Annotated in this window: 49 protein-coding genes and 1 pseudogene; 30 read left to right on the forward strand and 20 right to left on the reverse strand. The window is 54.4% G+C overall.

What is annotated here, in order from left to right:
• Window positions 1-74: 74 nt before the first annotated feature.
• A pseudogene (locus ACR0LN_RS11905) lies at window positions 75-241 on the reverse strand (IS30 family transposase); the annotation flags it as partial.
• Between the two features lie 141 nt (window positions 242-382).
• On the opposite strand from ACR0LN_RS11905, the gene ACR0LN_RS11910 reads away from it, so the two are divergent.
• The 8 genes from ACR0LN_RS11910 (at window position 383) to ACR0LN_RS11945 (ending at window position 9,529) form a co-directional block, all read left to right on the forward strand.
• Window positions 383-1,366, forward strand: a complete 984-nt coding sequence (locus ACR0LN_RS11910; RefSeq protein WP_480429931.1) for a LuxR C-terminal-related transcriptional regulator — start codon at window positions 383-385, stop codon at window positions 1,364-1,366.
• A 109-nt stretch (window positions 1,367-1,475) separates the two neighbouring features.
• Window positions 1,476-2,468: an MBL fold metallo-hydrolase gene (locus ACR0LN_RS11915; RefSeq protein ID WP_480429932.1), complete on the forward strand. Its 993-nt coding sequence runs from the start codon at window positions 1,476-1,478 to the stop codon at window positions 2,466-2,468.
• A 66-nt stretch (window positions 2,469-2,534) separates the two neighbouring features.
• Window positions 2,535-4,058 (forward strand): aminotransferase-like domain-containing protein, encoded by a 1,524-nt coding sequence (locus tag ACR0LN_RS11920; RefSeq protein WP_480429933.1) that lies wholly within the window; start codon window positions 2,535-2,537, stop codon window positions 4,056-4,058.
• Window positions 4,059-4,155: 97 nt separating this feature from the next.
• Window positions 4,156-5,658: a CoA-acylating methylmalonate-semialdehyde dehydrogenase gene (locus ACR0LN_RS11925; protein ID WP_480429934.1), complete on the forward strand. Its 1,503-nt coding sequence runs from the start codon at window positions 4,156-4,158 to the stop codon at window positions 5,656-5,658.
• Window positions 5,659-6,009: 351 nt separating this feature from the next.
• Window positions 6,010-6,519, forward strand: a complete 510-nt coding sequence (locus tag ACR0LN_RS11930) for a TRAP transporter small permease subunit (protein WP_480429935.1) — start codon at window positions 6,010-6,012, stop codon at window positions 6,517-6,519.
• Between the two features lie 66 nt (window positions 6,520-6,585).
• A complete protein-coding gene (locus ACR0LN_RS11935; protein WP_480429936.1) occupies window positions 6,586-7,632 on the forward strand; it encodes a TRAP transporter substrate-binding protein in 1,047 nt (348 codons plus the stop codon).
• A 171-nt stretch (window positions 7,633-7,803) separates the two neighbouring features.
• The gene (locus tag ACR0LN_RS11940; protein ID WP_480429937.1) at window positions 7,804-9,111 is read left to right on the forward strand and encodes a TRAP transporter large permease; all 1,308 of its coding nucleotides are present in this window, start codon (window positions 7,804-7,806) and stop codon (window positions 9,109-9,111) included.
• A 13-nt stretch (window positions 9,112-9,124) separates the two neighbouring features.
• Window positions 9,125-9,529: a universal stress protein gene (locus ACR0LN_RS11945; protein ID WP_480429938.1), complete on the forward strand. Its 405-nt coding sequence runs from the start codon at window positions 9,125-9,127 to the stop codon at window positions 9,527-9,529.
• 77 nt (window positions 9,530-9,606) lie between these two features.
• Here the strand turns inward: ACR0LN_RS11945 and ACR0LN_RS11950 are convergent, their stop codons facing one another.
• From ACR0LN_RS11950 to ACR0LN_RS12025, 16 genes are all read right to left on the reverse strand, one after another.
• The gene (locus tag ACR0LN_RS11950; protein ID WP_480429939.1) at window positions 9,607-9,729 is read right to left on the reverse strand and encodes a hypothetical protein; all 123 of its coding nucleotides are present in this window, start codon (window positions 9,727-9,729) and stop codon (window positions 9,607-9,609) included.
• A gap of 16 nt (window positions 9,730-9,745) precedes the next feature.
• The gene (locus tag ACR0LN_RS11955; RefSeq protein ID WP_480429940.1) at window positions 9,746-11,998 is read right to left on the reverse strand and encodes a type IV secretory system conjugative DNA transfer family protein; all 2,253 of its coding nucleotides are present in this window, start codon (window positions 11,996-11,998) and stop codon (window positions 9,746-9,748) included.
• A gap of 99 nt (window positions 11,999-12,097) precedes the next feature.
• Window positions 12,098-13,375, reverse strand: a complete 1,278-nt coding sequence (locus ACR0LN_RS11960; protein WP_480429941.1) for a TraB/TrbI/VirB10 family type IV secretion system protein — start codon at window positions 13,373-13,375, stop codon at window positions 12,098-12,100.
• Complete coding sequence (locus ACR0LN_RS11965; protein WP_480429942.1) at window positions 13,375-14,199, reverse strand: TrbG/VirB9 family P-type conjugative transfer protein; 825 nt, start codon at window positions 14,197-14,199, stop codon at window positions 13,375-13,377. The genes ACR0LN_RS11960 and ACR0LN_RS11965 overlap by 1 nt, the downstream gene beginning before the upstream one ends.
• The gene (locus ACR0LN_RS11970) at window positions 14,199-14,936 is read right to left on the reverse strand and encodes a VirB8 family type IV secretion system protein (protein WP_480429943.1); all 738 of its coding nucleotides are present in this window, start codon (window positions 14,934-14,936) and stop codon (window positions 14,199-14,201) included. Before ACR0LN_RS11970 ends, ACR0LN_RS11965 begins: the two co-directional genes overlap by 1 nt.
• Before the next feature lie 159 nt (window positions 14,937-15,095).
• Window positions 15,096-16,175 (reverse strand): type IV secretion system protein, encoded by a 1,080-nt coding sequence (locus tag ACR0LN_RS11975; RefSeq protein ID WP_480429944.1) that lies wholly within the window; start codon window positions 16,173-16,175, stop codon window positions 15,096-15,098.
• Complete coding sequence (locus ACR0LN_RS11980) at window positions 16,172-16,558, reverse strand: hypothetical protein (protein ID WP_480429945.1); 387 nt, start codon at window positions 16,556-16,558, stop codon at window positions 16,172-16,174. The genes ACR0LN_RS11975 and ACR0LN_RS11980 overlap by 4 nt, the downstream gene beginning before the upstream one ends.
• Window positions 16,558-17,316 (reverse strand): type IV secretion system protein, encoded by a 759-nt coding sequence (locus ACR0LN_RS11985; protein WP_480429946.1) that lies wholly within the window; start codon window positions 17,314-17,316, stop codon window positions 16,558-16,560. The genes ACR0LN_RS11980 and ACR0LN_RS11985 overlap by 1 nt, the downstream gene beginning before the upstream one ends.
• Window positions 17,317-17,340: 24 nt before the next feature.
• The gene (locus tag ACR0LN_RS11990; RefSeq protein ID WP_480429947.1) at window positions 17,341-17,520 is read right to left on the reverse strand and encodes a hypothetical protein; all 180 of its coding nucleotides are present in this window, start codon (window positions 17,518-17,520) and stop codon (window positions 17,341-17,343) included.
• Window positions 17,517-19,958 carry a VirB4 family type IV secretion/conjugal transfer ATPase gene (locus tag ACR0LN_RS11995; protein ID WP_480429948.1) on the reverse strand — a complete coding sequence of 814 codons (2,442 nt, stop codon included), beginning with the start codon at window positions 19,956-19,958 and terminating at the stop codon, window positions 17,517-17,519. The genes ACR0LN_RS11990 and ACR0LN_RS11995 overlap by 4 nt, the downstream gene beginning before the upstream one ends.
• Before the next feature lies 1 nt (window position 19,959).
• On the reverse strand, window positions 19,960-20,250 hold the full coding sequence (locus tag ACR0LN_RS12000; RefSeq protein WP_480429949.1) for a VirB3 family type IV secretion system protein: 291 nt from the start codon (window positions 20,248-20,250) through the stop codon (window positions 19,960-19,962).
• The gene (locus ACR0LN_RS12005; protein WP_480429950.1) at window positions 20,250-20,552 is read right to left on the reverse strand and encodes a TrbC/VirB2 family protein; all 303 of its coding nucleotides are present in this window, start codon (window positions 20,550-20,552) and stop codon (window positions 20,250-20,252) included. Before ACR0LN_RS12005 ends, ACR0LN_RS12000 begins: the two co-directional genes overlap by 1 nt.
• Window positions 20,553-20,580: 28 nt before the next feature.
• Entirely contained in the window at window positions 20,581-21,036 is a 456-nt protein-coding gene (locus ACR0LN_RS12010) for a lytic transglycosylase domain-containing protein (RefSeq protein ID WP_480429951.1), read from the reverse strand.
• Between the two features lie 373 nt (window positions 21,037-21,409).
• Window positions 21,410-22,708 (reverse strand): DUF1173 family protein, encoded by a 1,299-nt coding sequence (locus ACR0LN_RS12015; protein WP_480429952.1) that lies wholly within the window; start codon window positions 22,706-22,708, stop codon window positions 21,410-21,412.
• A 644-nt stretch (window positions 22,709-23,352) separates the two neighbouring features.
• Complete coding sequence (locus tag ACR0LN_RS12020; RefSeq protein WP_480429953.1) at window positions 23,353-23,766, reverse strand: thermonuclease family protein; 414 nt, start codon at window positions 23,764-23,766, stop codon at window positions 23,353-23,355.
• Window positions 23,767-23,812: 46 nt separating this feature from the next.
• Window positions 23,813-24,166, reverse strand: a complete 354-nt coding sequence (locus ACR0LN_RS12025) for a hypothetical protein (RefSeq protein WP_170717111.1) — start codon at window positions 24,164-24,166, stop codon at window positions 23,813-23,815.
• Between the two features lie 387 nt (window positions 24,167-24,553).
• Here ACR0LN_RS12025 and ACR0LN_RS12030 point away from each other — a divergent pair, with 387 nt between their 5' ends.
• Window positions 24,554-25,105 carry a hypothetical protein gene (locus ACR0LN_RS12030; RefSeq protein WP_480429954.1) on the forward strand — a complete coding sequence of 184 codons (552 nt, stop codon included), beginning with the start codon at window positions 24,554-24,556 and terminating at the stop codon, window positions 25,103-25,105.
• 46 nt (window positions 25,106-25,151) lie between these two features.
• Here ACR0LN_RS12030 and ACR0LN_RS12035 read toward each other — a convergent pair whose 3' ends face one another.
• Entirely contained in the window at window positions 25,152-26,135 is a 984-nt protein-coding gene (locus ACR0LN_RS12035; RefSeq protein WP_480429955.1) for an alpha/beta hydrolase, read from the reverse strand.
• Window positions 26,128-27,762, reverse strand: coding sequence for an RcgA family putative transporter (locus ACR0LN_RS12040; protein WP_480429956.1), 1,635 nt, complete (start codon window positions 27,760-27,762; stop codon window positions 26,128-26,130). The genes ACR0LN_RS12035 and ACR0LN_RS12040 overlap by 8 nt, the downstream gene beginning before the upstream one ends.
• Window positions 27,763-28,384: 622 nt before the next feature.
• On the opposite strand from ACR0LN_RS12040, the gene ACR0LN_RS12045 reads away from it, so the two are divergent.
• The 8 genes from ACR0LN_RS12045 (at window position 28,385) to ACR0LN_RS12080 (ending at window position 39,709) form a co-directional block, all read left to right on the forward strand.
• Complete coding sequence (locus tag ACR0LN_RS12045; RefSeq protein ID WP_480429957.1) at window positions 28,385-29,170, forward strand: DeoR/GlpR family DNA-binding transcription regulator; 786 nt, start codon at window positions 28,385-28,387, stop codon at window positions 29,168-29,170.
• An 86-nt stretch (window positions 29,171-29,256) separates the two neighbouring features.
• A complete protein-coding gene (locus ACR0LN_RS12050; protein WP_480429958.1) occupies window positions 29,257-31,719 on the forward strand; it encodes a GcvT family protein in 2,463 nt (820 codons plus the stop codon).
• A 32-nt stretch (window positions 31,720-31,751) separates the two neighbouring features.
• Window positions 31,752-32,759, forward strand: a complete 1,008-nt coding sequence (locus tag ACR0LN_RS12055) for a GlxA family transcriptional regulator (RefSeq protein ID WP_480429959.1) — start codon at window positions 31,752-31,754, stop codon at window positions 32,757-32,759.
• 45 nt (window positions 32,760-32,804) lie between these two features.
• Complete coding sequence (locus ACR0LN_RS12060) at window positions 32,805-33,644, forward strand: EamA family transporter (protein ID WP_480429960.1); 840 nt, start codon at window positions 32,805-32,807, stop codon at window positions 33,642-33,644.
• A gap of 17 nt (window positions 33,645-33,661) precedes the next feature.
• On the forward strand, window positions 33,662-35,191 hold the full coding sequence (locus ACR0LN_RS12065) for a sulfatase-like hydrolase/transferase (protein ID WP_480429961.1): 1,530 nt from the start codon (window positions 33,662-33,664) through the stop codon (window positions 35,189-35,191).
• Between the two features lie 232 nt (window positions 35,192-35,423).
• Complete coding sequence (locus ACR0LN_RS12070) at window positions 35,424-36,443, forward strand: putative 2-aminoethylphosphonate ABC transporter substrate-binding protein (RefSeq protein WP_480429962.1); 1,020 nt, start codon at window positions 35,424-35,426, stop codon at window positions 36,441-36,443.
• Between the two features lie 132 nt (window positions 36,444-36,575).
• Window positions 36,576-37,691: a putative 2-aminoethylphosphonate ABC transporter ATP-binding protein gene (locus tag ACR0LN_RS12075; RefSeq protein ID WP_480429963.1), complete on the forward strand. Its 1,116-nt coding sequence runs from the start codon at window positions 36,576-36,578 to the stop codon at window positions 37,689-37,691.
• Window positions 37,688-39,709 (forward strand): putative 2-aminoethylphosphonate ABC transporter permease subunit, encoded by a 2,022-nt coding sequence (locus ACR0LN_RS12080; protein WP_480429964.1) that lies wholly within the window; start codon window positions 37,688-37,690, stop codon window positions 39,707-39,709. Before ACR0LN_RS12075 ends, ACR0LN_RS12080 begins: the two co-directional genes overlap by 4 nt.
• A 32-nt stretch (window positions 39,710-39,741) precedes the next feature.
• On the opposite strand, the gene ACR0LN_RS12085 is transcribed toward ACR0LN_RS12080, so the two are convergent.
• On the reverse strand, window positions 39,742-40,626 hold the full coding sequence (locus ACR0LN_RS12085; protein WP_480429965.1) for a LysR substrate-binding domain-containing protein: 885 nt from the start codon (window positions 40,624-40,626) through the stop codon (window positions 39,742-39,744).
• Window positions 40,627-40,745: 119 nt separating this feature from the next.
• On the opposite strand from ACR0LN_RS12085, the gene ACR0LN_RS12090 reads away from it, so the two are divergent.
• The 13 genes from ACR0LN_RS12090 (at window position 40,746) to ACR0LN_RS12150 (ending at window position 57,313) form a co-directional block, all read left to right on the forward strand.
• Window positions 40,746-41,933 (forward strand): 2-aminoethylphosphonate--pyruvate transaminase, encoded by a 1,188-nt coding sequence (locus ACR0LN_RS12090; protein ID WP_480429966.1) that lies wholly within the window; start codon window positions 40,746-40,748, stop codon window positions 41,931-41,933.
• 20 nt (window positions 41,934-41,953) lie between these two features.
• Window positions 41,954-43,198 carry a phosphonoacetate hydrolase gene (gene phnA, locus ACR0LN_RS12095; RefSeq protein WP_480429967.1) on the forward strand — a complete coding sequence of 415 codons (1,245 nt, stop codon included), beginning with the start codon at window positions 41,954-41,956 and terminating at the stop codon, window positions 43,196-43,198.
• A 3-nt stretch (window positions 43,199-43,201) separates the two neighbouring features.
• A complete protein-coding gene (gene phnY, locus ACR0LN_RS12100) occupies window positions 43,202-44,665 on the forward strand; it encodes a phosphonoacetaldehyde dehydrogenase (RefSeq protein WP_480429968.1) in 1,464 nt (487 codons plus the stop codon).
• Between the two features lie 103 nt (window positions 44,666-44,768).
• On the forward strand, window positions 44,769-46,121 hold the full coding sequence (gene pbfA / locus ACR0LN_RS12105) for a (R)-1-hydroxy-2-aminoethylphosphonate ammonia-lyase (RefSeq protein WP_480429969.1): 1,353 nt from the start codon (window positions 44,769-44,771) through the stop codon (window positions 46,119-46,121).
• Window positions 46,122-46,336: 215 nt separating this feature from the next.
• Window positions 46,337-48,001, forward strand: coding sequence for a Na/Pi cotransporter family protein (locus tag ACR0LN_RS12110; RefSeq protein ID WP_480429970.1), 1,665 nt, complete (start codon window positions 46,337-46,339; stop codon window positions 47,999-48,001).
• Window positions 48,002-49,478: 1,477 nt separating this feature from the next.
• The gene (locus ACR0LN_RS12115; protein WP_480429971.1) at window positions 49,479-50,135 is read left to right on the forward strand and encodes a GntR family transcriptional regulator; all 657 of its coding nucleotides are present in this window, start codon (window positions 49,479-49,481) and stop codon (window positions 50,133-50,135) included.
• 225 nt (window positions 50,136-50,360) lie between these two features.
• On the forward strand, window positions 50,361-51,332 hold the full coding sequence (locus ACR0LN_RS12120; RefSeq protein WP_480429972.1) for an amino acid ABC transporter substrate-binding protein: 972 nt from the start codon (window positions 50,361-50,363) through the stop codon (window positions 51,330-51,332).
• Window positions 51,333-51,391: 59 nt separating this feature from the next.
• A complete protein-coding gene (locus ACR0LN_RS12125) occupies window positions 51,392-52,531 on the forward strand; it encodes an amino acid ABC transporter permease (RefSeq protein WP_480429973.1) in 1,140 nt (379 codons plus the stop codon).
• Between the two features lie 3 nt (window positions 52,532-52,534).
• Window positions 52,535-53,641, forward strand: a complete 1,107-nt coding sequence (locus ACR0LN_RS12130) for an amino acid ABC transporter permease (protein ID WP_480429974.1) — start codon at window positions 52,535-52,537, stop codon at window positions 53,639-53,641.
• A 21-nt stretch (window positions 53,642-53,662) separates the two neighbouring features.
• On the forward strand, window positions 53,663-54,409 hold the full coding sequence (locus ACR0LN_RS12135) for an amino acid ABC transporter ATP-binding protein (protein ID WP_480429975.1): 747 nt from the start codon (window positions 53,663-53,665) through the stop codon (window positions 54,407-54,409).
• 191 nt (window positions 54,410-54,600) lie between these two features.
• On the forward strand, window positions 54,601-56,013 hold the full coding sequence (locus ACR0LN_RS12140) for an aspartate ammonia-lyase (RefSeq protein WP_480430012.1): 1,413 nt from the start codon (window positions 54,601-54,603) through the stop codon (window positions 56,011-56,013).
• A 71-nt stretch (window positions 56,014-56,084) separates the two neighbouring features.
• Window positions 56,085-57,002 (forward strand): isoaspartyl peptidase/L-asparaginase family protein, encoded by a 918-nt coding sequence (locus ACR0LN_RS12145; RefSeq protein WP_480429976.1) that lies wholly within the window; start codon window positions 56,085-56,087, stop codon window positions 57,000-57,002.
• A gap of 92 nt (window positions 57,003-57,094) precedes the next feature.
• The gene (locus ACR0LN_RS12150) at window positions 57,095-57,313 is read left to right on the forward strand and encodes a hypothetical protein (protein ID WP_480429977.1); all 219 of its coding nucleotides are present in this window, start codon (window positions 57,095-57,097) and stop codon (window positions 57,311-57,313) included.
• Window positions 57,314-57,671: the final 358 nt, after the last annotated feature.

Consider the following 57,671-nt stretch of genomic DNA (forward strand, 5'->3'; position numbering starts at 1 on the left):
CGGGCGGCGTTGTTTAGATCAACTCGGAAAACGGTGACGCGCTTCGGGTGTGAGCGATACCTGAACTGCGACTCCTATTGACGAGCAGGGTAGGGTGGTCGGCCCATTTCCTCCATCATCTTTTCCCTGAACACCTCAGCGGGTGTCTTCCATCCCAGGCATTTTCTGGGCGTTGCGTTGAGGCGGTCACAGATCATTTTCAAATATGATCTGAGACCGCCGTGATGTCGCACTTAAACGAGGGTTTCATGGAACCAGATAGTGTGGATTGCGACAAAGGTTCCGTTCGTTGTAGCTTCAGTTCACTTGGCAACCTGAATGGTGTTTCATAGGGTCGTACCCTGTTGCCGAAATTTGGCTACTTTAGGCGGCACAGAATTCCATGATGGCTTCCAACCACAGTATTGAAATCAAGAGGCCACGAATCCCGGTTGAAACTCGACGGAACTGGCAGCGGATTGTCGACCTTATTGCGGAACTGGCAGAAGTCCCGGCAAGCCTCGTGATGAAAACCGACGCGCCAAGGCACTCGGTTTACCTCAGCAACCAGTCGGACGCACATCCTTACAAACACGGTCTAACCTTCACACTTAGCGATAAACTGTATTGTGAGTCAGTTATTAAGGATGGAGAACTAGTCGTTGAAGACGCACGCTCGGATCCTCGTTGGGCCGACAACGACGACCTGGAACATGGAATGAGTTTCTATGTCGGGTACCCATTGCGTTGGCCCGATCACTCCATCTTTGGGACAATTTGTGTCTTGGACCGTCACTTGAATCACCGTGTGCTCCGGTTTCAACGCGCGTTGGAGGAGTTTGCGCGCGTCATCGAGGCCGATTTGTCTTTGTTGACGGAGATTGAGCATCGAAAATCCCTTGAACAGAAGCTCACAGAGACGCTCGAAAATACTGAAAAACGTGTGCTTGACCGAACCCAGGACCTCGAAGAGTCCAATGCCGCACTGAAAGTTCTATTGCGCAGTGTTGAAAATGCCCGTGAAGAATACGACCAGCGTTTCGTGGCCCAGATCAAGGGTATGGTTATGCCCGCATTGTCGAAACTGCGTGCGCGTGTGGAAAATGATCTGACGGCCAAAAGCTATGTTCAGATGGTGGAAGAAAACCTGGCTGCCATCTCTGCGGATATGTCCGGGCAGCTGCTCAGTGTTTTTGATCAGCTGACACCCGCTGAACAGGATGTCGCGCAGCTGATCATTCAAGGACACTCAACCAAGGATATCGCGCGCATTTTATCACGCGGTTACAGCACCATTGAGTTTCATCGCAACAATATCCGCGACAAAATGGGGCTCCGAAAATCTGGCAAGAATCTGCGTACCGAGTTGATGGCTCGTGGCGGTTGACTATGGGGTAATACCCCATGTTTCCCCCATGATATTCCAATGGTTCGGCGATTGGGTGCAGTGCTAACCTAAACGTGTGATCCAACAAAAGTTGAACAGAGAGGATAACATGGCCAAAGACGAACTTGATCTTGAACCCACCATCAAAAATGGAAAAGTGGATAAGCTGGCCCCCGGCCTGTCGCGCCGCTCGTTTTTCGCGGCTGCAGGAGCTGCAGGTGTAGGCGGGGCCGCAAGCCTGTTGGGCACTACATCCGCCAAAGCCCAATCAACGGATTGGACGCAACCGGGTAACAACAATCACGTCATTGACTTGCAATCGACCACTGGAAACGCAGTTGATGGCGCGGTTGGTGTTGACTTTTATGGCCATTGCGCAATCAAAATCACGTCGCCTGGTGGAGCCACTGTATTGTTTGATCCGTGGCGTGATGACCCGTCAGGCGCATGGGGCCTGTGGTTTAAAAACGAATTCCCGGAAACGCCGGTCGATATCTGCATGTCGACACACACGCATTTTGACCATGATGCGATCCATCGGCCAGTTTCGACCATGGTATTGGATAGGATGGTCGGAAACTTCGAATTTGCGGACCTTAAGATCACTGGTTTCGCAGACAAGCATGTGTGCCGCGCCCCCGGCTGGTACAACTGGACCAACGCCTTGGGCGAATTTGGTGTAAACGCCTGTCCGCCTGACAACGTGAGCCACATGGACATGGTGGTTTATCTTGTGGAAACTGGCGGCATCCGAACGCTGATCTGGGGCGATAATCGCCACAATCCGCCTCAGGAGTTTTGGGATGCGATTGGTCGCGTAGACGTTCTGACATTGCCAGTTGATGGATCCCAGCACATCCTTGATTACCAACAAGGCAATGACATTGTTGAGCGGCTCAATCCAAATGTGATCATCCCAACGCATTACCTGAGTGAAACCACATCCTACACGCTGACAACGCTTCAGGATGCAGATGAATGGGTGAAATCTCAGAAAAGCTACAAGATGCTAGACAGCGCCGCACTGTCACTCGAAGCCGGGGATGTGAAGGGCATGTCAAAAGAGTTTCTTTACTTCGGAAATCACGCTCAGACTACGTAGCATCGTATAACACTGGTTCGGGGCTGCAACTTAGGTGCCCTGAACCATCAACCAAATTGCAGTAATATGGATAACGCAAAAGACAGAATGGGTGCAGCTGGAACAAAAAATCGTGGCAATCAGTCGCCACGAATCGTGCACCGGTTGAAAATAGACCGCGATGGCGATCTTGGTATTCGCGACCAAATTCATACTCAACTGTCCAACTTGATCTCCAGCGGCATATTGCGAAAAGGCACGAAATTGCCCTCTTGCAGGATGCTTGCAAATGACCTGGGCGTCTCGGTAAATTCTGTTCTTGGAGCTTATTCGCGCTTGACGGATGATGGCGCGATTTGCTCAAAACCCAAATCTGGTTACTTTGTAGAGTTGGAAGCGCCTCGCATCAGCCGACCTCCAAAATCTGGCGATATTGTCACATCTCCTAACATCGTTGATCGCATTACGCGTCGCAGGCTGCCGTCCAAGGCGGGGTGTATCTCTCGTCCGGTCGACTGGCAAAACTACAAATACCCATTCGTCTGCAACCAAATTGCGTCGAACCGGTTCCCACTAGCAGAATGGCGGGAATGCTCGCGTCTCGCCTTGAATATGAGAGACCTGAACCGGTGGACGGGGGACAATCAATACATCGACTCGGAAACATTCCTCGATCAGATATGCACCCGGCTTTTGCCACAGCGCGGTATTTCCGCATCGCCAGAGAATGTTCTTGTTTCCATGGGTGCACAACAAGCCATATTCATTGTGGCGACCTTGTTGCAAGGATTCGGCCGGGTGGTCGCCATAGAGGACCCCGGCTATTCCGACGCACGCAACATTTTTGAGCAGACCTTTGACGAGGTGCGCTTCATTCCAGTCGATAATGAGGGAATGATTGTGGATGAACGCCTTGCAGGATGTGATCTGGTTTATGTCACGCCCAATCGTCAGTTTCCTACCGTTGTTTCGATGTCGTCCAAGCGCAGGGCCAAATTGCTGGCGCTCGCCGAGCAGGAAGATTTTCTGATCATCGAGGATGACTACGAAGGGGACATGGATTTCGATGAGAACAGCCTGCCTCCCCTTTATAGCGGTCATGCGCAGGGGCGCGTTATCTATGCTGGAAGCCTGTCCAAGAGCCTCGCGCCGGGTCTTCGACTTGGATATCTCGTAGCGCAGGAACCTTTGGTCCGAGAGGCGCGCGCCTTACGTGGCATGATGATCCGCCACCCTCCACACGTTTTACAACATACGGCATCATTGTTTTTACGTTTTGGGTACCATGAAGGTTTGCGCGCCCGGTTGCACCACACCTTCGGTCAGCGATGGTCTGTTGCTTCCGCCGCCATCGAAAATCTGTTCCCGGAATTTGAGGTGCAACAAGAGTTCGGCAGCACGAACTTCTTCTTCCGCAGCAAAGAAGGGCGCGATGCCGCCAAAATTGCCGAGGCTGCCCGGAAGCGCGGTGTCATAATTGAACCTTCCATCTCGTGCTTTTCCTCGGCACTTGAAGGAGCACCCACATTTCGCCTTGGTGTTGCGGCCGTACTTTCCAACCTGATCGAACCTGGTTTGAACACATTGCGCGAGATCATCGACAGCCTGTAACTGTGCCCAGCTTAATTTTCATCTGTGCCTATCAAACGCAGCGCAAAAATCTCCTTTATTGTCCCAAGAGTCACAGTTCCGCGCAGGGAGGCAACACATGAGTATCCTAGGACATTTTGTTTCAAATGAGCATTGGCCAGGGACCAATAACCGGATTTCAGAAATTGAAAATCCGGCAACAGGTGCCGTCACTGGTAAGGTCTCATTGGCGTCGGCTGATGATGTGAACACAATTGTGGAAACGGCTGCCGAGGCAGCCCTGGCTTGGGCTGCGACCCCCCCGGCAAAACGTGCCACAGTGATGTTCGAGTTTCGCGACCTGCTGAAACAGCACACCGACGAACTGGCCGAATTGTTGTCCGCAGAACATGGCAAAACACTGCCAGATGCCAAGGGCGAGATTGCGCGGGGGATCGAAGTCGTAGAGTTTGCCTGTGGCATTCCGCAGCTTCTGAAAGGTGAATATTCTGAATCAGTCGCTGCCAATGTGGACAGCTTTTCAGTGCGCCAACCTTTGGGTGTGGTTGCAGGCATCACCCCGTTTAATTTCCCGGCGATGGTTCCACTGTGGATGTATCCAGTCTCCATCGCTTGTGGGAACACCTTCGTGTTGAAACCTTCCGAAAAAGACCCCTCGGTTGTTCTTCGCATCGCGGAGCTGTTGGCTCAAGCAGGTCTGCCACCGGGCGTTTTTAATGTGGTGAATGGCGACAAAGAGGCTGTGGACGCTCTTCTGGATCATCCCACAATTCAAGCGGTCAGTTTTGTCGGTTCTACCGCGATCGGCCACTACATCTATTCACGTGGTACGGCGAACGGCAAACGGGTTCAGGCGCTTTGCGGTGCGAAGAACCATCTGGTTGTCATGCCAGACGCGGACATGGATCAGGTCACAGATGCGTTGATCGGATCAGCGTATGGGTCAGCAGGAGAACGCTGCATGGCAATTTCGGTAGCCGTGCCTGTTGGCGAAGAAACTGCAGATCGCCTAGTAGAAGCATTGGAACCCAGAGTTCGTGCGTTGAGGGTGGCACCCTATACTGACCCCTCCTCTGAACTTGGCCCGGTGATCAGCAAACAAAGCTATGACCGCATTCATTCCTATATTGACCAAGGTCTCGAAAAAGGCGCTGAGCTTGTTGTGGATGGGCGTGATACTTCCTTGCAGGGTTACGAAGACGGTTACTTCATCGGCGGGTGCCTTTTTGATCGTGTGACCCCTGATATGTCCATCTACACAGATGAGATCTTTGGCCCAGTGCTGTCTGTAGTTCGCGCTAGTTCCTATGAAGAAGCACTCGGTCTGGTGAATGACCACGAGTACGGTAACGGGACCGCAATTTTCACGCGCGATGGTGACGCCGCCCGTGATTTTTGGGCAAATACCCGCATCGGAATGGTTGGAGTCAATGTTCCCATCCCGGTACCGGTTGCGTATCATTCTTTTGGTGGATGGAAAAGATCGCTCTTCGGGGATCACCATATCCACGGTATGGAAGGTGTTCGCTTCAACACGCGGCTCAAGACCATGACTACGCGCTGGCCCTCCGGAATCCGTACAGGAGCAGAGTTCAACTTCACTGGCGGAAAAGACGTCTGAAGGATTTGAACCTGCGAAGATTTTAGCGCCGTTGCTTCACCTGTGAGGCAGCGGTGCTTAACGTTCAACCCGCCCTTTGATCTGTGGTGACATACGTCTCAGAACGCACCAAAGGGACTTAGGGGAAGCCCCTATAGTTATTCATTTCAGATCGTTGCGCTGATTCACAATCTGTATCCACGTTTTTTTACATCTGTACCTTTCACGCTGGGAAAGCTGCTTGTTCTATTGGTTTATGAGCCGGAAAACCGGCCTAATCAGTTTGATGAGACACCGTCAACCGAAGTAAGTGGCCGGAAGTTCAGCGCGGACGCTGCGAGTTGACATCGTTTCACACCGGGGAGAGATGATATGCTTTTGCGCGGATTTGAAACCATCACAAATGCCATTGCAGAATTGATGGGTCGTATCGGCTGGTTCCTCATTTTGTACTGCATGATTTTCGGCGTCTCCGATGTCTTCATGCGGTACGTGTTGAATGCGCCATCTCAGTGGATCGGAACAACGCTTCAGGCCGCCATGGTTCTGCTGGCTTGTGTTGGTGGTGTCTACGCCCTGCGTTATGATAGTTTCGTCAAGCTCGACGTGTTCTATGCTGGCGCAAGCACACGCAAAAAGGCTATTCTGGATGTGCTTACGGCACCAGTTGCGATCCTGTTTCTAGGCACGTTGATCTGGAAAGGATATGAGGCGGCAGCCCTTTCTCAGATGCTGAACCAGTGGACGCCGACCGCGATTCCGATCCCGATATATCCAATCAAATACGCGATTCCGATCAGTGGGATTCTAGTCCTCTCGATCGTCATCAAGAACCTGATCCGCGACTTTCAGACCATACTCGGCCGAGAGCGCACCGGATGAACGGCTCAGCCCACTTCATCATAAACAAAAAGTCAAACATAAGCTCTACGAAAGGGAGAAGTTAGAATGAGAATTGAAACATCCATAAAAGCAGCGTTTTGGGCGGGTGCCTTTGTGCTCGGTGCGGGCGCTGCGTTGGCCGAAGGCCCACCAGATAAAGTGACCGAATGGGTTTTCCAGCCCGCATTTGATCAGACCGACGCAGGTTGGGATAACGGTTTGATCCCTTGGGTCGAGGCAGTCGAGGAAGCCACTCAAGGCACCGTGAAAATACGTGTAGAGCCGGCGGGCGCTCTCGTCAGTGGCTCGGAAGCCTTTGCTGCTGCCGCCGCCGGTCAAACCGATGGTTATGCCGGTTGGGGATCGGTCTACGGTGGCGACATGCCCGAGGGCATGCTCGCTTTTGGCATGGCTATGGGAGCCAATAACACAGAAGAAGCCTGGGAAGTGATGTGGGGCAACCCGGACTATCGCGTCGGCGATATTGTCCAGGCCGCAGCAAACGCGCGCAACCTGCACTGGGTTGGCTGGACGAACCAGGGACCCAACGCGATGTTCACCAAGTTTCGGGTTGAGAAGATTGAGGACCTTGAAGGGCAAAAGATGCGCGCAGGTGGCCCTCAGGCAATCTTCCATTCGACAATGGGGGGCTCGCCGGTGTCCATGAACGGTGGCGAAATCTACACCGCGATCAAGCTGGGCACTATTGACGGTACCTACTGGGATACCGGTGGCATCGACGACATGTCATTTCAGGAAGTGATCAAATACGCGATCATGCCTGGCTGGAACCCCGCTCAGCACCAGGAAATCTTTGTAAACCTTCAGGCCTGGAACGCCCTCACCGATTGGCAACGCGAGCAGATCGAAGGAATCTTTGAAGAAACCTATTTCGAGACCAGCCGCATGCACGCGGAAGGTGTCGAGGAGGCGCTGCAGATTCTCCGGGACGCCGGTGGCGAAGTCATCGAAATGAGCGATGAAGAGGTCGAGCGGATGCGCGAAAAGTCGATCAAGGAAGTCTGGCCCCAGGTCGCGGCGGCGTCAAAGGGCAACGCGGAAGGCGTGGCAATCTACCAGCGATTCCTTGAGGACAAGGCTGCCTCAAACTGACTCTCCCCAACTACATCCCGCCGCGCTGGCGGTGGGGTGTAGCACTTCATTGGCTTTAGTGACGGAAGCCAATGAAACCGCCTCGCCTGAAATCCCAGCCCTGACTGGCGCGGAACACCCGCCTCGGCTCCAATTCCGAAGTGCACCGGATACAATTGATTAGGATAAAAAATGAGCCTCGAACTCATCACCGTACTATATTTTCTTGTTCTATTCATCATCCTGTTCATGGGCTTGCCTGTTGCCTTCGGCCTTGGAGGCACCGCGGTCATATTCGCGATGCTGATCGAGCCGCGCGCGCTCTTGGCGGTTCCAAGCGCGTTCTATTCGACCCCGTGGAGTTCGATCCTTGTGACGGTTCCTCTCTTTCTGTTCATGGGATCACTCATACGATTTTCAGGAATTGCAGAGGCGGCCTATGACGCAGTGTACAAACTGATCGGTCATATTCCCGGTGGATTGGCGATGGGGACCGTTCAGGTTTGTACGGTTTTTGCCGCAATCACCGGGATTACACCGCCCGCCACCACAACAATGGGTCAGATCGCATACCCGTCAATGATGCGGTATAAATACAGCCGCAAAATCGCCATCGGATGCATCGCTGCGGGCGGTGCTTTGGGTGCGTTGATCCCTCCGAGTGTGCCGTTCATTTTCTACGGGTTGTTAGCGAAGGTTTCCATTGGCGACTTGTTTATGGCCGGTCTCATGCCGGGTCTGATGCTTGCTGCCTTCTATACGATCTATATTGGCATCCGCTGTAGAATTAGTCCCGAATTGGGGCCTGCCTTGCCATCCGATCAGAAATTCTCGGTCCGAGAAAAAATTGGCGCGGTTCTCAGCATTTGGCCATTCGCACTCCTTATTATTGTCGTTTTGGGCGTGATCTGGGGTGGTATCGCAACGCCTGCAGAAGCAGCAGCATTTGGTGCCGCCGGTGCGTTTTTTATCAATTTCATCTACGGTAAGCTGACCAAGGCCGTTCTAGTTGAATCGCTCGTTTCGACGGTTAAACTCAGCGGTATGGGCCTGTGGATTTTGATTGGCGCAACGATCTATCTCAACGTGTTCAATACCTTGGGCAGTCAGGACCTGCTTACAAATCTTGTTCTGTCGATGCCTGGTGGCAGCACAGGCATTCTGTTGATGATGATGCTGATCATTCTCATCTTAGGCATGGTAATGGACGACTGGGCCATTATCTTGCTGTGCACACCGTTGTTTATTCCGATAATTGATGAGCTGGGAATCGATAAGCTCTGGTTTGGTGCCTTGTTCATTGTGAACATTCAGATTGCCTATCTGACCCCACCTTTCGGATTTGTTCTTTTCTGGATCAAAGGCGTTTTGCCAAAAGACGTCAGTATGGGGGATGTCTACAACTCGGTCGGTCCCTTTGTCGTCTTGCAATTCGTTGGGCTCACATTGATTTTCATCTTCCCTGAAATCGCAACTTGGCTCCCTAACGCGCTAAAATAGAAGGCAGAGACAAATGTTTGATCATGTGCTTGTTCCCGTGGCACCCGGCCATGGCGCAGAATACGAGGCATCAATCGCAGCAGCGCGGAAACTGCTAAATGACGGTGGGTGCATTTCCGTATTGTCAATCTTGGAGGAACTGCCGTCTTACGTTGGTTCTTACTTTCCAGAAGACCAAGTACGAAAGAGCATCGACGATGTGACCAACGAACTGAGCGACTTGTTCAGCTCGGACAATGTGGAAGTTCACGTTGTCGCTGGCCACTCAACCAACACAATCCTAGCTTGGCAAAAGAAGAATAAGCCTGATTGTATTGTTGTTTCGTCGCATCGCCCAGGATTGTCAGATTTGTTGCTTGGATCAACAGCAGCCCGGGTTGTACGCCATGCCAATTGCAGTGTCGTTGTCCTGCGTTAAGCTCGCAAGATTTCTAGGTTTCAGACCGGTTTGGGAATTCCACACCAATTTCTGTGGGGCTAAGATACCGAGCCGCCTCAGCGACTGGCCCCAGGATCACTATCAATTTCCTGATCAATCTCGCGGTCGTTTTCGACCTCCTGATCCTCTCCTTGACAGCGGTCGTCCTCGATCTCCAACTTCTCACGCGACTTGTTCAACACATCCTTTCGACACTCATTCACAGACCGATTGCGGTCCCCGCGCTCGAAATCCTCGCCTAGCTCTGTATGGCAGTGATCGTCCAATTCGTGCCCCACGCAGCGAATGGCCACTGATCTTCACGTTTTCACCGCTGAACAGTGGCATCAGCCTGTTGACCAGCTCGTCAGGCGACAGCCGGTGAGCCAGATCAGCCAATTCCGGCTCACTGTCCGGGCTGACCGGGGCCAGATTCAAAAGGGTGCCGAGGTTGCCCGCAAAGCCGGGTGCTTTCACCGTTTCGATTGCTTGCGCTAGCTGGCGGTCCTCTGCTGTTTCCTCGTCATCGGTCATCTCGCGCGGATCTTCGAAATATCCGTAGCCGGCCACACCTTGATCCAGATACCCGTCATACTCGGGTGGACCGTATGAGCGTGGTCCAGCGACAGCCGCACGCTGCGACAAGGGCGGTTTGGCGACAGGCTCTGACTCCGGTTCTTCAGCCTCAGCCGATTTTGCCGATCCAGCACTTTTCAGGAACTCATCATATCGGGTCACAATGCCATCCTTGACCACAGGCACATCCGGCCAGGGCTTGCCCTTTTGACCGTCATTCAAAGCTTTGAATCGATGGTCCTTGTAGAAGGACACGCGATTTGTCCGGATCGGGAACATGCCCTTGCCGGTGACAATCACCTCCTCTTTGCCCAGGCGTCCGATCTCTTCAGGTGTCAGGAGCGCCCGGCTTTTCTCGGACCAGCTTTCAGACCGGTCGGGGTCTTTCGACCAGTTCCGGCCCGACACGGATTTCTGCGTCACCGTCTTGTTGCCGAGCGCCTTGGACAGCTTTTGCTTGGTTTCTTCTGAATTGGGCGTCAGCCAGACATGCAGATGCGAACTTTCGGTCAAGATCTCTTCCCCGGCCTGCCCATAGTGTTCCCGCAGCGATGCTGGCGATTGCACGATCAGGCACAACCGACCGCCATAGCCGGGCAGGGTGGTCACAGCATCAAGCACGCCCTGCATTTTGCCCAGCGAATGAAACTCATCGATCATAAACAGGACCGGCAGGAAATCCTCACCCGAGGCCATGAGACGCCGACGCAGCGCATTGATGGCACATTGGATGAACAGGCGGACCAGTGGGCGTGACACCTGTTTAAGTGCTTCCGGAATTGAGATGTAACAGGTTTGCGGTTCCCACCGCATCGATTCAAAATCGAAATCATTGGTCTTTGTCGCGCGCACGATCGCGGGGTTACGCCATGCGTTCAGGCCGCCGCCCATCAGAACGGACAGATAAATCCCCAGCTGCTTGTTGTCCTGGCCCGCCATGCGCAGCATCGCACCTTTTGAGACTGGATCAGGCGCGCGCGGCGCAAGGGCTGCAAACATGCCCTTGTAATCCGGTATCTCATCATCGCCGCCCACTTCCGGCGTCAGCACCTGAAGAACCCGGCCGAGCGACGGTTCTGGCTCATTGCAGACGATGGCCGCTGCGGCCTCAAAGATTTCCCGCGCATCTTCCATCAGGGACGCCTCAGCGCCGGTTGCGCTTTTGGGGGCCAACAGCGCGGCGCAGATTTCCGAAATCCGCACGAGCCTGTCTTCCAGATCATCCATCGCCGCAATCTCAACCAGCGGGTTGAAGCTGTGCGACCGGCCGACAAGGGAACCGTCCGGGTTGTTTGGAAACTGGACATCAAACGGCGATAGAACCCGCACCTTGTCGCCCTTTGCCAGCCGCCGCCGGGACGTGGTTTCAAAAAGCTCGCCTTTGACGTCATAGACGATGAGCGAACCGGGATAGTCGAGCAGGGTGGGGACAACAATACCAACACCCTTACCGGATCGAGGCGGACCCGAGACAAGCACCGTGCCCTGATCATCTGTATGGGCGCGCAGGTGAGGGGCTTTTTTCTCCGGTTTTCCCAGCTTGCCCAGCACCAGCCCCCAATCACTGATCAACCGTGCAGCGCGGATCTCTTTTGCTGTGGCCCAGCGTGCATCCCCATGCGCATCAGTCGCGGTCACGCCAAACACCATTCCGCCGAACAAATACGCAAGGCCCGCGCCGGTCATCAGTCCAAGCGTGATACCACCCCAGAGTACCAGGTCCCAATCTTTCTGGTGCAGACTATTGCGCTGGCTGAGCAGGAGCCAGGGCCGCCACGTTTCAATATCGCCATTCACCTTCCAGGCAATCAGGAGCGCAGCCCAAAGCGGAATGCTGATGACGCCGGCTGCAATCGTATAAGGAAGGTGGGTCTTTGCCTGTATGGTGCTCATGGCATTCTCCTTCAGGACAAGAGTGTTAAGGGGTGGGAAGCTTGAAAACGCTGCGGGGCACAACCGTGTTGCGCCCCGCCTGGAATGATGTTCATGGCGTCACATGTAGAGGTCTCGCGATACGAACACGTTGATATGCTCGCCCTGATTCACCCAGATCGTCGGCGGAATCGACAGGTATTCTTCAAATGCATCCTGACCGGAATTCGCAAAGCCATCGGTTCCGGTGGACAGATCGTACTCGCTCAGAGTGCGATTGCCGAAGCTGGAAATCCCTGAGAAGATCGAGATAAAGAACGCCGCTTCAAACTTGAGGCCAAAATGGTGCTGCACATTGCCCGTCAGACCGGCGCGGCCGAGACCATCCACGCCGCGTGATCCAATCATGACAGAGCGTTGATCGGTAGTGATGACGCGGTTCCAGGCCACCAGAACCCGGCGCTGACCAAGTGATACATCCGACGAGTATTCACCAATCAGCGTTGATCCTTTGGGGATCAGGATCGTGGTTGCATCTGCCGACCAGACATCCCGGCTTATGGTGGCCTTCAATTCACCGGGCAGATCGGACGATATCGCTGTATCCAGAACGCCCGGAATCATGGTGCCTTGCGTGATCAGGCGATGCACATCCTGCAACTGGGTTGCCCGCGCTGTCTGAACGCTGCGAGACGCGGCAGCATCAAGGAAATCATTGCCCGTGCTGTTGTTCGAGCCGTCACCCGCACCCGCCCCGGCAGCACTGCGCCCAAGGCTATTGGTCAAAGGCTGAGTCAACCGGTCTTCTTCAGCCGTAACCGCATCGCCCTCTTGTGCCGGGGCTGCCGCCTCGCCCGGTTCTGTGATCGGCCGGTTGGCTTGAATCCGTGCAATCAGTTCCCGTTGACGCCGTTCCGCCGCCAATCGATCCTCTTCCAGCTTCTTCAGGAACGCCTCAAGGGCCTGTTCTTGTCGTTCGGTACGCCGTTCCAGTGCGGCGAGAGCGGCTGCATCAAGATCCGGGGCAGGGGTTTCGGCGGCCGTTTCCTCAACAGGTGCCTCGGTCCGCGCAGCTTTAATAAGTTCACGCAATTCGGCCAGCTCAGCCTCCAGAATGGCAACGCGCGGGTCAGGCTCTTGTTCGACCTGGGGCAAAGGTTCCGTTGGCACGGCTCCAAATAGGGTGCCCCCCTGATTGCGCTGATCCGGCGTCTGGTTGACTTCGGGAATGATGCTGCCGCGTCGGTCGGTCTCATCCCTGCCGCTGTTGATCCAGAAGAACAGGCCAACACAGGCAACGAACGCACCGATGCCGAGGATCATGGGCAGGTTCGGGCCGCGTTTTTCTTCTTCAGGGCCTTCGATGCGGTTCTCAAGCAGTTTATTTTTCTGTGCCATCAGCGGTTCTCCCCACCTTGACGTGCATTGCGCTGTGGCGTGGATGACGAGATCCTGGCGGGCTTATTCGGATCCCGGTTCTGGTCGACGTCATAGAGGGGGATGTTGAACACGCAGACCACATAAGGCCCGTCTCGCAGGACCAGGCGCGGATAAACACCGGTGACGACAATGGTGCCATCGGCCAGATCCGTTGAGTTGACCAGACGTTCGCGCCCTTTGGCGTCCATGGCAAAGACGGCAGGCCGCACGCTTTGCTGTTTCAGGCGCAGATAGGTCTTGCGCCCATCATCAAAGGCCACTTTTGGCCGCAACAACCTGTCACCGCTGGCGCTGTATTGTAGATTGGCGGGCCGTCCGGTGGTGTTGAATGCCGTCTGGATGTTACCGGCCTGTCGCGGTTTGAAACCCTTTTTCTGATCCGGATAGCTGAACCGATAGAGAAACCCGACATTATCAGGTGGCCCGGCTTCATGCGCCTGAAGGAGAAACACATAGCTACGCAGGTTGGTTTGCAGAATGAGGTTGCTCGCCTGCGATGTGGCATGTTTGGCCTTCAGGACAAAGCCGTTGCCAGCGGTTAGAGGGATAAAGTCCCAGGTCTTGGGATCGCCCCGGACCTCATCGACCATCTGTTCACCGTCTTGAAGGTGAATGCTGAGCGCATATCCCCGCGACACATCGATCTTGTACACCTCGTCAGGGTGATAGACGAGGGTTCGCACGCGCGCGTCCGTGCGGGTTCCCCGTCCTTTTTGTTCAGCTGAGACAGAGGCCGCGCCAAGCGCCAGCATCACAGCCACAATGCAAATAAAACGCAGCATTATCGCGCCTCCTCGTCCAGTCGGTAATTGGCGACACAAAAGCCGGTTGGGTTGTTCCAACGCTCTTCCAGTGTCATGTTTCCGGTGCGGTCGAACTCGTAGCCCATCGTCACCACGAAATTCCGCGTCGTGACCGGAGCGCCCTGTTGTTGGCGAGCGCTTTTGGTGATGCGCAGCGTGGCCGAGTTTCCGTTGTTCAGTGTGACGGACCGAATACGGACATCGACGCGGCCATAACTGCCGTAGATATTCATAGGGCTGTTGGGATTGTCTTCATCATAGAGCGCAGCCAGATCCTCTGCGGCCCCGCCACAGGTTCGCCGGTACACATCGGTCAGCCGGTCGCGCTGATCGTGCGCATCATAGGTTTCCCGGTCGCGGGCATACTGGAACAACAGCGCCTGCGTGACATACTCGTCATCGTCCAGTGTCAGATCACCCAGACGGGATTCCACGTTGACCAGGCCGGTATACTTGTCGACCGTCATTGTGATGGGCACGACCTGTTTGAGCGGAGCGAGTTCCATGACGGCTGCGACGCCCATCACTCCGATCAGCGCGCCAACCCCAGCGACGATATAGGCCATCTTTGTTCTGCGCCGCATCGAGAGATACATCTCATATTCCCAGCGGTCGTGGCCGTCATGAATGGTGGTGGTATCGGGCAGGGGAGAGCCCTGATACTGCCCGTCAGGATTGAGCGGATCGGGCCTCAATTCTGCTGTTGCCTGTTGCATCTGGTGACTCCTCGTCTGTTGCGGGGCCAGCCCGCCAATGATTTCAATTGGTTACGGCACTTTCTGGATTCATTGAGATCTGGTTGGCTGAGTTCGCGTTCGACCCGCAGGGGAGAGGCAGCGAAGGAAGCCTCAATCAAACCAGAAAGTGCATTCAGATCAGCTTCCGCGCCGTCGAGCGTCTTCGGCCATGCGTTCAGCCCCGCGCCTTACAGAATCCCGAATGCGTTGGTTGTTTGCCTCTGTTGCGGATGGCCTGTCGGCCTCATTCGCCGCACTGGCACGCTGGTTGGAGACCTCGCCCAGGTTGTTGCCGCCAGAGTTTACGCCTGTCAGCTGGCCGCCCAAGAGTTTCACGCCGGCCTGACCCGCTCCCTTGAGTTGGGACTCACCCAGATTCAAGGCTGCCCCGCCAATCCGCTGCGCGATCATCGGACAGATCAGGAGAAGTCCCGCCGTAATACCGCTCATTCCAGCCAGCTTGAACATTTCCAGAGGTATGTCTGTTTCAGATCGAACACCTGCCGTCACCGCGTCAGCTACGCCTTGGGTTGCAGCAATCGCTATGCCCATGACACCAAAGAGCAGGATCTGAAACAGTACCAGCATGGTTACTCCACGCACCCAACCATTGAAAATTTCTGCCGAGCTACGGAGATAGGCCCAAACAGCAAGCACGGGGAAAATTGCAAGCAATATGGCCAGCAAGACCTTGGACGAAACGAGCAAAGCAAGGGCTATAACGATCATCAGGAGAATGAAGAGCGCGGCAAGCAAAGCAAACAAGAGTACCCCTAGAGCATCGCCCGCGATGTAGTCCGTAACCCCGTATGACCCTAGTGCCGTCACGATGTTTCTGAAGGCAGTGTCTGCCACATCGGCAAAGGCAGTAGCCACGCCGTCTGCGTTTCCGCCTCCCCCAAAATGGGTGATGACCGTATTGCCAACTGCCACCGGGAACCCGGTGATGAACGGATATATAAACTGTGTCCAGAGGGCGCCACCAGACACCGCCAAATAGAAAAACGTAAATCGAAACACGAAGGTGATAAAGCCGTCCAGCGAAAAGCTTCCTCGGAACGCTGCTGTGACTGCCCAGACCGCTAGTGCAGCCCCGGCGAGTATCGTTAAAAACTCTGCGCTGGGGGTCGCAAGGGCCTGGAAGACCTGCTGCGACCCACCATTGATGATGTTGTCAAAGCTTTGATCCGTACCAACAAGGAAATCTCTGATACTCATGATCCATCATTCCTTTTTCTGAATTTTCGGATGCAGTCGTTCACAGCTCGGTCGGCTTCGTAGAATGCGTCCGACGCAAGCGCGAATTGATCGGAAATCTCTTCCAAGCTCATGCCCACCAAATCCTGGTCGATCTCCACCGCATCAGTGATACGCACATCCCGCTCCGGCATCGGCTCACCGGCTGCAAACGCCGCTTCGCATTTCTCCGCGTAAGCGAACCTGACCTCGGCAGACCGGCGTTCTAAAGACACTGTCTTTGCTTTTCCGAGACGGAAATTCTCCCGCTTTTCATCCGCCGTCAAAGCAAGTGCTGGTTGCACCGCTGGAAAAAGAGTGGCGACAAAAACAGCGATGAGGAGGGTGTGAGTGGGGAAGCGCATCAGTTTGATCCTTCAGGTCTGTACGCCTGACGGGCGACAATGTCCTGACCGCGCAGACGCTGGTTTACGATTGCGGCGTCCAGCTGACCTTGTGCAGAGAGGGTCTGCAACAAAGTGGCGAGCATCATGCCGTTCTCAATCGCTATGCGTGTGTTCAGATCAATGCTAGCTTTCAGATCATCGGTCGCGGAAATCTGCTCACGATAGCCGTCATACCGCTCCATCGCTTCGCCGGCCCCGGCAAAGCCTTCCTCGGCAATTGCCAATCCGGCCATGCTCGATCCGGAAACCAGATCATGTGACCGCGTGGCCGGATCTTCTGCAGAACGCCCGAGCGCTTGCTGCCCGCTCAACGGCTGGAAGTCGACTTTCAGTTCTTCCATATGGTTGCTTAGCCGGTTGTTCACCGACTTGCCGGTCATCGACAGCGTGGACAGCGATGAGGACAGCTTGCGGGGCGTGATATCGCCGTTAAACAGGTTACCGATCGTTTCGCGGGCGCCAGTGATGGCGTTGTGCGTCGCTCGCGCTTGGCGCAACTGTTCCTGAAGCTCCTGCAACTGCAACAACGCATTGTCCAGTATCTCGGTGTTCAGACCAACCATTTCGCCGCTGGAATTCAGCAGAGCGATCAGCTCTGCATGTTCTGTCACACTATATGTCGGCACGCCCTGGGCTTGGGCTGCGCCGGCCGTTCCGACAAATCCGGCCAGTGCAAGTGCAACAACCGCGGCGGTGCTAGTGAAAATGGCGTTCATCATAAAGTCCTTTCAGGGGAGGGGTCAGATTTTACCGATGCTGAGCGGCAGGGTGGTGGCAAGACCGGTCTGAGGGACCGGCTCTGCGTCTGCGATGTTGCAATTGGCCTTCAGCTCGCGGGGCGGATCGAGAGCATCACCGGTAATGGTGCAGGCTCCGAGAAGCGGCAGGCCAAGGGCAACGAGGACAAGTGTGCGGATCATTGGGGGGTCTCCAGTGGGGCTTTGGGGGACATAAAGGCGGCGAGCCAGCCGTCTTCGCCGTACTCGGCGCGCAGTTGATCCATCTCGGCAAGGCTGTCGCCTGTCGCTGACAACACCCGATAGAATTGTTCGGGCAGCTCAAGCCGCGTCGAGACAACGGCCGATCCGTCTCCGTCATTGATCAGCACCAGACGGGATTTGGGTGGCATGGATGAAATCGCGCTGAACTCGGCCTCAGTGAGCCGGAACGCATCCACATAGGTTTTGCGGTCCGCTTTGGGGTTGGCAAAGAAGATGCGGTTTTCCGTCGACTGGATCAGCGTGTCCGAGATAGAGGATTTGGCCGCGTCCGACGTTTCCTGCGTCATGAAGACCAGAATGCCATCCAGCTTCCGGATGGTTTTGATCCAGTCCTGAATACGGGGACCAAACCGGGGATCGTCAAACAAGGCCCAGGCTTCATCCACCATGATGATCAGCGGCTTGCCCTCGGCCAGTTTGCGCTCGATGCGGTAGAAAAGGTAATCCAGCAGGGGCAGGCGGATATCCGACGCTTTCAGCAGGGCCGTCATGTCAAACGCGGTCACGGCTTGATCGAGGTTGAAACTGTCTTGCGCGTTATCAAACAGCCAGGCGCGATTGCCGGACCCATACCATTTGCTCAGCGCATCGAGCAGCTGCACCGGCGCGTCAGCATCATCCACAGACCGCAATGTGTCGGCAAAATCCGAGAATGTGCGCAGAGCCGGATCACCATTGGCCAAGCGCCTCAGACCTGTTGCGATCCGCCGTTCCTGTTCCGGGGTGAGTTTGTCCGCACCGGTCAGGCGTTGAATAAAGCCCTCAAGCCATTCGATCCCAACTTCGTCGGTCGCAACAGCAAACGGATTGAAGCCAAGGTTCATACCGGATTTGAGTTGAAGGTACGTGCCGCCAATCGCACGGATGAAGGTTTCCGATCCCCGGTCTTTATCAAAGGCAATAAGATGCGGGTGTTCGGGCAGGCGGTAGCAGCTGGACATCAGGAAGTTGGCCAGCAGGGTTTTACCTTCACCGGTCGCCCCAAAGATGGCCGTGGTTCCTGGCCCCTTGGATCTATCAGAGCCTTCACGGTGGAAAGAGAACCAATAAGGCGTGCTGCCCAGCGTCCGGAACGCCGCCACAGGCCCGCCCCAGCGCAGTCTTTCCCGCGATCCGGTCGGCCAGGAATGCAGGTTGGAGAAATCGGCAAAGTTCTTGTCAGAGACAAAGCGCTTCTTGGATCGCGCCTGATAGGCGAAGTTGCCGGGCAGCTGCGCCCACCAGGCCGCTTCCAACCCAATATCTTCGCGCCGGGTACGCAGGTCCGCGCCCGTCAGTGAAGAGTTCACGCGCGTAGCCGCGTCTTCCATCTCGTCACGGGTGCCTCCAAGAACAGCCACGGTGAAGTGGTGCCGGCCGATGGACATGGCACGGGAGGCAATCGCATCACGTGCGTCCTTCAGATCCTTTTGCAAAGTTTCGGCTTCATCACCCGCGTCGGCCATACCGCGTTCGGCATCGCGGATCTTGGTGCCGCCTGACACACGGTCCATCGGCGCATAACACTGGGTCGCAATGAACTCACAGCGTTCCCCCAAAAGCTCATCGAACATGTAGTATTTGGACCGTTCCGGATAGGCGTTGACCGCAAAGACCGCCGCAAACCGATCCTTGTCCCCGCCCGGAGACAGGCTGTGAACATGGTCTTTGCGGAAAGTGATACGCCCGTTTGGCACCGCATCCGCGAGATGTGTCCAGACTGCTGGGGCCTTTTGCCAAATCCCGCTTTGCAGCATTGAGAGAAATGACAGCGTGTGGCATCGATCTGCCTCTGAGCCGGTGAGCCTGCGCGCACCGAATACGGACAGATCCCGCATCGCCTGTTCTGCGGCCACGTGCAGGGCTTTGCGGTTCTTTTCGCGGGCGGCACTTGCGGCTGGATCTGTTGTCGCTGAGCGCAGAGACCGCAACACCGCATCCAGCAACCGCTTGCCGCTAGTGTACGGGCGCCGAACGATCGTTAGGAAGTGGCGTAGCTGATAAGTTTCGTCCTGGTCCAGCTGGTCTCGATAGTGATTGTCCAGTTTTGCAGAGAAAGCGGGCTCGCTCACAGGGGGCAGCGTGTCGGACAGCTTCACTTTGGTGCGAATGATATGGCTGTAAAAAGCCGTCCGATTGTCTTCAAAGCTGGAGACCAACCGGGCCAGTGTGTCATTGGCGGCTTTGATCGCGGCCCGGTCAGCGGTTTCGTGGATGAACCCCTTGAGTTCCAACACCGCCACCAGATCACCGTTGCGCGTCGTGAACGTCCCGTCCCGCAGGAAACGCACAAACGGGATATGCGTGGTCGCTGGCACCTCTCGCGCGGCGCGGCGCGCAGACGGCATGGCCTTTTGTATCTCGGGGTGAATGTTCAAGTCAGTCTCCGGTGTAGGAATTGCCACCCCAGTAGGGCTTGTTTGGGGTGAACAGTTTGCAGTCAGCCATGGTGGCGACATGATCCGGCAGGTACGGATCGACGCTCACAATCCAGCGGGCGGCGGCATAAGACGGGGCGACGGCGAGCAATCCCCAGAAGCCCAAAAAGCCCTGCGTCATGATGAAAGTCATCAGGGGGATGCTGAGCGCCACAATGTGAAACGTCATCGGCATCCCGGCCCGTTCAGAGGGCCGGGTGATCGCCTGGAATATGCGGTTGTCGTCGCTCATCAGGTCGCAAAGCCCTGAATGGCTTCGGCAATGCCAAACGCACCGTAGAAGATGCCCAGCACGACGAGGATCACAAAGAAATGGCCCCATGTGACCGGCACACGTGGGCTGGCGGCCGAAATGCCGGCCAGCGCAATGGCTGCACCACCGAGCAGAATACCGTTGGCGCCCGTCACAAAGGTCCGGATCTGGGTCAGGATGGACACCGGCGCGTCAAACAATGACTGAGCCAAGGCCGGGCTGCTGAACGCCACGAGGGCCAGCGCGGCCAGCAAGACGACGTTTTGAGGGTTGCGATTCATGTAAGATAGTCTCCTTGGACTGGGGTGTTCAGGCGTCGGGCGGGAGCCCGGCCCCTTCGAGAACGGTTGCGACGTAATGGGTGGTTTCCGGGTAAGGCGGGACGCCTTCATAGCGTTCCACGGCACTGGGTCCGGCGTTGTATGCGGCCAGCGCCAAACGCCATGTGCCGAACTTCAGGAACATGGCTTTCAGATACCGCGCGCCGCCATCGAGGTTTTGCACCGGGTCATGAGGATCGACACCGAGCGCTGCGGCAGTGGGCGGCATCAGCTGGGCCAGTCCCAGCGCGCCTTTCGGGCTGACCGCGTTCGCATTCCAGCGGCTTTCCTGATGCACCAGCGCATGAAACAGCGGCACCGGAACACCGTGGCGTTTTGCGGCGCGTTCTGCTTCCTCAGCCCATTCGCCATTGGGCCGCGGGGTTGCATTCCTCGAAACAACCTGTTCCGGATTGCTTCCGTCCTCATATCTGAGGCATACCATTGCACCTGCCCGGAATGACGGTTCCAGGCAGGTGCGGGCGGGGGCGGTCACACACAGCAAGCGCCCTCCACTCAAAATTGGGCGATCGCGACCCGCACAAATTGCGGCTTCGTCATTCTGCGATTGGGCAAATGAGGCGAATGCTGCGATTAAAGGGAGGCTAATCAGCAACGGTTTGAACACGTTTCTAATGTCTGCCGATTGTCCTTTTGAGACTTGGAGTGGATTGAAATAGGGGAGGTCTGCCGATCTAATCCCATCCCAAACCCGGATTGATCGGCATCTCTCTCCGCCGCGTGTTCGTCCTGTCGGCGGGGAGGGAACCCATCCCGGTCCACACAAATTGTCGACGCGGCCATTGTTTTGAAGCTTTTCAATCCTCATCGGGGAACCTTTCGATTGCTCCGCTTGGAATTGGGTTGTCCCAGGTTTCGTCCGCCTCCCCCTCCGGTGGTCGTGAGTGGCGGCTGGAGGGAGACGCGCCACGATCCGGAAACGGGCGCATCGGCCCATCGTCGAACCAGCACCAGCTCGGGTAGTGCCCTTCTTCCGAGGCGGTGGTGAGCAGTGCCAGCGCACCGGCGTCGTCGGGATTATCCGCAACGAACACGGCAACAGGATCTGGCGTGTCCAGCAGAACAGCGGATGCGATTGGTGCATCTGCCGGCAGGTTGAACCGCATCTGTTTCTGGAAGGCGCGGGACTGTTCGGTCAGCGCAGTCAGCACTTCCAGTTCGCGGAGGCCTTCAAACGGAATCCAGTTCTCCGTCACCAGCATCACGCCGATTTCATGGAGAACCGGGTAACCCGCCTTGGCGATGGAGAAGCTGGCGATCACGATGGCATGACCGGATCCCATGGCTTCAAGGAGCCGCAATTGATCCCCGAACACCTTGTCGAACTTCGTGGCCAGATCGGCATCCGCGAAGAACGCGCAGTCAGGCGCATGTTTAAAAATGAAGCGCGCACCGTGCGCGGTCGGTTCCATGGCCTTGTATTCGGCAATCACCAGACCAAACAGGGTTGCGCCGCGCCCGGCAGGACGCAGGTTTGCAAACACCCGGTTCCGTCGGGCCGCGATCTGGGGCTTGTCGTCGAGTTTGAAAAATTCCGGGACATAGAGGATGCAGGCCAGGTCCTGGCCCTTGACGATCTTCGCCGCCGCGGCCCGACGCAGGGCGTGGTGGATCACGCCCCAGAACCGCTTTCCTTCCATTCTCGGATACCACTTGCCCAGATCCGCCTCATGCCAGAGGAAGTGCAGAACGCTTGTGATCGTCAGCTTGCGCGGGGCAACCTTGGCCTCGGTTGGTTTTGCGTCTGTCTGTTCTGGTGCGGTCCGGCTTTTGCTGTTCTTGCGCAGCGGAAAGCCCAGTTTAAGCGTCGTGGTGCCATCGTCAGGATCTTCGGTGATGGCCGACGCCTGAACCTGTGCTAGGCCCGAGAGTTCTTCAGATGGCAGGAAGGACGGGCAATCAATCGCATGATCCGGACCGGTACCGGGCATCCGTTTGACGATGAACTTGCCAGCGGTCGCCGCGATGTACATTTCCGGGGCAGGCTTGCGGCACCCACAGTCCACGCGGGTGCCCGCGCCATGCGCGACCGTCAGGGCGCGTTGACCCGCTTCGCTCTCGACCACCAGAGGATTGCCATTCAGAAACAGGGTCATTCTGTGGCCCCCAGACTGCGCTGAGGCGTGTTGACAAATCCGTGATTAGATTTGATTTCGCGTTGTTTTGAAAGGATTGGCTTGGATAGCCTAAAAGATACCGTTCCTGCTGCTTTGTAGGTGGCGGTTATGTGCTGGGCGCAGATCCGTCTGAACCTGGTCACACTCTCTCTTCGGTGTAGCACCACATGCATCGAAGAGAGGCCATTCTGGAAACCCTCAGGCAATGCTGAGGCCGTTGACGAGGGTCTACAGACCACAATGGGTGCCGTGTTGTCGTCAGAAACTTGATCAGTATATTTTACATAAAACGGATTACACGAGACAGAGTGGCCCAGTGTTTTGGCCGGCATTGACACCCTGCAATCTTCGGAATCCACTAGAGGCTTCAAAGCTGACCGAGGCGCGCGCTGGTCTACGGAAGTCAATGCGATTGACTCCGCCGCTGTGCTGTCCTTTTTAGGAACAGCATCAAGGTTTGCTGTTTTCTTCATCGTTACGGTTTTCTCTTGATGCGTGAGAATTGCCCCGGATGGCTTTGGGGCGTCTCTGGCCCTGTCAGTTGTTGGCGCAACCGACAGGGCCGTTAACTGCTCGATCTAGTTTTCTTCCTCCTGCAGTATTCTTGTTTCCAGTCTTTCAGTTTACGGGCACCAGGACAGGCGTTTGCCGCCCCAATATTCGCGTGCGAGACCCTCAGAAATCAGAGTTGCCCCAACATCCCGCCTATCCACACGACCGACCGCCAGGAAGCGGCCATGCCTGTCGACCTCGTCTTCGATTTCGAGATTAACGTGCCCGGCTGTATGGATGAGTTCTGTAAGCCGGATCTTGGCTTTCAAACCCAACGCTTTTTCGGCGGCACATTGGGATCGATAGGTTTCAGGCGTATCAAAACCCACAAGACGATATCTGTCATCGCCGTGATCAATTGTATCCCCGTCAAGAACGAGTATATCAGAGGCTGACACCTTCAATGTCGAAATCCGACGCCCGACCAGATCTGCGAGCAACGCTGCACAGAGTAGTATAGCCGTGAGAGAAAGAAGCTTTTTCACCTGGCTTGCCCTCCCGTTGGAATAGCAAAGCCTTAGCGGTGTGACCTTAGTCCTCGTCTTCTTCCTTATCGAAATCCAGGTTAATCTGCCCCCGCACACCATCTGTCGTGATGGTGAGATCATTGTGCAGAGTAATGTCACTGCCCTGCCTAAACCGGCTGTGAAAATTGAAGAGGCCCGGAAACAGTGACAGTCTTCGGGGAACAACTCCTTGAGACGTCGCCCTCTCAGAGATGAGGACGTTGTCCTTACCGTCATAGCGGTAAATGCAAATGTATTGCGGACGTCCATTTTGCCCCAGCTCGACTAGGTCATACCGAAACTCATAGTCCTTACCTGATGCATCAAGGTCTCGTGCTTCACCTTGGGTGATCAATGGAAAGTTCTTTCTGTGCGGCATGGTCGTCCCCCTATAGGACGACTTCTTGCATTCTTTCGAATTCTCCGAAAGTTTGAATCTGGTAATTTCAATACTGCAAAATTTAAAATTTGCAAAACAGAAAATATAATGATTAACTTTTTTGCAGAAATCAGCGCAAACGATCCCCGAAATCATTGCTGCCGAAAGGACAACACCATGTTTCGACTGAAGCTACTGGGATGCACATCTGCTGCTGCTCTTGGATTCACTGCTCCGACTTACGCCTACCCAATCGACTGTGCGATTTTCTTATGCCTTGCTGGAGGGTGGCCCAGTACACCAGATTGCAATGCCGCTCGGGCCGAGTTCATCCGGCGTATCACCCCCCTGCCGGTCGAACCGCCTCTTCAACTCTGGCGATGCCCAATGGGCGTAACCGCGGGTTCTGCCGACATGTCACCCATGCAGCGTCTTGATGCCATCAAATCTTCAAGTGCTAACCCGCTTCCTGAATTGCCCGGGACGTATGGCAAGACCCCGCAAGTTGTAGATGTCACTTACTCTCGGGACTCTTGGTCAATGCTCGATGTCTCCGATGCCTTGAAATGGACGCCGCTTGGAACAAGGGAAACACCGCTGGCAACTATCGGTGCTGGGTCCCCTGCCCTTCCTGAGCCCACTTTGGCAAACGTGAATCTATCATCTCCCGATTTCGACGTGGTTCGATCCATACGGGTGTGGCACGTCCGTCACTACAGCTACAAAGTGCGGGAACGCGAAGGGCCTTGTGAAACCCGTTTGGATATGGACGTCGGATCGTACGACGAAAACGCCAGATTCAGTTGGTCCGATCGCGCACCTGGTCCGCGTCCTGCGTGGTTGCCTTTGCGGCGACAATGTCCGAGCAACTACCGCGGGGTTGGTGTGGAATGGTCGGACATTTTTGGCCGCTACGACTATGTGCTCGTGCCGTACTAGCGGAGAAAAACAGTAGCTATCTGAGCGCGGCCAGAGCACGGCTAGCCTATGAGGTCGACGCTATCGGCCTGTCTTTGTTTGTTGACCCGAAAAGCTCACAAATTTGAGCCAACACGTTTTCGCGAACACTTGGCACCTCATACAAGACGTCGTGCCTCGCGTTTTGCATCAGCTCGAATTTCCCGTTGGGCCAACGTGCCATTCTGTCCTTGATTGCGGGGATTGCGACGATTTCGTCCTCAGCGCCGCAAAACGTGAGACACGGGATGTCGGGAGACTTCAGCTTAGAAAGTGCTCGAGTTTCTTTGAGGGCTTGAAACAACCAAGACATACTGGGCCCGCCGATCTGCTGGTCAGGCAGGGATTCCGAAACGTTCCGATAGTACTGGTACATATCTGGGTCATGTGTCAGTCGGTTGTCGTCGAAATCCGTTGTCAGCACATAGCTCTTGCCACGGGTGCCGGGAGCATAGGTGGCGCCTTTTCCAAGAGCTTGAAACGCACCTGATAGAGGCCATGCTCCGAGCCGCTGCAATGTCGGCAAGTTAATGTCCCACAGGGGGGCCGTGAACGCGCATGCTGAAACTGGAAGACCTTCGATTATCGCACGCAGACCGACGCATGCGCCCAGAGAGTGCCCGACGAGGTACCAAGGCTGCGGCAAGTTGATTGACTTGGCCGCATCGACCGCAGCAGCAACATCCTTCTGGTAGTCAGAGAACCTGACGACATGGCCCATCATCGGATCTTCAGTGAGCCTGTCGGAAAGTCCCTGGCCGCGCCAATCAACTGCGAAGGCAGTGTAGCCAGCGCGATGCAGATACTCCACCGTTCGTCCGTATTTTTCGATGTTTTCCGTTCTCCCCTGAAACAGGAAGACAGTACCTTTGGAGGATTTCTCTGTTGGCCAGCGGGCCACCCTGAGACGAACACTGTCATCGGCAAGTACCCAATAGGCGCGCACATCGGATGGGCCTTCCGCGACATGGGGATGAATGGGGGCTGTATCCAGAGCAATGGTCTTAAGCATCTAATTCTCTCGTTTTCGTTGCGTTCAGCCGACCCAAGGTGGGACGTGTAAGGAAACATGCAGCCAAGACTAGGGCCGTAACCAAAAGGATCGTGAAGCCGGGAAACACACCAATGAGCATATAGGTCACCGTCAACATGAGCAGGACCCCATACATCGCCATCAAGGACAATCTTTCCGCGTTATCGCCTTTCAGCAGGCCTAGGTTCGTTACCGCTTTACGTATTCTGGCTGTGCAGATCACAAACACTGCGAAAATCACAAACAGACAGAAGAAGCTGTAATAGATTCCCGGCACATTCTGATGGAAGCCGTATCCGTTAATTTGGGGGACGCTACTCCGAATGGGGGCTTGCAGATCGGCTGCCAGCCAACCAACGATGTCCCTGCCGTCCGAGAGCAGGAAGCCGGCCTGCAGCTTCATCAAGATGGTGATCATCAACCCCAAGGAACAACAGCGGAAAACTCCAACAATCAGGGCGTCGCCGATCTTTGCCAGACGCCGCCGCTGTTCTTCAGCCCCTTCGTGGGCGAGGCCGGTAGAAAAATCGACAAAATCATCGGTGAGCGTATAGAGGACGATCAAGCCGGCAAAGAACAGATAGGACCCAAAAGCATTCAGCAGAAAGACGAGCCCGGAGAAAACAATGGCGTTCGGAACTGAAACCAGATCAGGTTGGAAGATCGCAATTCTTCCCCAATCCACCGGCCAGTTCCCTGCATCCCCGGTCAGCAAAGGGATCAGATGTGTTTCCACCCAGTTGAACGCTGAGGCTATCAAAACGGTCACTACAAATACCGCCCAATAGACATAGGACATCGTGGTAACCCTGCTTGCCCAGTTTGTGCGTGGCGATGTGGAGCTCAACCTCGTTACCAAGCCAGGTCGCCATTCTTCTTTCCACCGCTTTAACAGATTGACCAACACGGCGAAGTAGATTGGTAGAAGTATAAGAAATACAACTGTCCAATTCGGGGCCCACAAAAAACCGACTTGCTTTGTCGGACCGGTCGGAAGTGCGAAAAAAACGCTGTGAATGTTCAATGAAAACGACATCAGCCCCAAAGCGGTGGCGGCGGCGAACACGACGGCAGGCAAGCCCAAAGAAGAACGAGCACTGAACATCGCCTCCGTTCGTCCGGCCAACCCCGGGATTTTCGTCGGCTCCACCCTCTTGTCGCGTTTCGTTATGCTCGCGCGCGCACTTTGGTCTCCGTCTTTTGTCGTGCCGGCAGAAATCTTCAAATCGCGCTTTTGATTGCTCCGCCTCTCTCGCCGCTTTGTTGCTAATCGTCTATTGGCCGTATTGAGTTCCGCTCTCCACGCGGTGATGGCCTCAGGATTGTCGCAACCGAAGATGCGCGCCAGCCAATGAATGTTGTCCGCGCTAATGCCTTTGTCATTGTCCTGAAACCAATGCTGAACGGTCCGAAGGTCTACGCCCGTTTTGTTGGTTTCGAATTGCGATATGGTGCCAGCAAGAAGTTCCGGGGTCCAGGAACCGACTGGCAATCCTGTCTGGTCAGTCGGTAGACCAGCGCCGACTGACATCAAGTACTTAAAGAGCTCTTTGATGTCGCTGCCGTTTTTCGGCGGAGGAACAAAGTATTTCCCGCGCTTGGTCAATGGCTTCCACGCTTTCGTTTCGTTCCATTTCGTCCTGTGTCGTTTTGTTTCGTGCGATTGTCAACGAGCCGAGATACTCAGCTATAAGTTGAGCAAAATCCCGCTTCGTTTTCTGAGGTGGATCGCAAAAATCGAGCAGTCGACAGTCCCCTTCCCTTCGCTTGACGCTGGGTTTTGAGGAATGGACCTGCAGGTTACCAAGGAACGAAAATGCAGACACAGCAAACAAGCGAGCGCGCGAAAAGAGCCGAACCGATCATTGAGGTGCAGGATGCCCACACTGGTAAAACAGTGGTGCTTGTCTATGCGTGGAACAACGGACAGGTAAGCGTCGCATCCGACAGTGGGTTGAAGGTGGTAGAGCTATCTCCCACAGCGCGCCTTCGTCTTTGAGAAACTAGCTCATTCTGCTGCTGCAATGTCAAAAGACGTATAATTCTCATAATTTCACATACGGGTACTGGATTGTAGCCGGGGGTACATTCTAAACCGAGTTCGGCCTACACCCGTTAATCAGAGGCGCAGCCAGGGCTTCCGCTACGCGGCTGGCTTCGTGGAGTGGGCACTGTAACACTCTCCTGTATTAAACCGGGCTGGACCCTGTTTGCGAAATTTGGCAAACTTGGGCATCCTTGAGCCGGAAGATAAAACGATGCTACCATCCGAACGACATGCAATAATCCTTGAAGAAGTTTCGCGTCAACCTGCTGTTTCTATCCGAGCCTTGACCGATCGGCTCGGCGTTTCGCGAGAGACAGTTCGTAAGGATATCGAGCAACTGGCGCAGGCAAACAAGCTCAACCAGATACGCGGTGGAGCGACCAGTGTGCGTACGCACGAACCCCCCATGGTCGATCGCACTCAGACCAATCGAGCAGGCAAAGAACGTATTGGCAATTACGTAGCCAGCATAATCCCGGATGGAGCGAGTGTGATCATTGATAGCGGCTCGACGACACTCGCGGCAGCGAAAGCCTTGGCGACCAATCACCAATATTTAACAATTTACACCAATGATTTAAGCATAGCTTCGGTACTAGCGCCAGCGGCTGAAGAGGTCACCTTGCTGGGCGGGCGGTTAGATTTTTCGGAGAACGCTACAATGGGTTTGGACACACTGGACCACCTTTCCCGATACAATGCAGAATTTGCGCTGATCGGAGTTGGTGGGATTAGCGCTCGGACCTTGTTCACCGATTTTTCGCTGGAAGGTGCAAACCTGCGACACACAATGATAGAGCGGTCGCAACGCCCGTTCCTATTGGCGGACAGCAGCAAATTCGATGTGGTGGGGCAAGTTGCGATGAAACCACTGCCTGTGGATGTTACGCTAGTGGTCGACGGCGAGTTGCCCAAAGGCATTTCGGAAGTGATTAGAGACCAACCCGTTGATGTTGTCAGCGTCTAACGCCAACAAAAGAAAAATATTGCCAAGTTTTGCAAAGTGCCGATAAGGTGGGCAAATACCCGATTCCTTCTGTACGGAGCAAGGCAATGGCCGACATCCAACTTCCGCAAAGCGCGCAATATGTCATCGTAGGGGGCGGTATCGTTGGCTGCTCGGTAGCATATCACCTGACGAAGATGGGGCATCGAGATGTTGTGCTGTTGGAACAGGGGCAGCTGAGCTGTGGCACCACATGGCACGCCGCGGGTTTGGTCGGTCAGCTGCGCAGCCAGCCCGCGATGACCAACCTGATCCGCTATTCGACCGAGCTGTATTCACAGCTTGAAGCCGAGACCGGGCTTGCCACTGGCTGGATGGAATGCGGATCGGTAACAGTGGCACGGACTGAGAACCGAATGACCATGCTGATGCGCACCGCTGCTGCTGCGCGGGCGCAGGGAGTCGAGGTCCAGGTCGTCACCCCGCAGGAGGCGCAGGACAAATGGCCAGTGATGCAGGTGGACGACGTCAAAGGCGGGCTATGGATGCCCGGCGACGGTAAGGCCAACCCGACTGATCTGACCCAGTCACTGGCCAAAGGCGCGCGCATGGGTGGCGCGAAGGTGATCGAAGGAATCAAGGTCACTGACATTCTGACCAAAGATGGCACTGTCACCGGCGTGGTCACCGATCAGGGCACGATCAATGCCGAGATTGTGGTGAACTGCGGTGGACAATGGGCCCGGCAACTGGGCAAGATGTGCGGCGTCAATGTGCCTCTGCACTCTGCTGAACACTACTACATCGTGACCGAGCAGATCGAAGGTGTGAGGCCCGACCTGCCCGTTCTGCGCGACCCAGATGGCTATATCTATTTCAAGGAAGAGACAGGCGGCCTGGTAATGGGCGGCTTTGAACCGGACGCCAAGCCATGGGGCATGGATGGCATACCCGATAACTTCTTTTTCCAGCTTCTCGAAGATGACTGGGATCAGTTCGAAATCTTGATGGAAAATGCACTGATCCGCGTGCCCAGCATGGCCGAGACTGGCGTACGTCAGTTCTACAACGGGCCTGAGAGCTTTACTCCAGACAATAACTATCTGCTGGGCGAAGCGCCCGAGTTGAAGAATTTCTTTGTTGGCGCGGGCTTCAACTCGATGGGGATTGCCAGTGCAGGTGGGGCCGGACGCGCGCTTGCCGAATGGATTGTCGAAGGGGCGCCAACCTCGGACCTGTTTGCGGTCGATATCCGGCGGTTTGCAAGTTTTAACAATAACCCCACATGGCTGCATGACCGTGTCAAGGAAACGCTGGGCCTGCACTATGCGATGCCCTGGCCTAACCGGGAACTGGACACGGCGCGGCCGTTTCGCCGCTCGGCTCTCTATGATCGGCTGGTGGCCAAGAACGCCGTGTTTGGATCGAAAATGGGGTGGGAGAGGGCGAACTATTTTGCTGAGGATGGTGAAAAGACCGAGATCGGCTACAGCTTTGGTCGTCAGAACTGGCACCACAACGTGGGCAAAGAACACAAGGCCACACGCGAAGCGGTCACGCTGTTTGACCAGAGCTCGTTCTCGAAATTGCTTGTGCAAGGGCGCGATGCTTGCCGCGAGTTGAACAGAATCTGCGCCGCAAATGTAGACGTGCCCGTGGGGCAGACAGTGTACACTGGCTTGCTGAACGAACGCGGGGGATATGAATCCGACCTGACGGTTCTGCGACTGAAAGAGCAAGAATTTATGCTGATCACAGGATCGGCCCAAACCATTCATGACGCGGACTGGGTCCGCAAGAATTTCAGCAAAGACGCCCATGTCTTCCTAACGGATGTGACGGCTGCATGGTCAGTGTTGTCGGTGATGGGTCCAAATTCGCGCGATGTTCTGAAAAAGCTGACGAAGGTGGACCTTTCGAACGCAGCCTTCCCGTTTGCCACCGTTCAGGAAATTGATCTGGGCTATGCCACCGTTCTGGCTAACCGCATGACCTATGTCGGCGAATTGGGTTGGGAACTGATCGTGCCGGTCGAATTTTCGGCAGGCGTCTACGATGACCTGATGCGCGAAGGGGCCCCGTTCGGTATGATCGACGCCGGCTACTATGCGCTGGAAGGTCTGCGGATTGAGAAAGGCTTCCGCGCATGGAGCCGCGAGTTGACCCCAGACATCACGCCAATCCAGGCTGGTCTGAACTTTGCCGTGGACTATGAAAAACCCGGCGGCTTCATCGGGAGAGAGGCACTGTTGGCCGCAAAAGCGGACCCCGATCACCTGAAAACCCGTATCGTACAGCTGGTACTGGACGATGACGCGCCACAGCTGTGGGGCGGCGAGGCTGTGCTGTATGACGGCGTCGAAATCGGCGAGGTCCGCTCGGCCGCCTATGGTCACACGCTGGGCGCGTCAGTTGCCTTGTGTCAGTTGGATGCACCCGAACGCGTGACGGCGGACTACATTGCCAAGGGCAAGTTCGAGATCGACCTTGCCGGAAGCCGACTGTCTGCAACGGCGCATATCCGAACCCCCTATGATGCCAAAAGCGAACGACCCAAAGCGGACGGCTAGGCCCCGATGAAACTCAGACGGCGTGACCCGGAATGAAACACTGTTCGGTTATCGAACCCGACACGGGTCATGCCACAGAGATTGGCTTTTTGTGCTGGGATGGCCTGCCTCTGGATCAGCTCTCGGTGGGGCTGGCCTATCTAAAGGCGGCGAACCAGCTGGCCGCTGACATACAATTCAGAGTCTCGGTCTTGTCGCTTAAAGGCACTGACGTGCAGAGCGAATGCGGAGTAAGCTTGAGCACCTGCCGCATCAATGACGACACGGCGCGATGCGGCTATCTGTTCCTGGTCGGCGGGCCAGTCCTTCCTCCTGATCTGCAGAGTATCCTCGGCCGCGTGGCACGCGCACAACTCAGGGCAGGACGGGTTCTGGGGGCGGTTGAAGCGGCCTTGATCCCGCTGGCGCATACCGGGCTTCTTAGTGGTTCGACGGTCGCCGCAACAGCCCCAGTACTGAGCGCGTTGGAGGAACAGTTCCCAAGTATCACGCCCGCATCCAACGATAGCCACGCTCGTGGAGCGATATGGTCTGCAGGATCACGATTCTCTCTGCTCAACCTGCTGTCCAAGACTACAAGCGACACCCTTACTCCGCAGGAACAACCCCGGTTAAACCGGAAATTCCTGAGCTACAGACCGAATTTCGGCAGGTGTATCGCTTGCGCACACGACATCGCCCAAGTCGACAACGGCTTTACCGGCGACATCGTTGTTGACAAGGCCATAGAACTGTTTCGGTATAATCTGGAAGAACCCCTCCAGATTAAGAGCATTGCTGAGGAAGTAGGGATTTCGGTGCGCCAACTTGAAAGGAAATTTGTAGCAGCAACAGGGCTTACCCCAAAAACTTACTACCTGGAGGAGCGGTTGGAAAAGGCCCAGGCAATCGTCAGGTTCACCAATCTGACGCTTACCGAGGTTGCCTTGGCCTGTGGGTTTGGGTCCAATGCCACGCTGTCGCAGAAGTACAAACAAAGGTTCGGGCAAACTCCAGCATGCGAACGCGCCCGGATGAATGCCTCAAGGTTCGAAACTTGATGCGCTGCTGACGTTCAACACATTACCTCAGGACATCAGGTTCGTATGACAATTCACGCGCTTCTCATCGTTTTGACCGCAGCCTTTCTGCACGCGCTATGGAATGCCGTAGTCAAAGGCGCGCCGGACAAAGCCATCGTTCTGGGGCTGGTCTCGCTCGGCCATGCAATACCAGCGATGTTTGTGTTGCCATTCACCGGCTTGCCGGTCTGGGCGGCCTTTCCCTTTATCATTGGCTCGACCCTGATTCATTGGGGGTACTATTGGTTTTTGAACACCGCCTACAAACATGGCGACCTGTCGGTGGTCTATCCAATCTCACGCGGGATGACTCCGATTTTGGTTGCCATGGGTGCAATTCTGTTCGCGGGTGAAATTCTGCCGCCTGCGGCATGGATCGGCATTACCTGTATCTCCTTGGGTATTGGGTGCCTTTCCCTTACCGGATTGGGCAAGCACACGAACTGGATCGCCATCGCTGCTGCTTTTGGCACCGGCCTGATGATTGCGTCCTATTCACTTGTCGACGGTATTGGCATCCGGCTGTCCGAGAACACGTTGGGGTATATCGCGGCGTTGTTTGTGGCCGAGATTTTTGTGGCCGGTTTCATTTTCACAACCCGGTGGCGGCGCGTGGTGACTCTGCCTCGACGCTATGTCTGGGCAGGCCTCGCAGGCGGTGTCATCTCGGGCCTGGCCTATGGATTAGTACTTTATGCAAAGACAATCGCGCCGTTGGGCATGGTGTCCGCGCTCAGGGAGAGTTCCGTTATCTTTGCTTCGATTATTGGTGTCATGTGGTTCGGCGAAGGGCCAAAATCCAACAGGCTTCTGGCTGCGACCATCGTGGTGATTGGGATAGTGGCTCTGGCGATGGCAAGTTGAAGGGATTGGGGGAAAACTTGCAGACAGAAAACACAGAAACACGCCCGAATGTCTTGCTGATCGTCATCGATCAGTTCCGCTTCGATCTTCTGGGTCAGGATGGCCTCGGACGAATAGCGCAATTGCCCAACCTTCGGCGACTTCAAGAAAACGCCGTCAGCTTTGCCAACCACTTTGCCGTCACAGTGCCTTGCGGACCAAGCCGGGCATCCCTGTTCACCGGGCAATATGCTTTTAACCACCGGTCGGTCCGAAACGGCACTCCGCTCCGGCACGATACCCCGAACCTGCCACGTGCGATGCGACAGGCCGGGTACAATCCACGTTTGTTCGGCTATACCGACACGACCCGCGATCCCAGGGTTCTACCCCCCGATGACCCAAGGCTTCAAAGCTATGAGGAATTACTTCCTGGCTTTGAGGAGGCGGTGAGAATGCGCATGGAATCAGATGTTGGAGCCTGGCTTTCGCATCTGTCGCAGCAGGGCATTGACCTGCCCCCGTACCCCGACACCTACCGCCCCAACGGCCCGAACGTCGGTGATCCGGCTTTGTATCCGGCGGATATGAGCGATACGGCGTTTCTGTCGGATCAGTTTCTATCCAAAATGCAGGATGCTGAGCCGGGATGGTTTGCGACACTCACCTTTATCCGGCCGCACCCTCCACTTGTGGTACCTGCACCTTACAATACGCTCTATGACCCAAGGGATATGCCTGCGCCACGTTCAACCCGCGATCCCTTAGGAGACCGGCACTGGCACCCGTTTCTTGCCCCTGCACAGGATAAGCAACCGATATCAAGCATGGTTGTTGGCTTCCCCGATCTGATGAATGATCCGGAAACCATCGCCCAACTGCGGGCACTTTATCTGGCGTTGGCAACGGAAGTCGATCATCATATTGGGCGCGTGGTGGACTGGCTTAGGACGTCCGGCCAGTGGGACAGTACCGTTCTGATCGTTACCGCAGATCACGGTGAGATGTTGGGCGACTACGGGCTGTGGGGAAAAGGTACCTTCCATGATGCTGCCTATCATGTGCCCTTGATTGTGCGCGATCCCGCGCGTCCTGATATGCACGGTCGAGTGCATTCCGGGTTCACAGAGTCCATCGATATATCCGTCACCATTCTCGAAAGAGTCGGTTCGAGCCCCCCGTCTTCGATGAACGGGCGAAGTTTGCTTGGCATTTTGGACGATACGGAAACGGAAGGGGCGGATTACAACTTTTCCGAGTTCGATTTTGGCAATCCGGTAAAGCCGACCCCATGGATGGTTGAGTTGGGTCTGACCTCGCGACAGGCGAATCTGGGCATTTTGCGCACAAAAGAATACCGCTTGGTCGAGTTTGGCGCAGGGCTGCCGCAAGTACTCTTTGACATGGACGAGTGTGGGGAAGCAGAGTCTATCGCAGCGCAATCTGAAATCACACCAACGCTGCTTCACCTGACCCGCAAGATGCTGGAACACCGCATGAAAAATGCCGATCCCACCTTTGCTCAAACGATTGTGAGGCCTGGAGGCGTTAAGACCGGGTCGTACTAAGCATATGCAAAGCCGCGAATTTAAACGTTGAAGACCTGCCGCTGCGATACCAAATCTATCGTAAACGCCATGCGGCAAACGGCAATCTTATCCATAGGACAAACTTATAACGTTGAAGGTATAATCGATTTTTCTTGAAAATATAATCTGTCAAACTGTCGGTGCTAATCTGAATGAAAACGCCGCACGAGAATGGCGAAACTGTCCAATAAATCACCAACAGAGGATGACAATGAGACACACAACAGCACTTCTAACCGCTCTCGCCATCGGCACACTGACTGCAACGGCAGCGGCATCAGAGACAGAACTGACCGTTTATACCGCCGTCGAGGCCGAAGACCTGGCTCGATATGCCGAGACGTTCAACCAAAGCAACCCTGATATCAAGATCAACTGGGTTCGTGACTCGACCGGGATCATTACCGCCAAATTGCTGGCGGAGCGGGACAACCCTCAGGCAGACGTCGTCTGGGGGCTGGCGGCCACCTCGCTGCTTCTGCTGAAGTCGGAAGGCATGCTGGAACCCTACGCACCGGTTGGCGTTGAAGAACTTGATGTCAAGTTTGTTGACGGCGACAATCCTCCAGCCTGGGTTGGCATGGATGCCTGGGTTGCGTCGGTTTGCTACAACACGGTCGAGGCCGAAAAGGCTGGGCTGACGCCGCCAACGTCATGGAAGGACCTTACCGATCCAATGTACAAGGATCAGGTAATCATGCCGAACCCGAACTCGTCAGGCACCGGGTTCCTTGATGTTTCTAGCTGGCTGCAGATGTTTGGTGAAGACGGCGGCTGGGAATACATGGATGCGCTGCACGAGAATATCGCGCGTTATACCCATTCAGGCTCAAAACCTTGCAAACTGGCGGCTGCGGGCGAAATCCCGATCGGTATCTCGTTTGCTTTCCGCGGTGCCAAATCCAAAGCGGACGGCGCACCGCTTGAGATCATCGTGCCGTCCGAGGGCGTCGGCTGGGACATGGAAGCAACCGCGATTATCGCCGGCACAGGGAATCTGGAAGCTGCTCAGAAACTGGTTGATTTCACGGTCACCAAAGAAGCCAATGAGATGTACAACAGCGGTTATGCGGTTGTGGCCTATCCCGGCGTCGCAAAGCCGGTCGAGCACTTCCCAGAGGGCCTTTTGGATGCCATGATTGACAATGATTTTGAGTTTGCTGCCAACAATCGCGCGGCGATCCTGAAGGAATGGCAGTCTCGCTATGACGGAAAGTCGGAAGCGAAGTAATCCCATTCGCAGGAGGGGCGATCATGCCTCTCCTGCGCACCACACTCTTGTTCCCAACAATACAACCTACTCACCCGGTTCAGACCGGCCAGGTACGGCCGTGCCCGAGGTGCAGATGTGAGGACTTCTCCCGTGCTTCAGAAAACGCCACCCGGTGAACTGTATCTCAGCATCCAAAACCTGTGGAAAGCCTTTGGCAGCTTTCTTGCACTCAAAGATATTTCGTTGGAAATCAACGAAGGCGAGTTTGTCTGCTTTCTGGGCCCGTCAGGCTGTGGAAAAACAACTCTGCTGCGTGCCATTGCAGGTTTGGACCTGCAAACCAAGGGTACGGTCATGCAGGACGGTATGGACGTGTCCAACCTACCCCCGTCCGAGCGAGATTTCGGGATTGTATTTCAGTCCTATGCGCTGTTTCCCAACCTCACGATTGAGAAGAACATCGCTTTTGGTCTGGAAAACTCGGGCCGCAGCAAATCTGAAATTGCAGTCCGCGTGAACGAGTTGCTGCATCTGGTCGGCCTTCCCGATCAGGGTAAGAAATACCCGGCGCAGTTGTCGGGTGGGCAACAGCAAAGGATTGCACTGGCACGCGCCATCGCGTCCAAGCCCGGCCTGTTGCTGCTAGACGAACCTCTATCGGCGCTGGATGCCAAGGTCCGTGTCCATTTACGGCACGAAATCAAGGAATTGCAGCGCAAGCTGGGCGTGACGACCGTGATGGTGACCCATGACCAGGAAGAGGCGTTGGCCATGGCTGATCGTATCGTGGTCATGAATCACGGAGTTATTGAGCAGGTGGGTTCTCCTACAGAAATCTACCGGGAACCGGCCAACCTGTTTGTGGCCGATTTTATTGGTGAAATGAACCAGATTAAGTCTCAGGTTACAAAGGGCGGGCGGTTGAGCGTGGGTGAAAAAACCTTTGCCTGCCTGGGTCATCAGTTCAACGATGGAACGCCAGTTGTTGCAGCAATCAGGCCGGAAGACGTCATTCCCCATGAAGCTGGGTATCTGGATACCAGCGGAAACCGCAACTGCATCGAAGTGACGCTTGATGAAATGGAGTTTCTGGGCTCGTTCTGGCGCTGCCGTCTAAGCAACGAGCGGTTCGGGTCATCAGAATTGATAGCTGATTTTTCGATCAATGCTGTGCGCCGTCTTGAACTGGAAGAGGGGCGCAGCATGGTGATTGAGCTTCCTGAAAACCGTCTGATGGCGTTTGATGTTGCGGAGACCGAGGCATGAGCACGATTTCCACAAATACTGGCACCCTGCCCCCCGGACCGGATATCAAGCCCAAGCTCAGCCGTGACGATTTACTGATGCGTGGCAGCATGATGGTCATCGTGCTCTATCTGATCGTGACTCTGGCGCTGCCGCTTTACACAATGCTGTCCAAGTCGTTTTCCACTTATCGGGTGGAACTGTCGCAATACGAGTTTCAGGTCAGCGACGAGGCGGGCATTTTTGACGGCACAGTTCTGACAGGCGATGCGCTGAACCGGCAGACCGAAGTATTCACCGATACCGATCTTGTGACAGGCTCGGACGGACGCTTGCCTGTGACAGGTTTGTTCCCGGATTTCAGCTTCCGCAGTCCGGTCATGTACCAGATCCGCAACACAAGCGACACCGGACGCTTTCTGGTCGGATCAACTCTGCAGGACAGTACCGACTGGATCGAGCTTGATTCCAATACCTTCCGCCGGGTTCAGTTGCGGCCCGTGCAATCACGGGGCCTGGACAATTTTGTAAACTACTTCTCGACACCTGCGCTGTTCAATTCGATCAAGAACTCGCTTTGGATATCCGTTGTCAGTACCATCGTTACAGTAACGCTGGCCTTTTGGTTCGCCTATGCGCTCAATCGCAGCTGTATGCGGTTCAAGGGTGTCTTTCGCCTGATCGCGATGGCACCGATCCTTGTCCCCTCGCTTTTGCCGGGTATCGCTTTGGTGTACCTGTTCGGCAATCAGGGTATGATCAAGGAACTGCTGTTCGGTGCTAGCATCTATGGCCCGATCGGCATTGTGATCGGATCGGTCTTTTTCACCTTCCCGCACGCCTTCCTGATCATATCAACAGCGCTCGCAATCTCGGATGCGCGACTTTACGAGGCTGCGGCAAGCCTGCGATCGACCCCGTGGCGCACATTCTGGACGGTCACCGTTCCTGGTGCCCGCTATGGTCTGATCTCTGCTGCCTTTGTGGTATTCAATCTGGTGATCACCGATTTCGGTCTACCCAAAGTCATCGGTGGTCAGTTCAACGTGCTTGCGGTGGATATCTACAAACAGGTGATCGGCCAGCAGAACTTTGAGATGGGCGCGGTTGTGTCAGTGGTTCTGGTGATCCCGGCAATCCTGGCCTTTGCCATTGACCGTATGGTCCAGTCCAAACAGGTTGCGCTACTATCCGCACGGTCGGTGCCGTACCAGGCAACCCCAAACCCAAAGGCGGACCGGCTGTTCCTGATTTATTGCAGCCTGATCGGCCTGTTCATCGTCGGTCTTTTAGCGGTGTGCCAATTTGCGGCGCTGATCAAGTTCTGGCCCTATGACCTGAGCCTGAGCCTGCGGAACTATCAGTTCGACAAGATGGATGGCGGTGGTTGGGGATCGTATTTCAATTCGATCCGGTTGGCCTTGCTGACCGCAGTGATTGGCACCACTGTTGTGTTCTTCGGTGCCTATCTGGTTGAAAAATCGCAAGGGTTCCGCACGGGACGGTCAATATTTCAGATGTTCGCTATGTTGCCGATGGCAATACCGGGCATGGTCCTGGGGCTGTCTTACATCTTCTTCTTCAACAACCCTTCAAACCCCTTGAACGGCATCTACGGCACCATGGCAATACTGGTGATCTGTACAGTGACGCACTTTTACACTGTATCGCACCTGACGGCGGTGACTGCGCTGAAACAAATGGACCGCGAGTTCGAATCCGTTTCGGCCTCTCTCAAACAGCCGACGATGAAACTGTTTGCGCGTGTTACGGTTCCAGTCTGTCTACCAGCAGTTTTGGACATATCCATTTATCTGTTCGTCAATGCAATGACGACTGTGTCAGCGGTCGTTTTCCTCTACTCGCCCAAAACGACACTCGCGTCTATCGCAGTGCTGAATATGGATGATGCCGGGGATATTGCACCAGCTGCGGCGATGGGCATGATGATCTTTTACACCAATGCTGCGGCCCGGATCATTCACCTGATTGCGTCTAAAGGCATATTAAAACGCACGCAGGCCTGGCGCAGTCGCTGACGGTCACTCCCGCCGATACCAAGCCTCGCCAATCAATCGTTGGCGGGGTTTTCTTCCAAGGTACGTTGCGCAAACTCTGTGAAGGCGCGGATTATTTTCACTTCGCGCCTCTGAGACAGCGAAATAATGCTCTCGCCCATCTGCAGGTTGATGCCTTTAAGTTTGATTTGCCGGAGACGGTCATCATGACCATATTCCGCCTGCGAGACAAAACCGATACCTGCGCCCGAGGCCACAAGTTCTCGTATCGCTTCGCGCCCCTCAGCAACAATCGCGGGTTTCAACGTTATCCCGTGTTTTTTGGCCTCGTCTTCAAGTTTCTGACGCGTTTTTGATCCTGTCTCGCGGAAAATTAATGGTAGATTTGACAGCTCTTCTAGAGACAGTGTCGGCTTCGACGCCAAAAGAACGCCCTGTGCGGCAAAGGCCACGATCTCTGTGGAACCAAGACTTAGGACATCCATATCCTTGCCTGGAGACAGGCTGCCCACGACGCCAATTTCCGCGTTGTAAGCCCTGAGCTCTTCCAGGATCTCTTCGCTATTCCCCGAGCGTACGGTGATTGTGACATTCGGGTTTTTCTTTTGAAAGGGCCCTAGAAAGGCGGTCATGTGGTGTGCAGAGTCGGCGATGATGCGCAACTCTCCATCCACGACGGCCTTAGTCTCGGATAGGTAATCTTCGATCTGACCTTCGATCTCGAAGTATTGCTTCGTGAGTCGGTAAAGCTGCTCACCGTCGGGTGTCAAAGTCACACGTTTGCGCTCGCGTTGGAACAACAACAGATCATGATCCTGCTCCAGCTTTCGCACCTGTTCCGAAATTGCCGGCTGCGTCAGAAAAAGAGCCTCTGCAGCACGCGAAAAACCGCCATGCTTGGCCACAAAATGAAAGGCTTTGAGCTGGCTGTGCCGCATAGCAGTACTCCGAAGTCAAATCATAGGCTGTGCTTATAATTAGATTGATATTTGCAATTTCACATATAGCAACAATTACTGCAATTGTGTTCTTGAAAATACCTTTCTGGAGCTTGGTTATGACGCCTTCCAATCCCAAAATCGAACAACCGCGCCTCGGTGAACCTTACCTTCTGACACCCGGTCCTTTGACGACATCCTATGCTGTAAAAGAAGCCATGCTAAAGGATTGGGGCAGTTGGGATGACGATTTTCGCGCCATGACGCAAGAGGTGCGGACAAGCCTGCTGGCGCTATTGGGCGCGGGCGCCGATGATTTTGACTGCGTCCCAATGCAGGGCAGTGGTTCGTTTTCGGTCGAAGCGATGCTTGCATCATTCATTCCGCGTGATGGCAAGGCGCTGGTGCTGGCGAATGGAGCGTATGGCCAGCGCTCGGCGCAAACGCTGGCGTATCTGGGACGCGAACATGTGGTGCTGGACAAGGGTGATTACCTGCCCCCTCGGGGCAGCGAAGTAGCAGAGATTCTGGCTAAAGATCCTGCGATCACTCATGTGGTTGCGATCCATTGCGAAACCTCCTCGGGCATTCTGAACCCCGTCGAAGAGATTTCCGAGGCGACCTATGCCGCCGGGCGCAAGCTTCTGATTGACTCGATGTCAGCTTTCGGTGCGATCGAGTTAAAACCAAGCGAGGTCAGGTATGAGGCGATGGTGTCATCGGCCAACAAATGTATCGAAGGTGTGCCAGGATTCGGCTTCATCGTCGCCCGCAAGTCCGAGCTTGAGGCGGCTGAGGGCAACAGCCATTCTTTGTCGCTGGATGTTCACGCGCAATGGACGCATATGAACAAAACCGGTCAGTGGCGGTTCACCCCTCCGACCCATGTGGTAGCGGCGTTCATCGAGGCACTCAGGGCGCACTCCGCCGAGGGTGGCGTACCCGGCCGTGGCGGCCGTTACACCCGCAACCGCGATGTCATGGTTGCCGGAATGCGCGAGCTTGGCTTTGAGACATTGCTGGACAATCGCTGGCTCAGCCCAATTATCGTCACCTTTTTCTGCCCGGCGGACGAGAATTTCGTTTTCGATCAGTTCTATACCCTTATGAAATCCAAGGGTTTCATCATCTACCCAGGCAAGCTGACGGTGGTCGACAGTTTTCGCGTCGGATGTATCGGTCAAATGGACGAACACGTCATGCGCAAAGTTGTAAACGCAGCAAAAGAATCATTGGAGGAGATGGGTGTCACAAGCGCTGCACCTCCCCTCCGGGCATTGGAAGAACGCGCCAAACTGGCAGCTTAACCATCAAGGAACATAAAAAGATGACCATCCAAACACCTGTTGAAGCAAACGAACGCGTCTATCCGACTCCGAAAGTGCCCGCAATCGCCATCTGCCTTGATGGGTGCGAGCCGGAATATTTGGAAGTCGCAATAGCCAAGGGTCTGATGCCCAACCTTAAGCGGATGCGCGAGACCGGCACCGACCGATTAGCCCATTCCGTGATCCCCTCCTTCACCAACCCCAACAACCTGTCGATCGCCACCGGCCGGCCGCCTATCGTGCACGGTATTTGCGGCAACTATTTGATCGACCCTGACAGCGGTGAAGAAGTCATGATGAACGACGTGCGGTTCCTGCGCGCGCCGACCATTTTCTCGCAATTCTACGATGCTGGTTTCCGCGTCGCCATGGTTACCGCAAAGGACAAGCTGCGCGCCTTGCTCGGTGCTGGGTTGAAATTTGACGAAGGTCGAGCCGTCGCCTTTTCTTCGGAACGCTCGGGCGAGACGACTTTAGCCGAACACGGGATCGACAATGCAAGCAAATGGCTGGGCATGGACGTCCCTGAGGTTTATTCAGCCGAATTGTCTGAGTTTGTATTCGCCGCTGGCGTCAAGCTGCTGAAAGAGTTCAAGCCCGACGTGATGTATCTGTCCACCACCGACTATATTCAGCACAAGTTTGCGCCTGAACAGCAAGGAGCACTTGATTTCTATGCCATGTTCGACAGCTATTTGGGCGAACTTGACGAGTTGGGTGCCGCCATCGTTGTGACCGCCGATCATGGCATGAAGCCAAAGCACCTGGCTGATGGGTCGCCTGCCGTTATCTACGCACAGGATTTGATGGACGAATGGCTTGGTAAGGACGCAGCGCGCGTCATCCTCCCGATTACCGATCCGTACGTGGTGCATCACGGAGCGTTGGGCTCGTTCGCAACGGCCTATCTGCCCGAAGGCGCAGATCAGAACGACATAATTGCCAAACTCAGGGCAACCGAAGGTATAACCCATGTGCTGACCAAGGCCGAGGCCATTGAGCAATTCGAACTGCCGGGCGACCGAATTGGCGACATCGTGATGGTTTCTGGCGAGAACATCTGCATTGGCACATCCGAGCATCGCCATGATCTGGCGGCCCTGAAAGAACCGCTGCGCAGCCATGGCGGTTTGACCGAACAAGAGGTCCCGTTCATCGTGAACCGTGTCATCGACCTGCCGAACCAGCCGGTTTTACGCAACTTCGACGCCTTTTTTTATGCAACCACAGCGGCGGCACAGTAAGTCATGAAAGATCAAACCATGTCCAACATCGAAGTACGAAACGAAGGGATGCGGATCGGTGGTGAAGTTGTCTTCACTGACGAAACCGTTCCGGTGCTCTATCCCTATACCAATGAGGTGGTGGGCTATGTCCCGGCCGGAACCGCTGAACATGCACGCAAGGCTTTCGAGATTGCTGCGAACTACAAACCGAATCTTACCCGGTATGAACGCAGCCAGATCCTACAGCGCGCGGGAGAACTGATCGGGGAAAAACGTGAGTATCTGGCCAAATGGCTGACGCTGGAACTTGGCATTTGCCATCAGCACGCAATCTATGAAACCAAACGCGCGCAGGACGTCTATCAGTTCGCCGCCGCCGAAGCGCTGAAAGACGACGGCGAGATATTTTCGTGCGATCTGACCCACAACGGCAAAGCCCGCAAGATTTTCACAACGCGAGAACCCGTAAACGCGATCAGTGCAATCACGCCGTTCAACCATCCGCTGAACATGGTCAGCCACAAAATTGCTCCATCTATTGCGACCAACAACTGCATGGTCTGTAAACCGACGGAACTGACTCCGCTGACGGCGCTTACACTGGCTGACATTCTCTATGAGGCGGGGTTGCCACCGGAGATGTTCCAGGTCGTCACGGGCTGGCCCGCTGACATCGGGGATGAAATGATCACCAACGATCGTATCGATATCATCACATTCACCGGCGGTGTACCGGTCGGCAAGATGATCGCCGAAAAGGGTGTCTACAAACGTCAGGCGCTGGAACTCGGCGGCAACGATCCCCTCATTATTCTGAATGATCTCAGCGACGCGGACCTGGACAAGGCGGCAACAATTGCGGTTGCGGGCGCGACGGGCAATTCCGGCCAGCGCTGTACGGCGGTCAAACGCATTTTGGTGCAGGAAAGTGTAGCGGATAAGTTTGTGCCGCTGGTTCTGGAGAAAGCCAAAAAGATCAAATTCGGCGACCCGCAGGATCCCGAAACTGAACTGGGTTGCGTGATCCATGACAAGGCGGCAGAGGTCTTTGAAAACCGCGTTTATCAGGCAGAGAAAGAGGGCGCCGAAATCCTCTATCACCCCGGTCGTCAGGGCGCGCTGCTGCCACCCATCGTGGTCGACAAGGTACCTCATGACAGTGAATTGGTCATGGAGGAAACCTTTGGCCCGATCGTCCCCATTGTGCGTGTGCCCGACAATGATGAAGAGGTAATGGCGATTTCAAACTCGACCGAGTTTGGTCTGTCTTCGGGCGTCTGCACCAACGATCTGAACCGCGCGATTTCCTATATCAACGGGTTGGACGTCGGCACCTGCAACATTTGGGAACAACCGGGTTACCGGATCGAAATGTCGCCCTTCGGCGGCATCAAGGATAGCGGCAACGGCGTCAAAGAAGGTGTCATCGAAGCGATGAAGTTCTTTACCAACGTCAAAACCTATTCGCTGCCCTGGCCCGGCTGATATTCCTGCCCTTCCCGTTGGCGGGCGGGGCTTCAAAATTCCTCCCCTACTGGCGGACCTTTCGGGGTCCGCATCTTTTACGAAGCGACAGCGAGGAACGGATATGCCACAGATTGTTCATACCGAAGGGGAATCGAATACTTCGGAAGCCCGCTCTATTTGGCTGAAGAAGTCTATCGGACCCAAATCGTCGCCACTGCTAAAACGCGACGCGGATGTGTTCCTGCATCAATCCTTGTCCAGCCCCTGCGTCAGCACGATTGCCAAAGCAGAGGGGATCTGGATTGAGGACATGGATGGCCGCCGCTATATGGATTTCCATGGCAACTCGGTGCATCACATCGGCTATGGCCATCCTCGGTTGGTGCAAGCTATCAAGGATCAACTGGACGACCTGCCATTTGCCCCGCGCCGCTTCACCAATGACCCGGCGGTGGAACTGGCCGAGAAACTGGTCACCATCACCCCCGATGATCTGGGCAAGGTGCTGTTCACCACCGGCGGTTCAGACGCCAATGAAGTCGCGCTCAAGATCGCCCGCGCCGCCACGGGCCGCTTCAAGACGCTCAGCTTCTGGGACGCCTTCCATGGAGCGGGCTTTGGTGCGGCGAGTGTTGGCGGCGAGGCCACGTTCCGCAGCCATATTGCCGGGCCGCTTTTGCCGGGAACCGAGCATGTGGCCCCCTTCCACCCCACCCGCTGCCCTTATGGGCACACAACACTTGAGGCCAGCGCAGAAGCCTGTGCCAACATGATCGACTATGTGCTCGAACGCGAAGGTGACATCTGCGCCGTGGTGGCCGAAGCGATGCGTGCTGTGCCCATCGTGCCGCCGCCGGGTTTCTGGAAACGGGTGCGCGAAATCTGCGACCGCCATGGTGCATTGCTGATCCTGGACGAGATTCCGACAGGGCTGGGTAAGACGGGGCAGATGTTCTCATTTCAACATGACGAGATCGTGCCCGATATTGTCACCATTGGCAAATCACTGGGCGGAGGTATCCTCCCCATCGCCGCCTGTATCGCCCGCAAGAATCTGGATGTTTGCGGCGATTTTGCCATCGGGCACTACACGCACGAAAAGAACCCTGTCACCGCGCGCGCTGCATTGACCACGCTTCAGATTATCGAAGATGAGGGATTGGTCGAGCGTGCGTCGGAATTGGGCGAACACGCAATATGCCGACTTATGGACGCTTTGCAAAACGTCCCCATAGTTGGCGACATCCGGGGTCGTGGCCTTATGTTCGGGATCGAGATCGTCGAGGACCGCGTTACCAAGACACCTGGAAATGCCCGCGCGGAACGGATTTATTATGCCTGTCTCGAAGTAGGGCTGAGCTACAAGATCAGCCAGGGATGCGTTCTTACGCTATCGCCGCCACTGACTATTTCGAATGGTGAACTAGACCGGGCAATCGATATTGTGGTTGCAGCGATTGAAAACGAGGTCTAACCGGTCGGTCCGCATACGCCCTGCAAAACCTTAGCGCGGAGGAGCACCTTCCAAACCGATCAAGCCCTGACTCGGATGACACGGCGCAAACGCTCATCGCGAACTTGATTGAACCCGACGTCTCTGGCGCTGCGGTCAAAAAAAGAAAAAGCTACTTGCAGATTATCGCACAACAGCTGCGATGAACTGAGCTAATATTGAAGTCGGAGTGAAGTATGGCGATTGTCACCTTCCTGATCAGCCTGGCTGGGGCCACCATGCTGTTGCTGTACGCGGTCCGCATGGTGCGTACCGGGATAGAGCGCAGCTACGGCGCGTCGTTCCAGCGGGTGATGACGCAGCAACGCAGTTACCTGCAAGCTTCGCTGGTGGGAGTGGGGATGGCGATGGTGCTGCAAAGCTCGGCGGCGGTAGCTCTGTTAAGCTCGGGATTTGCTGCCAGCGGATTGCTGAGCTTTCCGGCCGGGCTGGCCATTGTGCTGGGTGGCGATCTGGGTTCGGCACTGATCATCCAAATTCTATCGTTCAAACTGGACTGGCTTGTACCGTTGCTGCTGGCCATTGGTGGCTATCTGTTCGTCAAGACTGAGGCTAAAAAAGCCCGGCAGCTGGGGCGTATCCTGATGGGTATTGCGTTTATCCTTGTCTCGCTCAGATTCCTGCGCGAAGCAATGGACCCCATTCGCGACAGCGCATTTCTGCCCGCCGTAGCCGACTATTTGGCCCGTGACTATATTACCGCATTCCTTGTCGGCGGTGCTTTGGCCTTCGTCATGCATTCTTCGGTCGCGGCCATCCTTATGTGCGTGACGCTTGTGCAGATTGGCGCAATCCCGTTTGCCGCCGGTATGTCATTGGTCTTTGGCGCTAATTTTGGCTCAGCCTTCATTCCAGTCTGGCTGACGCGAGGGATGCCCGTGACAGCTAAGCGCATACCTTATGCCAATCTGGCGCTACGGGGCAGTTGGGCCTTGGTTACATTGTTTGCGGCTAACTTCGCCTTGCGGACCGGGCTGTTGGGCGATTTGCAAGGAGGCCAGATGCTGGTCAACGCGCATATCGTATTCAACCTGTCGCTTCTGGTTCTGTCACTTCCGTTTTTCCGAGGCTTGGAGGACCTGTTTGAGAGGCTTTTGCCCGAACAGAAGAAAGAACAGAAATCCCGACTTGCGCGCCCGACCTGCGCATTGGACATGGAAAATGTAGCTAACCCTAGCCTGGCCTTGCCGAGCCTCAAGCGTGAGCTTCTGCGGATGAGTGACATTCTCGAAACCATGTTCCACCCTGTGCTGGAACTGTACCGCAGCGGAGAAAAAGAGCAAATCTGCTCGGTTCAGGCTTTTGACGAGGACGTAAACAGATGCCTTTCGGATATTCGAGCTTTTGTTGCTGCGATGCCCCCAGAGCTATATGAAAAACAGGATGCAAAAACAGCGCGCGATCTAATGGAATTTGCGATCCGGCTTGAAACTGCAGGGGACGTTGTCGCCAAACGCCTGACAGTGTTGGCCGGCGAAATGCGCGAAAACGGATCAAGCTTTTCACAGGAAGGCTGGTCGGAACTGGTTCAGATGCACGAGGGTATTCTGGCCAATATGAAACTGGCATCGAATGTGCTGATTTCGGACGATCTGGAAAGTGCACGTCTTCTCAGCCTTGAAAAAACCGAGATCAAACGCGTGGAACGGGACAGCCGTAAGCGGCACCTCCGCCGCTTGCAGCACGGCACAACGGAAAGTTTTGAGACCAGCGATATTCATCTGGAAACCTTGCGGGCGTTCCGCGAGTTCAACAGCCACATCGCTTCAATTGCCTACCCGGTCCTATATCGGAATGGGCAGCTGCTAGAGACTCGGTTGATCAACGAAATTGCCAATTAGTTACTGAGATCAAGAACGCTCGCATAATCTCAAGTCAAAAGGCAATGTTACTTGGAAGTTTGTTTGACTCAAGAGGTTGCCCAAGTACTCTGGGTAGAGAAAATGATAGTCCAAAGCTTGGAAACGCTATGTTTGAACGTACGCGTCAGAACATCCTAAGTTGGCCCCGATCTATTTACAAAGCATGCCAAGAACGGCTAAAAAAAGGCGTGGTTATGTACGACCATAGAGACACTCGGTCATGCCACGATTCTGGAAACGAATTGAAACCCAAAGATCAACTGGTCGGTAATAAGGATGGCGACCATGATGGGTCATCAGAGAAGGTCATAACATTTTATTTGCCTTAGTTTGAAGATCTCCGCGATGGCACGCTCAAGATGATCATGTTCCAGATCGTGAATTGATCTGATTTAGCAATCTTGGGGTTTGCTCCAGTAGGTGCAGGATTGTACGTTGATCTCAGGGGGCCAACGTTTTGACCACGGATTCAAAACGGCCAAATATGCTTGCTAGATGTGTTTTGTGCTGTCTGTGTGCCACCCCATTGATGAAGAGCTTTATTGGCACAAACCAGTACTTCAGGGGTGGAATTCAACCCTGGGGTAGGACCGCCTCAAAAGCGGTGACAACTCGGATTATTTCACCTGTATTCGCCGGCGAACAGGATGTGATCCGTCCCAAGTTGTGGAATATGCGTGAAAAGGTCATTGGGACCGTCCAATCCTCCTCGCGCAAATCCTTGGTGTTCCAGTAGACTATGATGGCTGGGAGGAGGTCTGCTCAGCCATTCTAGTTGGCTGGCTTTGGTGGGATCATCAATATGGCCTCGCCTGTAGGTAAAGAAGTCACGCCCAACGCATCGGCCTAATCGGCGTCCAAGGCGGGAGCCATCGAGTTTACCAAATTGTTGGTCAAGGAATTGGTCCAGACTGATATTTGCGTGAATTGCATTGCTCATTCTGCTATCATGATGGCGATCCTAGATCAGATGGCAACAGATTTCCTGCAGACCAATACCGAAAAATCCCGAGTTAAGTCGTTGCGCTAGGTTGAAGAGGCCGCGCGTATGGTGATGTGGCTAAGCTCTGAAGGCTGCACATTCAACACGTGCGCCGTGTTAGATCGTTCATGTGGAAGAGCGACATACAGATAGTGCCCATTTTCAATGTAACGCCCCGCCCTGCGGAAGTGGCCGCAATGTCTTGACGATGCAGTACAGCCTCCAGGGCCTGCATGTCGTCCTAGAGTTTTTGCCGACCTATGTGCGCTCATTCCAAGGCCTACATCAAGTTTTTGAAACCAGTAGGAAGTTCGTTTGATCCAACATGCGGTGACGGCATGGGCACGCACAATATGTCTCGCGCCTTGGGCCGAATCCAATCTGTGGACATAGATTGTCTTGATGTATACATTTATTTAAACGCTGTTTTGTTCAGCATTTTGTAGTCCATCATTTAGCCACACGCAGGAAGTCATGAAGGCATCTGAAAAAAAGAAGAGCCAAACCGATCAGACCGTTGAACGCCTGCGCGAGCTTGTACTGAGCAACATCTTTTCACCCGGTCAGCCACTTAGGCAAACAGAAATAGCCGACTTGTTGGGTGTTAGCCGTACCCCTGTTCGAGAAGCGCTGAAAGAACTGTCCGCAGAGGGACTGGTTGAAATCACGACAACCGGCCGAACCACAGTCGCTGGAATAGATCCCGAAATGATCCAAGAATATTATGAAGTTCGGTGTCAATTGGAGCTGTGGATGCTTGGCCTGTCAATTCCAGTGATGACATCGGAACAATTTGACCATGCTGTTGAAATAAATGAACAAATGATACGTTGTACCGAAGATGAGTGGTCCGCACTCAATCTACAGTTCCATCATGCGCTCTGTAGCCCGGCCAACAAACCTCACACTCTTGCTTTGATAGAAGATTTGAACACCGGCTCCTTAGCAAGACTTCGTACGCTGACCAAATCGCTTCGTAATCGCGAGCGCTCACTCCGGGATCATCGCGATATTCTTGACGCGTGTAAACGAGGTGACGTGCAAGTTGCATGCGATCGACTAGAAAGCCACATCCTTCTCAACTCACACGCGTTGATCGAAAGACTGATAGCAGTTCAGGCGAACAAGTAACCCGAATCATCCCAAGGGTTCACTTTTGGCAACGAGTTTCACGTTTCCTGCAGGCCTAATAGAAACACAATAATATCAATATGTTGGCAAATATGTCGACATAAATCTGTACTTTCTGAAAAAAATGTATACAAAAAACTGACAACGGCTTACTAATTGCATGCATGAAGCAGGGAGAACCACATGATAACTCGTACAACCGCCGCTGTTCTGACAGTGACCGCAATGTTTGCTGGCTCGGCATTTGCCGACAAACTGGATGAAGTAAAAGACCGCGGTGTCTTAAAATGCGGCATTCACCCAGGCAAAGCGGGCTTTGCCACCCCCGATGAAAACGGTATTTGGCAGGGTTTCGATATCGACTACTGCCGAGCTTTGGCCGCGGCTGTTCTGGGTGATCCGGACAAAGTCGAATTCTCTACCATGAGTTCCAAGAACCGTCTCACTGCGTTGGTTTCTGATGAAATCGACATCTTGTCACGGACGACAACCTTTACCGCAACCCGCGACATGCGCAATGGTGTGGATATTACTACCCCCTGGTTCTACGATGGTCAGGGTTTCTTGGTGAAAAAGTCTTTGGGCGTTACTAACGCTGCGGAACTTGATGGCGCGGTCATGTGCACCTATCCGGGCACCACAAGCGAGCGCAACGTCAACGACTACTTTGAATCCAATGGGATGACCTACAAGGCGCTGATTATCGAAAGCGCTGCTGAAGCTAAATCCGCATATGTAGCAGATCGTTGCGACGTTATTACCAACGATCGGTCGGCGTTGGCTGCAAATCGGATTGGTATGTCTAACCCTGATGATCACATTCTTCTACCAGATGTAATTTCCAAAGAACCGCTCGGACCTTATGTGAAAGCTGGTGAAGGCCGCTGGCGCGATGTAGCCACTTGGACCGCAATGGCGTTAATCTCTGCGGAAGAATTGGGCGTGACCCAATCCAATACCGCCGAAATGGCGGAAACTGGTGGGCCTGCAATCAAGCGCTTGCTTGGAGCAGAAGGCAGCATCGGTGAAGGTCTCGGCTTGGAAACTGGATGGGCGCGGGCTGCGATTGAGGCAGTTGGCAACTATGGTGAGCTTTTTGAGCGCCATCTCGGTAAAGACACACCGTTGGAATTTGAACGTGGACTGAATGCACAGTGGTCAGATGGCGGCTTGCTCTACGCCTTCCCAATCCGTTGATCAATTGGGCGAAGCAAACGAGTTTGCTTCGCCTTCACAACGCCCGTGGGGATTTTCTTATGCTAAAGCTTTGGAACAACCGACAACTGCGTAATCTAATACTTCAAGCACTGGCTCTCTTCGGCGTGTTTGCAGTGATTGGATCGGCAGGATTAAACGCGGCTAGAAACTTGGAGAGCTCGGGTGTGACGAGTGGTTTTGGGTTTCTGACAGAACGCGCCGGATATGATATCAACTTTTCACTGATTGATTATTCCCCAAAAACAGCGAGCCATGCGTATGCTTGGTGGGTTGGGACGGTAAACACAGTTTTTTTCGCAGTCATCACGATTGTTTCAGCCACGCTAATGGGCCTGGTGTTGGCAATGGCAAGACTGTCGCCTAATTGGCTGCTTTCCAAAACCTCCCGCGCAGTACTAGAGTACCTGCGAAACGTGCCTGTTCTCGTGCACATCTTCATATGGTACGGAATCTTTCTCGCTTTGCCCGCGGCGCGGCAGGCCATTCCGGTTTGGGATATGGCATACATATCCAATCGTGGCTTCAACTTGCCTTCATTGAGCTGGCAATATGATTCACTTGGGGTAATCCTGTTCCTTTTGATTTGCGTTGTTGTAGCATTGTTTGTCTGGGTTCGCGTGCCACAAGTGTCCCGCTTCACGCGCATGGGAATCGTTGTGCTCTTAATCGCAGTAGTTACTGCGGTTGCCACCCTTGCTGCTGGCCTGCCTGCTCATATTGAATATCCAGTTCAAGAAGGCTTTGGCTTTGATGGCGGAATGGTCTTGTCTCCAGAGTTCATGACGATGTGGATAGCCGTTACGGTTTACTTTTCCACTCATTGTGCAGAAGTGATCCGAGGTGCGGTAATGGCCGTTCCAAAAGGACAGGCCGAAGCGGCGCAGGCGCTTGGAGCACCTCGAAAACTGGTCATGTTGGAAGTTGTGATCCCCCAGGCGCTTCGGGCAATTGTGCCCCCTATGACATCCAACTACATCAATATTCTCAAAGCGGCAGCTTTAGGCACAGCGATTGGCTTTCTGGACGTCATGGGAACTCTTGGCGGCAGTACGCTAAACATCACCGGACAAGCAATCGAGTGTATCGCGCTTGTCATGCTCACTTACATGGTTCTCAATCTGGCGCTTTCTTTGCTCATGGGCCGGATCAACAAAGCCGTGCAGATTAAGGAAAGATGACTGATGCTTGCTGATCACATTTCTAGCGCGCCGGTGACAGCGCGCGCGCAACCAAAGGTCGCGTTGTCGTTTGAAATCATTCTCAAATGGATTCGGCGCAATCTATTTCAAAATACGTCCAGCACACTGATTACGATTGCAATCGCAGCTCTACTAATCTGGCAAGTTCCAGCTGCATTGGACTGGTTGCTGTTTTCCGCAGTTTTTACAGGTGATGGCCGTGCCGCATGTAACCCCCATGCAGCTTGCTGGATTCCCATTGGCGACTTCTTCAATGTCTTTGTCTATGGCCCCTATCCGGCGGCCGAACGTTGGCGGGTAAATGTTGCCTTTCTCCTAGGCGTTCTGACCTTTCCCTTGCTGTTTTCGCGTCGGATGCCTCGTAAATTTGTTTTGGCCTATATCGCCTTGCTACCGATTGTCCTTTGGTTGCTGCTCAAAGGCGGCGGTTTTCTGGAAAAAATGCCTTCGACTGTGTTTGGGGGTCTGATGCTAACGTTTTTTCTGGGTGCGATTGCAATGTGTCTGTCCCTGCCGGTTTCGATCCTGCTGGCTTTGGGGCGTCAGTCCAAACTGCCCGTTATTCACTGGATCTGCGTGGTCTATATCGAATTCGTGCGTGCAGTGCCATTGTTGACCTTTTTGTTCATGGCATCGCTTATGCTGCAAATATTCCTGCCTGGCGGGATGGAGATTGATCGCCTGCTTCGTGTTCTAGCAGTAATGATATTCGTGTCGGCCGCCTATAAGGCTGAAATCCTACGCGGGGCCATTCAGGCATTGCCTGGTGGTCAAGTCGAGGCGTCGTATGCGATGGGCTGCGGCTACTGGAAAACTGTTATCTTCATTGTAATGCCACAGGCGTTGCGTAACTCGGTTCCAGCACTGATCAACAACTTTATTGGCCTGTTCAAGGAAACTACGCTTGTGATGATCGTTGGACTACTGGAACTGGTTGGTACAGTTCGAGCGGTGTTTCAGGATCCCGAATGGATTGGCCTGCATGTTGAAGGTATGCTACTGGTCTCGTTCTTCTTCTTCCTCATCTGCTTTTCCATCGCTCAATACGGTGCACATCTAGAGCGCGGCATCGAAGCGTCGCGTCGTTGATCGCGAGAAAGGATAGTCTCCATGACAACTCAATCACCAATCATTTCACTGAAAGACGTCAACAAATGGTACGGGGAATACCATGCACTGCGTGATGTGTCGCTTGACGTCAGCCAAGGTCAGAAACTCGTGATCTGCGGTCCTTCCGGTTCTGGTAAATCGACTCTGATCCGATGCATCAACAACTTGGAACAACACAATGGCGGAGATATCATCGTGGATGGTGTCGAGTTGGCGGAGGACCTGAAGGATATCGAGTCTATTCGGCAAACCGTCGGCATGGTCTTCCAAAGTTTCAATCTATTCCCCCACATGACCGTCCTGGACAACTGCACCTTCGGCATGCGTCGGGTGCTGGGGACGGCACGGGTTGAAGCCGAAGAAAAAGCGATGGCACTTCTATCCCGCGTGCAGATAGCTGAGCAGGCGCAAAAGTATCCAGGGCAGCTTTCGGGTGGGCAGCAGCAACGCGTTGCAATTGCTCGCGCGCTAACCATGGACCCAAAGGTCATGCTGTTTGATGAGCCGACATCAGCGCTGGATCCTGAAATGATCTCCGAAGTACTTGAGGTTATGAAAGAACTCGCCAACGACGGAATGACCATGATCTGCGTGACACATGAGATGGGCTTTGCACGTGAAGTTTCCGACCAGATAATATTTATGGAAGAAGGCAGTGTGATCGAAACCAATGATCCCGTCACTTTCTTTGAAAACCCAGCGACCGACCGTGCTAAGCGGTTTCTGAATCAGATTCTGGCTCATTGATAGCTGTCTCTAGGGAGAAGAGTGGAAGACAATACCTCCTTCTTCTTGCTGAGGCTGGTCATAAGAAGTACGGCTCACTCCACTTATACATATCTGAGCCGTTCTCCTCCCCGCTTCGACATTTCCCCGAAGCAACTCACGCCCGCAGTGGAACATCTGTCGCGGGCATCTTTCCAGAATGGTTGGACAACATGACATCGTCACAAACCTATCGCGTTGAAACTGACAGCCTTGGGCAGATACGCATCCCATCTGAAGCTGCGTGGGGTAGTCAAACACAGCATGCCATCGAAAATTTTCCGATTAGCGGCGTCGCAATTAACCATTATCCCGAACTCATTGTGGCACTTGCCCAAATCAAAGCCGCTTGCGCTTGCGCCAACCGTGATCTTGGTTGTCTTTCGAGTGAACACACTGAAGTGATCAACATGGTTTGCGATGAGATCATTTCCGGACAGCATCACGAACAGTTTGTAGTTGATGTCATGCAGGGTGGAGCAGGTACTTCGACCAACATGAATGCTAATGAAGTGATCGCAAATCTGGGCCTCATTGGCATGGGTTACGAGCCAGGGGAATATGAACACTTGCACCCCAACGATCATGTAAATCGGTCCCAATCCACTAATGACGTTTACCCAACTGCCATTCGGCTAGCCGTGCTGGCGAAAACACCGACGCTGGTTGAGGCCATGAACGCGCTGTGTACGTCGTTTAGAGAAAAAGCCAAAGAATTTCAGCACATCCGAAAGGTGGGGCGTACACAACTGCAAGACGCGGTGCCCATGTCATTGGGTGCGGAATTCAACAGTTTTGCGACAACACTATCCGAAGATGTCGAACGGTTGCGCGAAATATGCGAGCTTCTGACTGAGGTCAATTTGGGTGGCACGGCCATCGGCACCGGTATCAACGCACCAGATAGGTTTGCGGAAACCTCTATCGACTATTTGGCCAAGCAAACGGGCAAACCACTAAAATGCGCAGCAGATCTCGTTGAGGCATCTTCGGACCTTGGTGCTTTGGTAGCTTTCTCAGGTATTCTAAAACGCATTGCAGTGAAACTCTCGAAGATTTGCAACGATTTGCGCTTGTTGTCCTCCGGGCCGCGTGCCGGGTTTGGTGAAATCAATCTACCAGCCGTGCAGGCGGGTTCCTCGATCATGCCGGGCAAGGTGAATCCGGTGATCCCTGAAGTTGTGAATCAGGTGTGCTTTCAGGTTATCGGTAATGATGTCACTGTGACCTTTGCCAGCGAAGCGGGCCAACTGCAATTAAACGCAATGGAGCCGGTCATTTTGCACAAGATAATGGAAAGTATCGGGTCACTCACACAGGCCATTCGAGTGCTGGAGACCCGTTGCATACGCGGGATTCAGGCGGATGAGGCTCGATGCACTCAACTGCTGTCTAATAGCCTAGTACATGCGACGGAATTGGCCCCAATCATCGGATACGAAGCCGCAACAAAATTGGCCAAATACGCAAAAACCAATGGGCTGGACTTGGTTCGTTCCGCACCAGAAGTGTTGACGGATGAGCAGTCCAATGTTGCGCTCAACCATCTGTCCACACGCATAATAAGCGGCGATCCACAGGCTTAAGGCCTGACGCCACTTTACGGAATAGGTTTCGTGATGGAATTCAAAACAACCGCAAGAACGGGAGTAATTTGATGTACGCACTTGCTATCCATGGTGGAGCCGGTGTGCCACCAAAAGAAGAAATGACTGGTGAAACAAAGAGCGCTTTTCTTGGTGCTCTAGCCAGGTGCCTAGAAGCAGGACAGGATGTTCTCAGGAGCAATGGCACAGCCTTGGATGCTGTAACTCAAGCGGTGTGCGCGCTTGAAAATGATGAGCTTTTTAACGCGGGTAAAGGCTCGGTGTTTAACGCAGAAGGCAATCAAGAAATGGATGCCGCTGTAATGCAAGGCCATGATAGAAACGCGGGAGCAATTGCTGGAGTTTTCGGCCCACGCAATCCAATCCTTGCGGCTCGCGCTGTCATGGAGCATACAGAACACGTTTTCCTTATTGGCCCGAACGCGCTTCAGGTTGCCAGTGATGCAGGCATACCTTTTGAGGAGGCTGACTATTTCTTCACGCAAAGACGTTGGGACATGCTTCAGAAAACCTTACGGTTACGGAAAATTGGGCTAGAAACGGACGATCCAGCGCGACGACATGGCACGGTAGGCGCGGTCGCCTTGGACGTTCATGGCAACCTTGCCGCTGCAACCTCTACAGGGGGAATGACCGCAAAGGCTCCGGGACGGGTAGGTGATACGCCCTGCATCGGTGCGGGAACGTTTGCCGACAACGAAACCTGCGCAGTTTCCGCAACAGGATATGGTGAAGTTTTCCTGAGACGTACGGCCGCCTACGAAGTCTCTTCGCGTATGAAGTATGCACAGGAGGATGTTGAGACTGCGGCAAACGGCGTTGTAATCTCGGATCTAGCCGAACACGGCGGCAGCGGCGGCGTGATAGTGGTGGATAAGCACGGAAAAATTGCAATGCCGTTCAATTGCAACGGTATGTACCGGGGAGCCGTTCGCGAAGGTGAACAACCATTTGTCTCAGTTTACTGAAGATGGGCTTCGTGTCCGCCGACAGGGATTTTGGGACAGAGGTTGCTCTGATCTAAGAGTGGATTTGGCTCATCCGGCTGAATGAGGGTGCTTTGGCGCGCGACATCATTGCCTTGAGTTCTGGCATTTCCAAAAATACCCTTCGTCAAGCAATTGTAAAATTCACCAAACTGAAACTTGTCAGGCGAGACATCGGCCAAGAACACAGTCGAACGCATCGTTTGTATCTGATGACAGAAGGTAGACAGGTTTTTGACGAAGCAATTCCCCAATTTGTGAAGTTCGAAAACCAAATGCTCGGCTCTTTGTAGATGGAAAAACGGAATACGCTTTTTTTCTTTTGGCCAAAGTGATCAACGTTGCGCCAATCTGGAAGGATCAGAAGGTTTTTGAGTTCAAATAGCTGTGTTTTTTGCCAGGAAACCAACACCAGAGTTCTAATATTTCCAAACGGGAGAACGCTGTCTGACCCTACTACAAGCAGCTTCATTGAGGAAGCGAAGGGTTCGAGTTGTTTTATCATCGATCTTCTCAATGCTGGCAAAGGAACGGGAAAAAAGTGAGACCGGTTAGGATGGTGACAAACGCCAAAGACTTCAATCGACTTTCGGCGACAGTGCTGCAGAATTTTGCGCAGAAATCGAAACAAAGAACCATGTCTGCACTTAG

The sequence above is a fragment of the Ruegeria sp. AA6 genome, assembly GCF_056542865.1.

Excerpts from the sequence above, each read along its gene's own strand:
- ACR0LN_RS11975 (WP_480429944.1), bottom strand. The coding sequence starts at position 16,175 with ATGAGTATCAGAGATTTCCTTGTTGGTACGGATCAAAGCTTTGACAAC.
- ACR0LN_RS12055 (WP_480429959.1), top strand. The coding sequence starts at position 31,752 with ATGAAACACTGTTCGGTTATCGAACCCGACACGGGTCATGCCACAGAG.
- ACR0LN_RS11965 (WP_480429942.1), bottom strand. The coding sequence starts at position 14,199 with ATGCTGCGTTTTATTTGCATTGTGGCTGTGATGCTGGCGCTTGGCGCG.
- pbfA (WP_480429969.1), top strand. The coding sequence starts at position 44,769 with ATGCCACAGATTGTTCATACCGAAGGGGAATCGAATACTTCGGAAGCC.
- ACR0LN_RS12015 (WP_480429952.1), bottom strand. The coding sequence starts at position 22,708 with ATGACCCTGTTTCTGAATGGCAATCCTCTGGTGGTCGAGAGCGAAGCG.
- ACR0LN_RS12140 (WP_480430012.1), top strand. The coding sequence starts at position 54,601 with ATGACATCGTCACAAACCTATCGCGTTGAAACTGACAGCCTTGGGCAG.
- ACR0LN_RS11925 (WP_480429934.1), top strand. The coding sequence starts at position 4,156 with ATGAGTATCCTAGGACATTTTGTTTCAAATGAGCATTGGCCAGGGACC.
- ACR0LN_RS12080 (WP_480429964.1), top strand. The coding sequence starts at position 37,688 with ATGAGCACGATTTCCACAAATACTGGCACCCTGCCCCCCGGACCGGAT.
- ACR0LN_RS12110 (WP_480429970.1), top strand. The coding sequence starts at position 46,337 with ATGGCGATTGTCACCTTCCTGATCAGCCTGGCTGGGGCCACCATGCTG.
- ACR0LN_RS11970 (WP_480429943.1), bottom strand. The coding sequence starts at position 14,936 with ATGCAACAGGCAACAGCAGAATTGAGGCCCGATCCGCTCAATCCTGAC.
- ACR0LN_RS11955 (WP_480429940.1), bottom strand. The coding sequence starts at position 11,998 with ATGAGCACCATACAGGCAAAGACCCACCTTCCTTATACGATTGCAGCC.
- ACR0LN_RS11940 (WP_480429937.1), top strand. The coding sequence starts at position 7,804 with ATGAGCCTCGAACTCATCACCGTACTATATTTTCTTGTTCTATTCATC.
- ACR0LN_RS12125 (WP_480429973.1), top strand. The coding sequence starts at position 51,392 with ATGCTAAAGCTTTGGAACAACCGACAACTGCGTAATCTAATACTTCAA.
- ACR0LN_RS11990 (WP_480429947.1), bottom strand. The coding sequence starts at position 17,520 with ATGATCCGCACACTTGTCCTCGTTGCCCTTGGCCTGCCGCTTCTCGGA.
- ACR0LN_RS11915 (WP_480429932.1), top strand. The coding sequence starts at position 1,476 with ATGGCCAAAGACGAACTTGATCTTGAACCCACCATCAAAAATGGAAAA.
- ACR0LN_RS12010 (WP_480429951.1), bottom strand. The coding sequence starts at position 21,036 with ATGGTATGCCTCAGATATGAGGACGGAAGCAATCCGGAACAGGTTGTT.
- ACR0LN_RS12085 (WP_480429965.1), bottom strand. The coding sequence starts at position 40,626 with ATGCGGCACAGCCAGCTCAAAGCCTTTCATTTTGTGGCCAAGCATGGC.
- ACR0LN_RS11985 (WP_480429946.1), bottom strand. The coding sequence starts at position 17,316 with ATGAACGCCATTTTCACTAGCACCGCCGCGGTTGTTGCACTTGCACTG.
- ACR0LN_RS12145 (WP_480429976.1), top strand. The coding sequence starts at position 56,085 with ATGTACGCACTTGCTATCCATGGTGGAGCCGGTGTGCCACCAAAAGAA.
- ACR0LN_RS12025 (WP_170717111.1), bottom strand. The coding sequence starts at position 24,166 with ATGCCGCACAGAAAGAACTTTCCATTGATCACCCAAGGTGAAGCACGA.
- ACR0LN_RS12035 (WP_480429955.1), bottom strand. The coding sequence starts at position 26,135 with ATGCTTAAGACCATTGCTCTGGATACAGCCCCCATTCATCCCCATGTC.
- ACR0LN_RS12070 (WP_480429962.1), top strand. The coding sequence starts at position 35,424 with ATGAGACACACAACAGCACTTCTAACCGCTCTCGCCATCGGCACACTG.
- ACR0LN_RS12000 (WP_480429949.1), bottom strand. The coding sequence starts at position 20,250 with ATGAGCGACGACAACCGCATATTCCAGGCGATCACCCGGCCCTCTGAA.
- ACR0LN_RS11930 (WP_480429935.1), top strand. The coding sequence starts at position 6,010 with ATGCTTTTGCGCGGATTTGAAACCATCACAAATGCCATTGCAGAATTG.
- ACR0LN_RS12060 (WP_480429960.1), top strand. The coding sequence starts at position 32,805 with ATGACAATTCACGCGCTTCTCATCGTTTTGACCGCAGCCTTTCTGCAC.
- ACR0LN_RS12030 (WP_480429954.1), top strand. The coding sequence starts at position 24,554 with ATGGGCGTAACCGCGGGTTCTGCCGACATGTCACCCATGCAGCGTCTT.
- ACR0LN_RS12050 (WP_480429958.1), top strand. The coding sequence starts at position 29,257 with ATGGCCGACATCCAACTTCCGCAAAGCGCGCAATATGTCATCGTAGGG.
- ACR0LN_RS11980 (WP_480429945.1), bottom strand. The coding sequence starts at position 16,558 with ATGCGCTTCCCCACTCACACCCTCCTCATCGCTGTTTTTGTCGCCACT.
- ACR0LN_RS12090 (WP_480429966.1), top strand. The coding sequence starts at position 40,746 with ATGACGCCTTCCAATCCCAAAATCGAACAACCGCGCCTCGGTGAACCT.
- ACR0LN_RS12135 (WP_480429975.1), top strand. The coding sequence starts at position 53,663 with ATGACAACTCAATCACCAATCATTTCACTGAAAGACGTCAACAAATGG.
- ACR0LN_RS11960 (WP_480429941.1), bottom strand. The coding sequence starts at position 13,375 with ATGGCACAGAAAAATAAACTGCTTGAGAACCGCATCGAAGGCCCTGAA.
- ACR0LN_RS11935 (WP_480429936.1), top strand. The coding sequence starts at position 6,586 with ATGAGAATTGAAACATCCATAAAAGCAGCGTTTTGGGCGGGTGCCTTT.
- ACR0LN_RS12130 (WP_480429974.1), top strand. The coding sequence starts at position 52,535 with ATGCTTGCTGATCACATTTCTAGCGCGCCGGTGACAGCGCGCGCGCAA.
- ACR0LN_RS11910 (WP_480429931.1), top strand. The coding sequence starts at position 383 with ATGATGGCTTCCAACCACAGTATTGAAATCAAGAGGCCACGAATCCCG.
- ACR0LN_RS11945 (WP_480429938.1), top strand. The coding sequence starts at position 9,125 with ATGTTTGATCATGTGCTTGTTCCCGTGGCACCCGGCCATGGCGCAGAA.
- phnY (WP_480429968.1), top strand. The coding sequence starts at position 43,202 with ATGAAAGATCAAACCATGTCCAACATCGAAGTACGAAACGAAGGGATG.
- ACR0LN_RS12115 (WP_480429971.1), top strand. The coding sequence starts at position 49,479 with ATGAAGGCATCTGAAAAAAAGAAGAGCCAAACCGATCAGACCGTTGAA.
- ACR0LN_RS12005 (WP_480429950.1), bottom strand. The coding sequence starts at position 20,552 with ATGAATCGCAACCCTCAAAACGTCGTCTTGCTGGCCGCGCTGGCCCTC.
- ACR0LN_RS11920 (WP_480429933.1), top strand. The coding sequence starts at position 2,535 with ATGGATAACGCAAAAGACAGAATGGGTGCAGCTGGAACAAAAAATCGT.
- ACR0LN_RS12120 (WP_480429972.1), top strand. The coding sequence starts at position 50,361 with ATGTTTGCTGGCTCGGCATTTGCCGACAAACTGGATGAAGTAAAAGAC.
- phnA (WP_480429967.1), top strand. The coding sequence starts at position 41,954 with ATGACCATCCAAACACCTGTTGAAGCAAACGAACGCGTCTATCCGACT.